Below are 57,671 nucleotides of genomic sequence, written 5' to 3' on the forward strand. Positions count from 1 at the left end.
ACGACCGGATTTTCGCCGCGTCCGCGAACCATTCCATCTGGTTTCACCGGCCGGTCAACTTCAACGAGTGGGTCTTGTATTCGACATCGTCACCGGTAGCCGTCGATTCGCGCGGCCTGGGCACCGGTCACTTCTTCGACCGCTCCGGGCAAGTCATCGCCACGGTGACGCAAGACGCCCTGGTGAAATACTTTCCGCCCTCGCGCCGCTAGGCGCGATCACCGCCGCTAAGATACTGGCGCGCAACGCGTTTCGCTCTGCCTCGCGTATTCGTCCTGCTGGCACCGGAATTCATGCCGAGCCGGCGTCACCTCGGAGTTTTTCCGGTCAGGGAGATTTGATAGGAATGTCCACCGATCGCGGCGCGTTGACACCGGCGTGCCTACCGGAATCATCATCAGTCCCAGCCCGACTGCCCCCAATCTCGTCGACGACACGATCGAACAAGCCCAGCGCGCACACGAGCTCGGCGTCCGCCAGATCTGGCTGGCCCAGCAGGCTCATTACGACGCGATCGCGCTGGCAGGCCTCGTCGGAGCCGCGGTGCCCGGACTGGGGGTGGGCACCTCGGTGGTGCCGATCAACCCGCGCCATCCGCTCATCGTCGCCTCGTTGGCGCAGACCGCCCAGGCCGCCTCGCACGGCAACTTCAGCCTCGGCCTCGGCCTGGGCGCCCGAGCGATCGAACGCCAGACGTTCGGCATCGACTGGTCGAACACGATCCAGCGGTTGCGCGAACACCTCACGATCCTGCGCGCCGTGTTCGACACCGGCAGCGTCGACTTCCACGGGACCGAGCTGAGCGCAGGCCCCACGTTTCCGGTGGCGGTGGCCGGCGGCACGCCCGTGCCGGTGTATGTGGCCGCGATGGGGCCCAAGGCGTTGCGCGTCACGGGCGAGCTCGCCGACGGCACGCTGCCCTACCTCGCCGGGCCCCGCACGATCGGCGAATTCATCGCACCGGCGATCGCCAGGGCGGCCGCTGATGCCGGCCGCCCGTCGCCGCGGATCATCGCCGCCGTTCCCGTCTTGGTGTCGGACGAAGTCGACGCCGCGCGCGCGACTGCCGGCGAGCGGTTGAGCTTTTACCAGACCATCCCGTCGTATCGGAATGTCATCGCTCGCGAGGGCGTCGACAACCTCGCCGACCTCGCCGCGATCGGAACGCCGGAATCGGTCCTGCGGCAGCTGCGCCGCTATTTGGATGCGGGCGCGACGGACGTTGTTATCAGCCCGGTGGACCGCTCGGAATCGGTTGACCGAGAAGCGCTCTGGGAAGTGGCCGCCGCGCTGTAAGGCGCTGTTCTCGACAATCGATTCCGCTGGGCAGGTGGTGGGTAGCCACCACGACGGTCCGGTCCCTGGACATCAATCCGGCGCCCTGGCCCAACAGATCACGCAGGATCTGCTCGGCGTCGCTCGCGTCGAGGTGCTCGGTCGGCTCGTCGAGCAGCACCACGCGAGCGGGGGAGATGACCGCCCTGGCCAACAGCAGGCGGCGGCGTTGGCCCGCCGAGACCGCTTGCGCGCCGCCCGCCAGCACCGTGGACAGACCGTCGGGCAGGCCGGCGAGCCACGGGCCGAGACCGACGGCGTCCAGGGCGGCGGTCAGTCCGTCGTCGTCGCAGTCGCCGCGCGCGACCAGGAGGTTGTCCCGGAGCGTGGTCGCAAAGACGTGTGCGTCCTCGGCGAAAAAGCCGACAGCCCGGTGCAATTCGTCGTCGTCGAACTCGTCGAGCTGGTGTCCATCGAGCAGCACCCGCCCGTCCAACGGCGCCACCAATCCGGCCAGCGTCATCAGCAGGGTCGTCTTACCCGAGCCGCTGGTCCCGGTGACCACCAGCCGGGACCCCGGTTCGAGGTCCAGCTGCACGCGGTGCGACGGCCTCGCCGGGTGCCCCGCGCACACGTCGGCGGTCAATCGGCCCGCCATCCCGATCGGTCGAGTCGACAGCGGCCTCGGCGTATCGGCCGCGCGCTGCGGGATCAGGTCGAGCAAGCGGCGCGCCGCGATCCGTGAGCGCACCAACTGCACGGCCGCCGCCGGTAGCGGGGTGATCGCCTCGAATGCCGAGAGCGGCAACAGCATCAGGACGGCCAGCGTGGTGGGCGCGACCGTGGGTGCCAACGTGATCCCGGCCACCACCGCGCCGAGCACGCTAACCCCGATCGCCGCGGTGGGCATCGCCTCGGCCGCCGCGGCCGGCCTGGCGGCGGCGTCCAGTGCGTCGCTCCACGCGTGCTGCCGTCGTCGCGATTCGGCGATGACGCCGGGCAGCGTGCCCGCGACCCGAAGCTCCGGCGCGTGCTCGAGCGCCAGCATGGCCGAGATGTCGCGATCGGAATGGTGTTGGCGGGCAAGTTCTTCCTGCGCCGCGGCCGCCTTGCCGGCGAGCCAGGGTGCCGCGACCCCGGCCAACAGCAGGCAGGCCGCCAGCACCACGCCGGCGGGAACCGAAATGGCGGCGACGGTCAGTGTCGCGGCCAGCGCCAGCACGGCCGCGACACCGATGGGTACCACGGCGCGCACCAGCACCTCGGCCAGTTCGTCGACATCGGTACCCACGCGCGCCACCAGTTCGCCGCTGTGCAGCCGGACCGCGGCGGTCGCGGGGCCGTGGGCCAGTCGCCGATAGATCTGCACCCGCCCGTTGCCGGCCGCGCGCAGTGCGGTGTCGTGGGTGGCCAGCCGCTCGCAGTAGTGCAGGACGGCGCGCGAGATTGCGAAGGTGCGGACCGCGACGACCGCGACGGACAGATCCAGCACGGGCGGCATCTGCCAGGCCCGCGTGATCAGCCACGCCGAAAGTCCGGCCAGCGCCAGCGCACTGCCCAGCGACAACACCCCCAGAGCGATGGCCGCCAGGACGCGAGACAGTCGCGGGCGCAGCAGGCTGGCGGCCAGGCGGAGCGGATCAGACCGGTGCATAGCGCGCCCGATTGTCCGAGGCCACTTCGACGACGCGGTCACCGATGGCCAGCACGGGTTCCCGGTGGCCGACCATCACCACGGTCGCGCCGGCGCGGGCGCGCTCGACGATGGCGCGGAGCGCCCGCTCCTCGGTCGCGGCGTCCAGGTGCGCGGTGGGTTCGTCGAGTAGCAGCACTGCGGCCCTCGACCCGAGCGCTCGGGCCAGTCCCAGCCGTTGCCGCTGTCCCAGTGACAAGCCAACGCCTCCGCGTCCGAGCACGGTCTGCAGTCCGTCGGGCAGATCGGCCAACACGCTATCGAAACCCGCATCGGCGCAGGCCTTTTCGATGTCATCCAACGGACCGAACAATGTCAGGTTGTCCAGCACGGTCCCCGGAATCAGCACCGGGCGCTGCGGTAACCACGACAGTTGTCGCCACCAGACGGGCAGGTCCAGCTGCGTGACGTCGATGCCGGCCACACTGACCCGGCCCGACGACGGCACCGTCAGCCCGGCGATCGCCTGCAGAGCCGTGCTCTTGCCGGCGCCGTTTCGTCCGGTCAGCACGGTCACCCGACCGGGTTCGAGAACCGCGGTGAGATCGCAGGGCGAATTACCTTCCCGCACGGCCACGTTGAGTTGCTCCAACCCGATCGCTGCACCCCGCGCCGCGACCGTTCGGATCCTGGCCCTGTCATCGGTCGGCTCGCCGATGAGCGCGAACGCCTTGTCCGCGGCGGTTCTGCCGTCCTGGGCGGCGTGGAACGCGACGCCGATGCGGCGCAACGGCCAGTACACGTCGGGGGCCAGCAGCAATACGGTGAGGCCGGCGGCCAGGGTCATCTCGCCGAACACCAGGCGCAGCCCGATGCTGACCGCGACCAGGGCCACGCCGAGCGTGGCCAGCAATTCGAGCACCAGCGCCGACAGAAAGGCGATGCGCAGCGTCGCCATCGCCGAACGCCGGTGCGCCGCAGCGAGTTCGGCGATGCGGTGTTCCGGTCCCGATGCGCGGCCCAGCGCGCGCAGGGTGGGGATACCGGCGATCAAATCCAGCAGCCGCCCCTGCAAGGTCGTCATGGCGGCCAGCGCGGCCGCGGACCGGTCGGCCGTCACCAGCCCGATCAGCACCATGAAGATGGGAATCAGGGGCAACGTGATCAGCACGACGATCGTGGATCTCAGGTCGTAGCACGCGATGACAGCCACCGTGGCCGGCGTCAGTATGGCGGCCAGCAGCAAGGTGGGCAGATACCCGGTGAAATAGGGCCGCAGGTCATCGAGCCCGCGGGTGACCACCACCGCGGCCGCGTCACGCTGGGTCGCGAGTTCGTGGGGCTGGCGGGCGGTCACGGCATTCAGCACCTGATCGTTGAGATCGGCGATGATCGCGTTGGCGCCGCGCTGACCCGTTCGCGCCTGCAGCCACTGGGTCAACGTGCGGACAACCCACAGCGCCAACACAATTGACAGCGGCGCCAGCCAGCCGCGCAGGCTGCGCGCGGACGGGTCGGTGATGACGCGGGCGACGAGGCTCGCCAGCACCACCGCCGAGGCGATCGCAGACCCGGAGATGACCACCCCGCAACCCACCGCCACGGTCAGATACCGGCGCAGCGCCGACGATGCCCGCCACAGGCGCGGGTCCAGCGGAGCGCGCGAACTTGGTGCGCTCAGGACGGATGCCTCGCCAGCCCGATGGATGGCGGTATCTGCTCGGACGAGATCCGCTGCCGGAACACCCAATACGTCCAGGCCTGGTAGACCACCGTCAGCGGGGCGAGGAACACGGTCACCCACGTCATGATCTTGAGCGTGTACGGCGTCGAGGAGGCATTGTAGATGGTGACGTTCCACTGTGCGTTCAGCGTCGACGGCACCAGGTTCGGGTACAGCGAGCCGAACAACAAAATCACCACGGAAGCCACCACCACCGCGGTGCACAGGAACGCCCAGCCGTCGGAGGCGCGTCGCCACACCAACGCCACCGCCGCGAGCTGCGCGACCACCGCCGCACCCAGCACCAGCCAGGTCCAGTCCTTGCCGTGCGCAAGCTGCGTCCAAAGCCCAAAGGCGCCAACCAGTCCCGTCACCGGCAGGGAGAGCCGCACCGCCACGCGGTGGGAGTCGTCGCGGATCGGGCCGGAGGTCTTCAGCGCGACGAAGACCGCACCGTAGAACAGGAACAGCCCGGCCGTCGCCACCCCGCCCAGCAGCGTGTACACGTTGAGCACGTCGCCGATCGACAGATGAATGTGGCCGCCGGCATCAACCGGCAGTCCACGGACCAAGATCGCGAATGCCACGCCCCACAGCACCGCGGGCAACCAGGATCCGGCGGCAATGCCGAAGTCGGCCAACGTTCGCCATTTCGTGTCGTCGATCTTGCCGCGCCATTCGATCGCCACCGCGCGCACGATCATGCCGAACAGGATCGCCAGCAGCGGCAGGTACAGCGTGGAGAACACCGTCGCATACCAGCCGGGAAACGCGGCGAACATGCCCGCGCCGGCGGTGAGCAGCCAGACCTCGTTGCCGTCCCACACCGGGCCGATGGTGTTCAGCGCGGTCCGCCGGCGGTCCTCCGGGTCGCCGTTGCCGATGCGTCCCAGCGGTTCCATCAGCATGCCGACGCCGAAATCGAAGCCCTCCAGAATGAAGAAGCTGAGGAACAGCACCGCGATCACACCGAACCACAACTCTTGAAGCCCCACGGCCTAGCTCCTTTCCGATCGGTTCGCGTCGCGCGTCATCAGTAGGCGAACGACAGCGGTGCCACCTCGTCGTCGCCGGGTGTGGGCGGTGGGGCGGGTTCCGCGTCGTGCTCCTGGGGCCCCTCGGCGACGTAACGCTTGAGCAGCCAGAACCAGATGACCGCCAGCACCGCGTAGACCGCGGTGAATGTCACCAACGAAACAACGACAATGCCGGGCGCGTGGTCCGAAACCCCCTGGGCGACGGTGAGCCGCACCTGCTGGTCACCGGTGGGGTTGGGGGCGACAATCCAGGGTTGGCGGCCCATTTCGGTGAACACCCAGCCGGCGCTGTTCGCCAAAAACGGTGTGGGAATGGTCAGTAGCGCCGCGAGTGAGAACCAGCGCTGAGTGGGGGTCCGGCCGCCGCGGGTCAGCCACAGCGTGGTCAGCGCGAAAAACACCGGGACCGCCAGTAGCCCGATCATCACGCGAAACGACCAGTAGGTGACGAACAGGTTGGGGCGGTAGTCATTTGGCCCGAACCTCTGCTCGTAGTCCTGTTGAATGTTGCGCACGCCCTGCAGCGTCACCCCGCTGAATTTGCTTTCGGCGAGAAACGGCAACACGTAGGGCACTTCGATGGCGCGGGTGATGCTGTCGCAGTTGTTGTGCGTGCCGACCGTCAGGATGGAGAAGTCGGGGTCGGTCTCGGTGTTGCACAACGATTCCGCCGACGCCATCTTCATCGGCTGCTGCTGGAACATCAGCTTGCCCTGCTGGTCGCCGGTGAAGAACAGCCCGACTGCGGCGATCAGCGCGACCCAACACCCTAGGACGGCGGCCGGCCGAAAGATGTTGCCGCCGCCCGACTCCGTGGCACGGTGCGACCGGACGAGCCACCACGCGCTGACGGCAGCGATGAAGGTGCCCGCCGTCAGTAGCGAGCCCGAGACAGCGTGTGAGAATGCTGCTCGCGCAGTGTTATTGCTCAGCAGCGCGCCGATGCTGGTCAACTCGGCGCGGTGGGTCACCGGGTTGTAGCGCGCGCCGACCGGATGCTGCATGAACGAGTTCGCCGAGATGATGAAAAACGCGGAGACGTTGACCGCGATGGCGACGATCCAGATGCAGGCCAGGTGTACCAGCCGCGGCAGTCGGCTCCAGCCGAAGATCCACAACCCCAGGAAGGTTGACTCGAAGAAGAAGGCGGCCAGACCCTCCATCGCCAGCGGGGCGCCGAAGATGTCGCCGACGAACCGCGAATATTCGCTCCAGTTCATGCCGAACTGGAATTCCTGCACGATCCCGGTCGCGACGCCGATGGCGAAGTTGATCAGAAACAGCTTGCCGAAGAACTTGGTCAGGCGATACCACGCGGTGTTACCAGTGGCCACCCACGCTGTCTGCATGATCGCGATCAGCGGCGCCAAGCCGATCGTCAGTGGCACAAAAATGAAGTGGTAGACGGTCGTGATGCCGAACTGCCACCGCGATATGTCGACGACATTCATCTGTCAGCTCCCAATGACTGAAGCGTGCCTACGACACAGTGTAGTAGTTATGTGAGCCCGGCGCCATTCCCGACCTCCTTGGAGGCTTTGCGGATACCGAACGACGACACGATCTCGAACGCGCCGATGACGACGAACCAGACGCCGGCGACGAGTGCCAGGGTGAGGATCGACGCCAACGGCGATCCGAGGACGACGATGCCGGCAAGCAAAGTGATCACGCCGAGAAAAATCGACCAGCCGCGCCCTGGCAGATTCGGATCCTGGATCGCGGAAACCGTTGTGGCGACGCCGCGGAAGATGAACCCGATGCCGATCCAGATGGCCAACAACAAAACTGCGTTGCCGAAATGACGGAATGCCAGCACCGCGAGGATCAATGACGCCGCTCCGCTGACGAACAGCAGGATCCGGCTTCCCGCCGAAACGTGCAGACTGAAAGCGAATACGACCTGCGCGGCGCCGGTGATCAGCAGGTAGACGCCGAACGCGACTGCGGCCGCGAGGACGGAGATTCCCGGCCACGCCAGTACGACGACGCCGACGATCAGCGACAGAACTCCCGATATCAGGGTGGACTTCCACAGATGTGGCAACAGGCTCGGAGTAGGAGTGGGCTGCATGACCTCACTGTGACACAACCGCGCAGCCGAGAATAGGGGCTTTAGACCGTGGCGCCATGCGCCGCGCGTGATTCTTCGGCGACGTGATCGCCGGAGTCGCCCGAGGCGGGCTTGCGTCCGATGAGGTACCAAGTGCGCATGACGCCCTTGCCCTTGACCTCGATGCGGCCGCGTTCCTGTAGGACGAACTCGTCCTTGAGGCGCTCGTAAACGTCCTCGGGCACTTGTATTTGTCCTACCGAGTCGGTCGATTCCATTCGCGCGGCAACGTTGACCGCGTCGCCCCACACGTCGTAGAAGAATCGACGCGAACCCACCACCCCGGCGACGACGGTGCCGGTCGCGAAGCCGATCCGCAGCGGCACCGAAATACCGTGCGGATCTTCGAGTTTGGCGGCAGTGGCGACCATGTCGAGGGCGAAGTCCGCCAATGCCTGCACATGATCGGGCCGTGGACGCGGGACGCCGCTGACCACCATGTACGAGTCGCCGCTGACCTTGATTTTCTCCAACCCGTGTTTGTCGGCCAACTCGTCGAACGCGGTGTAGAGCCGGTCCAAAAACTTGACCAGGTCGCACGGCGCGGTGGAACTGGCGCGTTCGGTGAAGCCGACCATGTCGGCGAACAGCACCGAGGCCTCTTCGTAGCGGTCGGCGATGACGTCGCGCTCGGGTTCCTTGAGCCGGTCGGCGACGCTGGCAGGCAACATGTTGGCCAGCAGCGCCTCGGATCGCGCGTACTCGGCCTCCATGACCGCCTCGGCGCGTTCGGTGTCACGTAGGGCGAACCACACCGTCACGACCACCATCGCGCACGCCGCGGCGGTGGTGATGACGAAGCTCATCGTGAGCGCCCACGGCGGCTCCAACCCGGTGGAGCGGGGAACCAGGAACTGCAGCATGACCACCAGCGCGACGCCGAGCGTGGCCAACAACGCCGCCAGCCCGATCCGCTCGATCCCGAGCTGCAACACCACCAGGCTGGCGGTGGTGACGAGGAAGTACTGCACGCCCCCGCCCGTGCCCACGTCCCAGCAGGTCACGACGATCGCGGTGTAGGCGGTGAAGATAAAGGTAAGGGGCGCAAGCAAATCCCCGAATCGGTTGAGCCACGGGACCATTGCGAAGATCCCGCCGGTGACCAGGTTGACCACCTGGATGGGGTGGGCCCCGGGCCCGGACCAGAAGCCGAGGATGGTGAACACCAGGCAGACCGCCACGCCCATCAGGGCGTTGATGTTGAGCACTCGGATCCGGCGAGCGTGACTGTCCGCGTAGTGGTCATTGCGAGCGCGATTTTTCGTCCGCACCGCTGCCTTGCAGTCCGGACGTGACGACGATCCATCCTGTCGATTTGGTGGGGCGCCGCATTTCCTAGCCACCACGCTAAAAGCGTAACCGCTTGCCGGAAGATTCCCCAGCGTGGCGATGAATTTGCCAGCAAACCGCTGCGGCAGCGTCAGCGCGTCGACGGCTTTGCCGCGGTCCGGATCGTCGAGCCGACCGCTTGACGGCGGCGCGGGTTCCATGTCTTGTCCCGAACCTCTTGTGGCGCAATATATTTAGCGGACGATGTCCGCGTGGCACGGTCGCGACGAACCCCCTGGTGAGCCGTACCTCGCGCCGGCGTGCGGGGCCGGAAACCCGGCGCGAGGTACGGCTCACGCGGCGCGGCTGGCCGCCGGCCCGGGTTTTTTTGGTTCGTTCCGCGGTGCGGCACGGCATGCTGGCCGCCATCTCGAGCCGCCAGTTCCACATCGCCGCGGAACGCTTCGATTGCGGTCGCATCACCACATGCTGTGGCTCGTCCATGTTGCCCACCCTCGCCCGCTGCACCCTCCAGCGGGTGCTCAGCCTACTGGGACGGTCCGGTCGCGCTCGGGGCGGCTGTCGGTCTTTCGTGGTGCCCTCGGTGAGATTCGAACTCACACTGCACGGGTTTTGAATCCGTTTCCTCTGCCAGTTGGGATACGAGGGCGTTTCGTCCAGCGATCTACCTTAAACGAACCTCCCACCTTAGAGGATGGGTGCCGTCACCCGTTCTCACCGCCCCGACGTGGCTGGTCGACGGGGTTCACGGAAGAATGTCCGTCATGACAGGCCCCACGACCGACACCGATACCGCCGCGCCGCGCCGGGTTCTGATCGCGGAAGACGAAGCGCTCATCCGCATGGACCTTGCCGAGATGCTGCGAGAGGAGGGTTACGAGATCGTCGGCGAGGCCAGCGACGGACAGGAAGCCGTCGAATTAGCCGAACTCCACACACCGGACCTGGTGATCATGGACGTCAAGATGCCGCGACGCGACGGCATCGACGCCGCCTCGGAGATCGCGAGCAAACGGATCGCGCCGATCGTGGTGCTGACCGCCTTCAGCCAGCGCGATCTCGTCGAGCGGGCTCGCGACGCCGGCGCGATGGCCTACTTGGTAAAACCCTTCACCGTCAGCGACTTGATCCCGGCGATCGAATTGGCCGTCAGCCGGTTCGGGGAGATCCGCGCGCTGGAACACGAGGTCGAGACGCTGTCCGAGCGGCTGGAGACCCGCAAGATCGTCGAGCGCGCCAAGGGCCTGCTGCAGGCCAAGCAGGGCATGACCGAGCCCGAGGCGTTCAAGTGGATCCAGCGTGCCGCGATGGACCGGCGGACCACGATGAAGCGGGTGGCCGAAGTCGTCCTCGAGACGCTCGGTGATCAACCCAAGGACGAGGTCGAGTAAGGGCGCCCAGCCCGTCGAGTGTGCGTCCAGGCCGGTAAACCGCCGCCTGAATCCCGCCCTGAGGGCACGCGCGACGCCGTGAGTGCACGCGCGAAGCGTTCAACGCACGCGCGAAGCCGCCAGCGCACGCGCGGCGCGCTGGAAGACTACCGCGCGACGATCACCGACGAGCCGTGGCCGAACAGGCCCTGGTTGGCCGTCACGCCGACCGTCGCGTTTTCCACCTGCCGGCCGGTGGCCTGACCGCGCAGCTGCCAGGTCAGCTCGCAGACCTGGGCGATCGCCTGCGCCGGAATGGCCTCGCCGAAGCACGCCAGCCCGCCCGACGCGTTGACCGGCACCTTGCCGCCGATTGTCGTCGCACCGCTGCGCAGCAGCTGCTCGGCCTCGCCCTTGGGGCACAACCCCAGGTGCTCGTACCAGTCGAGCTCCAGCGCGGTGGACAGGTCGTAGACCTCCGCCAGGCTCACGTCTTCGGGCCCGATGCCGGCCTCGGTGTAGGCCGCGTCGAGGATCTGGTCCTTGAACACTCGCTCCGGGGCGGCCACGACGGCGGTGGAATCCGTTGCGATGTCGGGCAATTCGGGCAGGTGCTGCGGGTATTGCGGCGTGACCGTGCTGACCGCACGCACCGACGGCACGCCGTCGAGCGAGCCCAGATGCTTGCGCGCGAAATCGGCGCTGGCCACGATCAGCGCCGCGGCCCCGTCGGAGGTGGCGCAGATGTCGAGCTGGCGCAACGGGTCGGACACCACCGGGCTGGCCAGCACGTCCTCGACCGAGGATTCCTTGCGGTAACGGGCGTTCGGGTTCTGCAGCCCGTGCTGGGAGTTCTTGACCTTGACCTGGGCGAAGTCTTCCGACGTCGCGCCGTAGAGGTCCATCCGGCGGCGCGCCAGCAGCGCGAAGTACACCGGGTTCATCGCGCCGATCAGGTGGAACCGCTGCCAGTCCGGGTCGTTCTTGCGTTCCCCGCCCACCGGGGCGAACGCGCCCTTCGGCGTGGTGTCGGCGCCGATCACCAGGGCCACGTCGCAGAAGCCGGCCAGGATGTGCGCGCGGGCGCTCTGCAGCGCCTGCGAACCGCTGGCACACGCGGCGTAGCTGGAGCTGACGGGAACGCCGTTCCACCCGAGCTTCTGGGCGAACGTCGACCCGGCGATGAAGCCGGGATAGCCGTTGCGGATGGTGTCGGCGCCGGCGACGAGCTGGATCTGGCGCCAGTCCAGCCCGGCCTCGGCCAGCGCCGCGCGCGCGGCAACAACGCCGTATTCGGTGAAGTCGCGGCCCCATTTGCCCCAGGGGTGCATGCCCGCGCCGAGGATGTAGAGCGGTTCGGGAGTACTCATGAGGCGACCTTCCAGGCGTGCACGATGCGCTCGACGCCGTCGTCGTCGGTGAACAGGGTCATGGTGGCCAGCTCCATCTCCATGCCGACCTTCAGGTCGGCGGCCAGCGTGCCCTCGACGACCTTGCCCAGGACGATGATTCCCTCGTCGGCCAGCTCCACCGCGGCGATCGCGAACGGCTCGAACGGGTCCGCGGCCGGGTAGGGCGCGGGCGGCGGGTAGCGGTTTTCGGTGTAACTCCACAACTTTCCCCGGGTCGACAGCGCGACGGACTCCAGCGCGTCGCTGGAGCAGGCTGGATTGGGGCAGTTGTTCTCTCGGGGCGGGAACACATAGGTGCCGCAATCGGGGCACTTGCTGCCGATCAGATGGGGATTTCCGGCTGGATCTGTCGGGTCGGCGGCGAACCAGCCGCCGATCGCGGGTTGTTGACTGGTGACCTCTGGCACTCGGCCAGACTACCCAGCCGAAACGCAAAACTGAAACGTGTTGCAGTTCTGCGGGGGCGGCTCACTCGTCGTACCGGATGCCTAGAGTGAGAGCCGTGCCTGCCGCCACCGCCGCTCCCAGCGAGGAACACACGAAACCGACGCTGATGCTGCTGGACGGCAATTCGCTGGCCTTCCGGGCGTTCTACGCGCTGCCGGCGGAGAACTTCAAGACCCGCAGCGGGCTGACCACCAACGCGGTCTACGGCTTCACCGCCATGCTGATCAACCTGCTGCGCGACGAGGCCCCGACGCACGTCGCCGCGGCGTTCGACGTCTCCCGCCAGACCTTCCGCTCCGAGCGCTATCCCGAGTACAAGGCCAACCGGTCGGCGACGCCCGACGAATTTCACGGCCAGATCGACATCACCAAGGAAGTGCTGAACGCGCTGGGCATCACGGTCCTGGCCGAGCCCGGGTTCGAGGCCGACGACCTGATCGCCACCCTGGCCACTCAGGCCGAGAAGGAGGGCTATCGCGTCCTGGTGGTCACCGGTGACCGCGACTCGCTGCAGCTGGTCAGCGATGACGTGACCGTGCTGTATCCGCGCAAGGGCGTCAGCGAACTGACCCGTTTCACCCCGCAGGCCGTCGTCGAGAAGTACGGGTTGACGCCCACGCAGTATCCCGACTTCGCCGCGCTGCGAGGCGATCCCAGCGACAACCTGCCCGGTATCCCCGGGGTGGGGGAGAAAACCGCTTCGAAATGGATCGTCGAGTATGGCTCGCTGCAGGGGCTGGTCGACAATGTCGACTCGGTGCGCGGGAAGGTCGGCGACGCGCTGCGCGCGCATGTGGCCAGCGTCGTCCTCAACCGGGACCTCACCGAACTGGTCAAGGACGTGCCGCTGGCGCAAACCCCGGACACGCTGCGGATGCAGCCCTGGGATCGCGACCACATCCACCGGCTCTTCGACGACCTGGAGTTCCGGGTGCTGCGCGACCGGCTGTTCGACACCCTCGCCGCCGTCGAACCCGAGGTGGACGAGGGCTTCGACGTGCGCGGCGGCGCGCTGGAGGCCGGTGAGTTGGCCGTGTGGCTGGCCGAGCACAGTTCGGGCCGACGGTTCGGCCTCGCCGTGGTCGGCACCCATTTGGCCTACGACGCCGATGCCACAGCGCTGGCGATTGTCTCGGCCGACGGCGAGGGCCGCTACATCGACACCTCGGCGCTGGATCCCGACGACGAGGCCGCGCTGGCGTCCTGGCTTGCCGACACCGGGCCGCCCAAGGCGCTGCACGAAGCCAAGCTGGCCATGCACGACCTCGCGGGGCGCGGCTGGACGCTAGCCGGTATCACCTCCGATACCGCGCTGGCCGCCTACCTGGTGCGGCCGGGGCAGCGCAGCTTCTCCCTCGACGACCTGTCGCTGCGCTATCTGCGCCGCGAGCTGCGCGCGGAAAGCCCTGAGCAGCAACAACTTTCGCTGCTCGACGATTCCGATGGCGTCGACGACCAGGCGGTGCAGACGCTGATCCTGCGGGCCGTGGCGGTGCTGGATCTTGCCGACGCGCTGGACGAGGAGCTGGCTCGTATCAACTCCACGGCGCTGCTGAGCGGCATGGAGTTGCCGGTGCAGCGGGTGCTGGCGGGTCTCGAGCACGTCGGCATCGCCGTGGACGTGCCGAAACTGACCGAGCTGCAAAGCGATTTCGCGGACCAGATCCGCGACGCGGCCGAGGCGGCCTACGCGGTGATCGGCAAACAGATCAACCTGGGCTCGCCAAAGCAGTTGCAAACGGTGCTGTTCGACGAGCTGGAGATGCCGAAAACCAAGCGCACCAAGACCGGGTACACCACCGACGCCGACGCCCTGCAGTCGCTGTTCGACAAGACCGGGCACCCGTTCCTGCAACACCTGCTCGCCCATCGCGACGCCACCCGGCTGAAGGTGACGGTCGACGGGCTGCTGAATTCCGTGGCCTCCGACGGACGGATCCACACCACGTTCAACCAGACCATCGCGGCCACCGGCCGGTTGTCGTCCACGGAGCCGAATCTGCAGAACATCCCGATCCGCACCGAGGCCGGCCGGCGGATCCGCGACGCGTTCGTGGTCGGCTCCGGTGAGTCGGGGGCCTACGGCGAGTTGATGACCGCCGACTACAGCCAGATCGAGATGCGGATCATGGCGCATCTGTCCAAAGACGAAGGTCTGATCGAGGCGTTCAACACCGGCGAGGATCTGCACTCGTTCGTCGCGTCGCGGGCGTTCGGCGTGCCGATCGAGGAGGTCACTGCCGAGCTGCGCCGCCGGGTCAAGGCGATGTCCTACGGCCTGGCCTATGGTCTGAGCGCCTACGGGTTGTCCGCCCAGCTGAAAATCTCCACCGAAGAAGCCAAAGAGCAGATGGACCAGTACTTCGCCCGGTTCGGCGGTATCCGCGACTACCTGCACCACGTCGTCGAGCAGGCCCGCAAGGACGGGTATACCTCCACGGTTTTCGGCCGCCGGCGTTACCTGCCCGAGTTGGACAGCAGCAACCGCAACGTCCGCGAGGCCGCGGAGCGAGCCGCGCTCAATGCGCCCATCCAGGGCAGTGCGGCCGACATCATCAAGGTGGCGATGATCGAGGTCGACAAGGCGATTACCGAGGCCGGGCTCACCTCGCGCATGCTGCTGCAGGTGCACGATGAATTGCTGTTCGAAGTCGCCCCCGGCGAACGCGAAAAGCTCGAAGCGCTGGTGCGCGAGAAGATGGGCGGCGCCTACCCCCTCGACGTCCCGCTCGAAGTCTCGGTGGGCTATGGCCACAGCTGGGACGACGCGGCGCACTAATCGATCGGGTGGTACGCGCCCGGGGTTTGCGGCGGGTTCGTCTGGGTCACTCCGCAAACGACGACTAGCGGCCGGAACCCAGGAGCCTCATGAACGTAGGCTGGATGATCCCGTTCATCGTCCTCGGCGGGGCGCTGCAGACATGCGGAGCCGCCATGAACGGACAGCTCTACCGGCACATGATCAATCCATGGCTGGCATCGGCGATCTCTTTCGCGCTGATCACCATTTTCTTCGTCGCGGCATTTCTCATCCTGCCGAAGCCGCTGCCCACCGCGAAGGACATCGCATCGATGCCGTGGTGGGCGGTGATCGGCGGGTTGGTCGGGGCCGTCCAGGTCTACGCCGGCCTCACCCTGGTCAATCGGGTCGGCGCCGGGACCTTCATGGGTTTCACCGTCACGTCCGCCCTCATCATGTCTTTGGTGGTCGATCATTTCGGCTGGTTGCGGGTGGATCCGCACCCGATCACCGTGTGGCGGGGCCTGGGTGGCGCGCTCATGGTCTGCGGAGTCGTACTGATTGCCAAGTTTTGATGAATTTTTACCCCGCCGCTGGTCGGCGAACCCCACGCCGTGGCGAGAAATCGCAAGAGAAGTCGCCCTGGCGTTACCGGTGACGTCCATCTGACCAGGCTGCTCGCCGCGGCACGCAGGCCGAGTTTGTCCAGCGTGCGCCCCGTCGAGTAGCCTCAACAGGTAAATCCCGTTTTTTCCCTACGACCAAACCTGTCCGGAGCAACCCAACAACATGCCGAGTCCCACCGTCACCTCGCCGCAAGTAGCCGTCAACGACATTGGCTCGAGCGAGGACTTTCTCGCCGCAATAGACAAAACGATCAAGTACTTCAACGATGGCGACATCGTCGAAGGCACGATTGTCAAAGTGGACCGGGACGAGGTGCTCCTCGATATCGGCTACAAGACCGAAGGGGTCATCCCCGCCCGCGAGCTCTCCATCAAGCACGATGTCGACCCCAATGAGGTCGTTTCCGTCGGTGACGAGGTCGAGGCCCTTGTTCTCACCAAGGAGGACAAAGAAGGCCGTCTGATCCTGTCCAAGAAGCGCGCGCAGTACGAGCGCGCCTGGGGCACCATCGAGGCGCTCAAGGAGAAGGACGAGGCCGTCAAGGGCACCGTCATCGAGGTCGTCAAGGGCGGCCTGATCCTCGACATCGGGTTGCGGGGCTTCCTGCCCGCTTCGCTGGTCGAGATGCGTCGCGTCCGCGATCTGCAGCCGTACATCGGCAAGGAGATCGAGGCCAAGATCATCGAGCTGGACAAGAACCGCAATAACGTGGTGCTGTCGCGGCGCGCGTGGCTAGAGCAGACCCAGTCCGAGGTGCGCAGCGAGTTCCTCAACCAGCTGCAGAAGGGCACCATCCGCAAGGGTGTCGTCTCGTCCATCGTCAACTTCGGCGCGTTCGTCGATCTCGGCGGGGTGGACGGCCTGGTGCACGTCTCCGAGCTGTCCTGGAAGCACATCGATCACCCGTCCGAGGTCGTTCAGGTGGGCGACGAGGTCACCGTCGAAGTGCTCGACGTCGACATGGACCGCGAACGGGTTTCGTTGTCGCTCAAGGCGACTCAGGAAGACCCGTGGCGCCACTTCGCTCGCACCCACGCCATCGGCCAGATCGTGCCCGGCAAGGTCACCAAGCTGGTGCCGTTCGGCGCGTTCGTCCGCGTCGAGGAGGGCATCGAGGGTCTGGTGCACATCTCCGAGCTGGCCGAGCGTCACGTCGAGGTGCCTGACCAGGTCGTCGCCGTCGGCGACGACGCGATGGTCAAGGTCATCGACATCGACCTGGAGCGCCGACGAATCTCGTTGTCGCTCAAGCAGGCCAACGAGGACTACACCGAGGAATTCGACCCGGCGAAGTACGGCATGGCCGACAGCTACGACGAGCAGGGCAACTACATCTTCCCCGAGGGCTTCGACCCCGAAACCAACGAATGGCTGGAAGGTTTCGACGCCCAGCGCAACGAGTGGGAAGCCCGCTACGCCGAGGCCGAGCGCCGGCACAAGATGCACACCGCGCAGATGGAGAAGTTCGCCGCTGCCGAAGCTGCCGGGCACGCCGACGATCGCGCGCCGGGCAACGGTGCGTCCGCGGAAAAGGCTGCGGGCGGGTCGCTGGCCAGCGACGCCCAGCTGGCCGCACTGCGGGAAAAGCTCGCCGGCAACGCCTAACTCCGGATGCTGCGCATCGGGTTGACCGGTGGCATCGGCGCCGGAAAATCGGCGCTGTCCGCCACCTTCGCGGAATGCGGAGGGGTCATCGTCGACGGCGATGTCATTTCCCGTGAGGTCGTGCAGCCGGGCACCGAAGGCCTGGCCTCGCTGGTCGAGGCGTTCGGCGAGGACATCCTGCAGCCGGACGGTTCGCTGGATCGTCCGGCCCTGGCGGCCAAGGCTTTCGCCAGCGAGGAAGCGCGCAAGCAGCTGAACGCGATCGTGCACCCGCTGGTGGGCAAGCGGCGCGCGGAGATCATCGCCTCGGTGCCTGAGGATTCGGTCGTCGTCGAGGACATTCCGCTGTTGGTGGAATCCGGCATGGCGCCGATGTTCCCGTTGGTCGTGGTGGTGCACGCCGACGTCGAGCTGCGGGTGCGCCGGCTGGTCGAGCAACGCGGCATGTCCGAAGACGACGCCCGCGCCCGGATCGCGGCGCAGGCCGACGACGACCAGCGTCGCGCGGTCGCCGACATCTGGATCGACAACTCCGGCAGCCAAGAGGATTTGGTCAAGCGGGCCCGCGACGTGTGGGAGCACCGCATCGTGCCGTTCGCGCACAACGTGGCCGAGCGCAGGATCGTCCGGGCGCCGGCCCGGGTGGTGCCGGCCGACCCGACCTGGCCGGACCAGGCGCGGCGGATTGTTGCCCGGCTCGCGACGGCCTGCGGTCACCTGGCGTTGCGTGTCGACCACATCGGCTCGACCGCGGTGCCCGAATTCGACGCCAAGGACGTCATCGACGTCCAGGTCACGGTCGAGTCGCTGGCCGTGGCGGACGAGCTCGCCGAGGCGCTGCTCGGCGCCGGATACCCGCGCTGGGACCACATCACCGAGGACACCGCCCGCTCCGACGCGCGCAGCACGGTCGCCGACTATGATCACCGCGACGATGCAGCCCTATGGCGCAAGAGGATTCACGCCTCGGCGGATCCCGGCCGGCCCACCAACGTGCACCTCCGGGTGAACGGCTGGCCCAACCAGCAGTTCGGCCTGTTGTTCGTCGACTGGCTGGCCGCGAACCCGCAGGAGCGTGCGGGCTATCTGGACGTCAAGCGCGCCGCGGAAGGCGACGCCGGCGGTGACATCGCCTCCTACGCCGGAGCCAAGGAGCCGTGGCTTGCCGACGCCTACCGAAGGGCCTGGGATTGGGCCGATTTCACCGGCTGGCGGCCCTAGCTCGGACCGGGCAATGGAACGCCGCACTGCAGCGCACCGTTGTTGGGATCGGTGTTGCCCGCGACCGGCCTGACCATCTGGTCGACCTGGGCGAAAACGTTGTCGTCCACGTCGATCTCACAGTGAACGTTCGCGGCGTAGGGGAAATGAAGCACGATCCGCAGCCCCGCCTGCCCGGGATCCGGTAACACGGTGTTGGCCTCGAACACGTTGCCGGGCATCGACGGAAGGTTCGTGGTGTTCGTCTGGCCGCCGTTAATCACGAAGGTGGCCTGACTGCCTGTCGTCAGCGCATCGATACGGGCGCGGTAGGTGATGTTGTGCAGGTCGGCGTGCGCGGTCGCCGGGATCAACTGCGAAACGGCCGCGATCACCGTCACGGCAACAACCGGCAGCCACCTGCGGACGTCGAAGCTCATGACTGGTGAGATTACGCCCCGTACCGCGGGTCTCACCAGCGACTACGGCCGGCAGAGGGGGCACCGGAACGCCGTGCGGCACCCGCCCGGCCGCGTGCCAGCCGGGTGCCGCAGCGCGGGGCCGCGAAAGCAGCGCCCGGTGACGCGCCGGCCGACTTCCAGGTCGGGCAGTTCAGGCACGCAGCTTCGCGATCCGCTTGATCGGCTCGTTCAGTGACCGGGCGTGCCGGTACATCTCCCTCCACGGATCGCGTTGCTCGGCCAGGCGTTTGGGAATGTCGCGGATCGTGAAGCGGTCTGGCCGCAGACCGCGCGTGTCCAATTCATCCCATTCCAGCGGGGTGGCCACCGGCGCCCGGGCCCGGGCCCGCACCGAATACGGCGCGACCGCCGTCTGGGCGTAGGCGTTTCGCATGATGTCGAGGTACACCCGCCCGCCGCGGTTGCCCTTGCGGGCTTCGAGGGTGCGGTGGCCGGGGTCGTCTGCCACGACGACTTCGGCGATGTCGCGAGCGAATTGGCGGATGGTGTCGAAATCGGTGTCGGCGCGCAGCGGCGTCACGACGTGCAGTCCCCGCGAGCCGGTCGTCTGCACATAGCAGGCCAGTCCCAGATCGTCCAGCACCGCCGCCGTCGCGCGGGCGGTCGCACGCACCACCGCGAAATCGCGGTCGGGCGGGTCGAAGTCGAAAACGAGCCGGTCCGGGTGGTGCAGCCGGTCGCGCCGCGACTGCCACACGTGCAGGGTTATGCAGCCCTGGTTGGTCAGCCAGCGCAGCGCCTCCGGGCATTCGACCAGCGGATGCACCAGGGTGCCGCCTTCCTTGGTGACCTCCACGCCCGCCATCCAGTCCGGCAGTACCTCCGCGAAATCCTGTTGCACGAAGCCCTTTTCGCCGATGCCACGCGGAAACCGCTGTACGCTGATCGGGCGGTCCCGCAGCTGGGGAAGCATCGCGTCGGCCGCGGCGGCGTAGTAGTCGACGAGGTCCTGCTTGGTGATTCCATCCTTCGGAAACAGCACCCGATCCGGATGCGTGATCTCGACGTCGATGCCGCGCATCAGTACGTCTCCCGTACCACGTCCGCGGCGTCCTTGTCGGTCCGCAGACCCTGGTAGCGCGGGTGACGCAGCTTGCCGTCGCGGGTCCATTCGGTGAATCCGATTTGGGCCACCAGCTGCGGGCGCACCCAGCGAGCGCCGTTCTCGCGCAACAAACCTCGGGTGAACGGCGGTGCATCCTGCTCGATGGGAGTCAGGCGCTCGTGCAGGTTACGCAGCGTGGCCTCGTCGAAACCGGTACCGACCTTACCGGCGTACACGAAGTCGCGGCCGTCGTAATAGCCGAGCAGCAACGCGCCCAACTCTATTCGGCTGCCTCTCGGGCTGGTGTAGCCGCCGACGACGAATTCTTGGTCGCGAACGCGTTTGAACTTCAACCAGTCTTTCGAGCGACCGGCCGCATACGTCGAGTCGGCCCGCTTGGCGATGACGCCTTCGTCGCCGCGCCCGCATGCCGCCGCATAGGCTCCGATGCCGTCCTCGACGCGATGCGCCGTGTAGCGCAGCGGGTCTTCGAATCTGATTGCACTGCGCAGCAAGCGTTTACGCCATTGCAGCGGAATGTCCATCGTCGAGCTGCCGTCCAGGTGCAGCACGTCGAACAGGTAGTAGTACACCCGGATGTGCGACGCCCGCGCCTCGTCGGGGTCGATGATGCCCAGCCGGCCCTGCAGCCGCGCGAAGCTGGTGCGGCGTCCCTGGAAAGCGACGACTTCGCCGTCGACGACGAACCGGGACGTGTGCTGGGCGGTAAGGGCGTCGACCAATTCCGGGTAGGTTCCGTTGAGCGGCTTCCGGTTTCGCGATAGCAGTCGCACGCGGTCGCCGTCTCGGAATGCCAGGCAACGCATCCCGTCGAATTTACGCTCGAAGATCCACTGTGGGTCGCGGAATCGTTTGTCGGTCAGGGTGGCCAGGGTGGGGGCCAGCCACTCGGGCACCGGCTCGTCGCGCAGGGCGGCGCGCACCGGGCCGGGCAGGTCGGCGAGGCCGGTCATGCCTCGTCCAGGTCATCCGAAGTGGGCCCGGATCGCACCGATTCGGGCCGGGTCTGCACGACTTTGCGCCGGGGGTCGGCCGCCTCGTCGTTGCGTTTGATCAGCAGCCAGGTTTCGTCCCGGCCCTCCCGGATGCGGGTGAAGCCGCCGCCGAGTTTCTCGCCGTGCAGCCGGAAAGACAGGTGGCCGCGGGCAAGGCCTTCGCCCATCGCCCGCTGGGTCCCGTTGGCGTAGGTGCCGCGGTCCCAGACGATGACGCCGCCGGCGTCGAGCTCGCCATCGGGGATCTCCCCTTCGAACGTCGCAAATTCCAGCGGGTGATCCTCGGCGCGGTGCGCCATTCGCCGGTCCCGGGGGTTCGTCGACGGGTCGCTGGATATCGCCCAGGACGCCAGCACGCCGTCGATCTCGAGTCGAAGGTCATAGTGGTCACCGCCGGCCGTGTGGTGATGGATGACGAAGAGCGCCCCGCTGTCACTGCCGCGGCGTTTGCGGCCCAGCCGCCCGCGCGGTCCGAGGTGCGGCCCGGATCGCCGTTCCCGCCGGTACTCGCTCAAAGGCATACGGGAGAGTTACCCCAGCGCCGGGGCGAGAAACTGAGCCGCACTGCGGCTAGGCCCCGCGCCAGTGAAGTTCGATGCCCTTGGTCTGCAGCCAGCGTTGCAGGTCATAGCCGTTGCGAGCCAGGCCGTCGACGGCGTCCACCGCGCGCGTCACCGCCTGCTCGGCGGCCTTCGGCGTCAGCAGGCCGTGCCGGACCGCCTCGAGCAACTCGTCGACGTCGGCCAGCACCGCCCCCGAGCCGGTACGGACCTCGATGTCGAGGTAATGATCCTCGGAGCGCCAGATGTCCTGGCCCGGCGTGTATTCGCCGACATCGAGGTAGTAATCGTGATCCCGCTCGTGGCCCGGGTTGTAGTGAAACACCGTGGCGCGCAACCCCAGTGGCGGCAGCAGCCAGGATTCGAGGTAGTGGAACTGGACGCGGCCCGGCGTGGGCCGGGCCAGATAGAGCCCCCACGGCCGCACCACGTACTCGTCGACGGCGCGCACGATGCCCTTCGGGTCGGTGTTGGTGCGGGCCACCACATCAAAGGTTTCGTGCTTGGGCGGATGGATCATCTCACCTCGGTTCAACGACGCAGCCGGACTTTCCATCGGACAAAGCCGAAATAGAGCAGCGACAGCGCGGCCAGCATGCCCATGTCGAGCAGCCACACCTTCGTGGTGTGCTCCCAGAATCGGTCCTGGGCGACCACCGTGTCGGGGACCAGGTGCCGGACGTCGACCGTCGACGTCGCCGCGGCGTAGCCCCACCGCGCGGGCATGGCGAACGAGAGTTGGTCGAGCCCGAGGCGGCCGGTCACGGGGACCATCCCGCCGCACAGCACCAGCTGCGCCATCACCGCCACCACGAACAGCGGCATGATCTGCTCGCTGGAGCGGACCAGCGACGAAATCGCCAAGCCGAGAATCGCGGACGCCACGCAGGTCGCCGCGACGGTCGCGAACAGCTCGACGGTGGCCGCGACGGTCCCGTGGCCCAGCAGCAGGCCGCCCCGGGTCGGCGTGCTCTTGCCGATCACCACGATCGCGGTGATGATGGCCGACTGCACGACCGCGAAGCCGCAGAACACCGCCGTCTTGGCCAGCAGGTACGCCGTGGTGGACAGGCCGACCGCCTGTTCGCGCTGGAAGATCGCGCGCTCACCCACCAGGTCGCGGATCGTCAGCGCGGTGCCCATGAATGCCGCGGCGGGCATGAGCAGGGCCAGTATCTGGGCGGATTCATCGGGCGTGCCGGCACGGGGGCCGGGGAGATGGAATCCGTTCGAGCCCGGCACCGTCAGCGACAGCGACCCCAGGATGAACGGCAACAACGCCAGGAAGACGAAATAGGCACGATCGGACACCACCAGCCGGACCTGTCTGCGGGCGATCGTCGAGATCTGGCGCCGCAGGCTGGTGTGCACGGGTTCGCCGAGGTCGCTCGGCTCGCTCGGCGGTGCGGGCTTCGGGCGCTTCTGCGCCTCGCTCTGCTCCAGGAAGCGCCGATTGGCTTCCTCGGGGTCGGCGCCCACCTGGGTGAAGATCTTGGCCCAGTTGGTGGTGCCCATCGCTTCACCGATCTGGTCCGGCGGCCCGCTGTAGGCGGTCTTGCCGCCCGGCGCGACCAGCAGCAGCTGGTCGCAGATGTCCAGGTAGGACAGCATGTGCGTCACCACGATCACCACGCGGCCAGCGTCGGCGAGCTGGCGCAGCATCATCATCACCTGGTGGTCCAGGGCGGGATCCAGCCCCGAGGTGGGCTCGTCGAGGATCAGCAGCGACGGACCGGTGAGCAACTCGAGGGCCACCGAGGCGCGTTTGCGCTGACCGCCGGAGAGCTTGTCGACGCGGGTGTCGGCGTGCTTGGTCAGCTCGAGTTCCTCGAGCACCTGCGCGACCACCCTGGCGCGGTCGGCCTTGCTGGTGTCGGGGGGCAGCCGCAGCTCGGCGGCATAGCCCAGCGCCTGGTTGACGGTCAGCTGCCGGTGCACGACGTCGTCCTGGGGGACCATTCCGATCCGGCTGCGCAGCGACGCGTATTCGGAGTGAATGTTGTGGCCCGCGAAGGTGACTGAGCCCGAGGTGGGCGTCGTGTATCCGGCGATCAGGCGGGCGAGGGTGCTCTTCCCGGCCCCCGATCCGCCGATGACGGCGGTCAGCGTCCCGGGCCGCGCGGTCAGCGAGATGTTGTCCAGCAGTTGTCTTCCGTTGTCGACGACGTACTTGACGTCGCGTACCTCGAGGCCGCCGGTGCGGGTGGCGGCGTCGGCGCCCTGCACCAGCGTGCCGCCCCGGAACAGCAGATCGACGTTGCCGATGGTGACGACGTCGTCCTCGGTCAGGATCGCCGAGCCGACCCGAGTGCCGTTGACGAACGTCCCGTTGATGCTCGTGTCGCGGATCTCGGTGCCTAGCGGCGTCGGGATCAGCGTCGCGTGCTGGCGTGAGGCCAGGACGTCGGAGACGACGATGTCGCTTTCGGCGGCGCGGCCGATCGTGAGCGCGCCGGCGGTGCCGGCCGCCGACGACGAGCGCGGCGAGAGCAACTTGACGAATCTCGTTCCGAGGTTGGACACATCGGCCGTTTTGGCGTCGATCATGGTGATCTCGGTCGGCGGTGTCGCCTCCCGTGGAGCCACGGCCGGTCCATCGGCGGGCGGCGCGGGCTGCGACCTGGCCGGCGACCCGGCGTTGACCACGGTGAGCTCGTCGGGCGGAACGCCCGGAGGGTGCGGCGGTGTCCGTACGGGCGGTATCCGCGGTGGCGGCGGCGCGTTTCGTGGCGGCGGCGGACCGGAAGGCCTGGGTGGGCCCGGCAGTTGCGGGCCGCGGGGTGGCTGCCGCGGCGGCGCGGCCCGCGGCGGGGCGGGATTCGGCCCACTCCTGGTGTGAATCGTGGGCTGGCTCACGGTATTGCGCGCGTAGGGCTGCTCGGGCAGCGCGGACCAGGCGACCGTGGGCGGACCGGCGTCGGCCGTCGACCTGCTCCGCAGCGGGCGGTCGGTGCGGCCCTGCTCCGGGCCGATCGCGAAGGTCAACCGAGGTCCCTGGGGGTTGCCGACGTGGATGCTCTGCCCGTCGTGGATGTCGATGACCGGCATTCGGTACCCGTTCAGGTAGGTCCCGTTCAGCGAACCGTTGTCGATCGCCAGCCACCGGCCCTGATCAAAGCGCAGGATCAGGTGGGCGCGGGATATCCGCGGGTCGGGGATCCGCAGATCGGCATGCGCATCCCGCCCCACGACCACCTCGTGGCCTGCGGCGAAAGAACGTTGGGACCCGTCGTGCCGGATTGTCAGGACAGGAGGAGCGGGTCGACTCACTACTCAAGTATCGGCCGTTTCGACAGTGCTCCCCATCGGACTCGCCTGTGACTTGGCTTTGCGTCGGTCCGGGCATTCAAAGCCCCTTCATAGTGTGGGGCGGTTTCCCGCCTACGCGCATCGGGCATGATTCGAACGTAGGGGTGTGGGAGGGGATCAGTCCGGGACGCCCGTCGCGGAATTTTCGGCGTGCCCAGACGACGGCAACGAAGCCGCGTCCCGATGCGCGTGCCCCGGGGATCGCGCATCGGATCAAGCCGGCGCGACGCCCGCATGGCACAGCCGAGACACGAGGGGGAGCCACACATGGATGAGCGAAGGGCCCAACCCCGGCGCCTCAGCGCGGGGCGGCGGCTGCTGAGCAACCCACGGCTGGCCCGTCAGGCGTTGCGCGCCGGCTTTCAATCACTTCCGTCCGCGACGGTCAACCACCTGCTTCACCGGGTGCCGCCGGTCGCCTCGAATCCTGGCCCGCAGCAGCCGAATTCGGCTGCTGACCGAAACCGGGGCACCGCACCGAGCGCGATGGCCAACGGCGCCTCCTTCGCCGGCTACACGATCTTGCGCCCCCTGGGCGCGGGCGGGATGGCCAAGGTCTATCTGGCCTTGCATCCCCGCCTGCCGCGCCGCGACGTGATCAAGGTGCTCGCCGAGGCCGTCACCGCCGACCCGGAATTCCGCGAAAGGTTCAACCGGGAGGCCGATCTGGCCGCGACGCTGTGGCATCCGCATATCGTCGGCGTCCACGACCGCGGCGAGTTCAGCGGTCACCTGTGGATCTCCATGGACTACGTCGAGGGCACCGACGCCTCGCGACTTGTCAAGGAGCGCCACTCCGACGGCATGCCGATCCACGAGGTACGCGGCATCCTGCAGGCTGTCGGGGCGCGCTCGATTACGCCCACGATCGTGGCCTGCTGCACCGCGACGTCAAGCCCGCCAACATCCTGCTCACCCATCCCGAGGACGGGGAACGCCGAATCGTGTTGGCGGACTTCGGCGTTGCGCGCCACCTCGGTGACATCAGCGGTATCACCGAGACCAATGTCGCGGTGGGAACGGTCGCCTACGCGGCTCCCGAGCAGCTGGCGGGTGCCAACATCGACGGCCGGGCCGACCAATACGCTTTGGCGGCAACGGCTTTCCACCTGCTGACCGGTGCGCCCCCCTTCCAGCATTCCAACCCGATCGCCGTGATCAGCCAGCATCTGCATCAGGATCCGCCCCGGCTCAGCGATTTCCGTCCGGAGCTGGCGCACCTCGACGACGTGTTCCGCAGGGCCCTCGCCAAACGGCCCGAGGACCGCTTTGAGCGGTGCCGCGCGTTCGCGGCCGCCGTCAGCGACGCGGGCGACGGGGTTGCCGAGTCCGGTGCCCGGCAGACGCCGGCTGCGGTCCCGTCACATCGCCGGCGCGGGGTCCGCGGCCTTGCCGCTGCGATGTACCACCGGTATTCGTCACGAACCCGGTGGGCGACCGCGCTGGTGTGCGCGGTGCTGATCGCCGTGGCCGCGACCTGGTCGGTGCTGTACTCGTTCCAGCCCGACGCTTCGCAGCCCAACCCCGCGCTCGCCTCCGAACCGTCCGCGCCCAGTCCGAGCGCCGCGCCGGCCCGGCCGGGCGGTCCGGTGCTCAACGGCACCTACCAGCTGACCTACGACCAGAGCAAACGGACCACCAACGGCGTGGCGCTCCGGCAGGACGGGGTCGACACCAACTGGTGGGCGTTCCGCTCTGCCTGCACGACCAACGGGTGCGCGGCCAGCGGCACCCAGCTGGACGACGCCACGCACCAGACGGCGAGCACCACCGATGGTGGCCAGTCCGACACGCTGCGTTTCATCGCCGGGTATTGGCAGGGCGCGCCGCAACAGGAGCGCCTCGGCTGTGTCCAGCCGAGCGGGCAGGTCCGGGCCACCCAGCAGGAGACCGTCGCGTGGTCGCTGGCTCCGCAGGCCGACGGCACGCTGCGCGGCACCGAGACCCAGACCGTGACGACCAACGAGTGCGGCGCCCAAGGTGCCGTGGTGCGCACCCCCGTGTTCGCGACCCGCGTCGGTGACGTGCCGCCCGGCGTGACGCTGCCCGACCCCACGCAGGCCCTCAATACCTCGACGACGCCGGCCCACCCGGCGTCGCCGGTACTCGGCGGGGTCTGCAGCGACGCCAACAAGCTCGCCTACGACCCGACCAACAACGAGCAGGTCGTCTGCGAGGGCAAGGCCTGGGCCAAGGCGCCCATCACGGGCGGGGTGCACGCGGTCGGAAGCTCGTGCGACCGGCCTGGCACCTCGGTGTTCGCGATGTCCACCTCGAACGACGGCTACCTGCTGCAATGCGATCCGGTCAGCCGGTTGTGGACCAGGCCCGACCGGATATGCAACGGCCGGCGCCGAGCCACTTGTCGGTGAACGGCTCTACCCTGGTGGCATGGCTTTCGCGACTGAACATCCGATCGTCGCGCACTCGGAGTACCGCGCTGTGGACGAGGTCGTGCGCGCCGGCGGCCGCTTCGAGGTGGTCAGTCAGTACGCACCGGCCGGTGACCAGCCGGCCGCGATCGACGAGCTGGAGCGCCGGATCCGGGCGGGGGAGCGTGACGTCGTGCTGCTCGGCGCCACCGGTACCGGTAAGTCGGCAACGACCGCGTGGCTGATCGAGCGCGTGCAGCGGCCCACCCTGGTGATGGCGCCGAACAAGACGCTGGCCGCTCAGCTGGCCAATGAGCTGCGAGAGATGTTGCCGCACAACGCGGTCGAGTACTTCGTATCCTATTACGACTACTACCAGCCCGAGGCGTACATCGCGCAGACCGATACATACATAGAGAAGGACAGCTCCATCAACGACGACGTCGAGCGGTTGCGGCACTCTGCGACGTCGTCGCTGCTGTCGCGGCGCGATGTGGTGGTGGTCGCGTCGGTGTCGTGCATCTACGGCCTGGGCACGCCGCAGTCCTACCTGGACCGGTCGGTCGAGTTGCAGGTCGGCACCGAGGTGCCCCGTGACGGCCTGCTGCGGCTGCTGGTCGACGTCCAGTACACGCGCAACGACATGGCCTTTACCCGCGGCTCGTTCCGGGTGCGCGGCGACACCGTGGAGATCATTCCGTCCTACGAAGAGCTGGCGGTGCGCATCGAGTTCTTCGGCGACGAGATCGAGGCGCTGTACTACCTGCACCCGCTGACCGGCGACGTGGTGCGCCAGGTCGATTCGCTGCGGATCTTCCCGGCCACCCACTACGTGGCGGGGCCCGAGCGGATGGCCCAGGCCATCTCCACGATTGAGCAGGAGCTGGCCGAGCGGCTCGCCGAATTTGAGGGCCAGGGCAAGTTGCTCGAGGCCCAGCGGCTGCGGATGCGCACCAACTACGACATCGAGATGATGCGGCAGGTCGGGTTCTGCTCGGGCATCGAGAACTACTCGCGGCATATCGACGGCCGGGGGGCCGGCACGCCGCCGGCGACGCTGCTGGACTACTTTCCGGAAGACTTCCTGCTGGTCATCGATGAGTCACACGTCACCGTGCCGCAGATCGGCGGCATGTACGAGGGCGACATGTCCCGCAAGCGCAACCTCGTCGACTACGGCTTCCGGCTGCCGTCCGCGGTCGACAACCGCCCGCTGACCTGGGAGGAGTTCGCCGACCGGATCGGGCAGACGGTGTACCTGTCGGCGACCCCGGGCCCCTACGAGCTGAGCCAGGCCGCCGGTGAGTTCGTCGAGCAGGTGATCCGGCCCACCGGCCTGGTGGACCCGAAGGTCGTGGTGAAGCCGACCAAGGGGCAGATCGACGACCTGATCGGCGAGATCCGCAAGCGGGCCGACGCCGACGAGCGGGTGCTGGTGACGACGCTGACCAAGAAGATGGCCGAAGACCTCACCGATTACCTGCTGGAGATGGGCATCCGGGTGCGCTACCTGCACTCCGAGGTCGACACGTTGCGCCGGGTGGAGCTGCTGCGCCAGCTGCGGCTCGGCGACTACGACGTGCTGGTCGGCATCAACCTGCTGCGCGAGGGTCTGGACCTGCCCGAGGTGTCGCTGGTATCCATCCTCGACGCCGACAAGGAGGGCTTCCTGCGCTCGTCGCGCAGCCTCATCCAGACCATCGGCCGCGCGGCGCGCAACGTGTCCGGCGAAGTGCACATGTATGCCGACTCGATGACCGACTCCATGAAAGAGGCCATTGACGAGACGGAACGGCGCCGCGCAAAGCAGGTCGCCTACAACGAGGCCCACGGCATCGACCCGCAGCCGCTGCGCAAGAAGATCGCCGACATCCTCGACCAGGTCTACCGCGAAGCCGACGACACCGAATCCGTCGAGATCGGCGGATCGGGCCGCAATGCGTCCCGGGGCCGGCGGGCGCAAGGGGAGCCGGGCCGCGCGGTGAGCGCCGGCGTCTACGAGGGCCGCGACACCGCCGGCATGCCGCGCGCCGAGCTGGCCGACCTCATCAAGGACCTGACGGCCCAGATGATGGCCGCCGCGCGAGACCTGCAGTTCGAGCTGGCCGCGCGGTTCCGCGACGAAATCGCCGACCTCAAAAAGGAATTGCGTGGTATGGACGCTGCGGGGCTGAAATGACCCGCATCACGAGCGACACCGGCAGCTGGCGCGAACTGCTCGCTGAGTATCTCGGCACGTCGATCGTCTTGGCCGGCGGCGTCGGGCTGTACGCCACCAACGAGTTTCTGACCACCAGCCTGCTGCCCAGCACCGTCGCCGAAATCGGCGGTGCCCGGCTGTACGCGTGGGTGACCACCTTGTACCTGGTCGGCGCCGTGGTCGCGGCCGCCGGCGTGAACACCATCCTGCTGCGCGTGGGCGCGCGCGCTTCGTTTCTGTCGGGGCTGGCGGTCTTCGGCGTCGCGAGCGTGGTCTGCGCCGCGGCGCCGACCATGGAGGTGCTGATCGCCGGCCGCACCCTGCAAGGAGTGGCGGGCGGCCTGCTGGCCGGGTTGGGCTACGCGCTCATCAACGCGGTGCTGCCCCGGTCGCTGTGGACCCGCGGCTCCGCGGTGATCTCGGCGATGTGGGGCGTCGCCACCCTGGCCGGGCCCGCGCTGGGCGGCCTCTTCGCGCAATTCGGCCTGTGGCGCTGGGCGTTCGGAGCGCTGGCGATCCTCACCGCCCTGATCGCCGTCCCGGTGCCGGCGGTGCTGAGCGCCCGCCGCGTCCACCCGGACGCCGACGCGGCGGGCGCGCCCCTACACCAGGTGCCGATCTGGTCGTTGCTGCTGCTGGGCGCGGCGGCCCTGGCCGTCAGCGTCGCGCAGCTCCCGCACAACCCGGTGGCGACCGGCGGGTTGCTCGTCGCGGGGGCCGGCTTGATCGGAGCGTTCGTCGTCGTCGACTGGCGGATGAACGCGGCGGTGTTGCCGCCCAGCGTGTTTGGCCGCGGGCCGCTGAAATGGATCTACCTCACCATGGGGGTCCAGATGGCCGCGGTGATGGTCGACATCTACGTGCCGTTGTTCGGCCAGCGGTTGGCGCACCTGACGCCGGTCGTCGCGGGATTCCTGGGGGCGACGCTGGCGCTCGGGTGGACGCTGGCCGAACTCCTCAGCGCCTCGCTCAGCGACGTCCGCGTCGTCGGCCGGGTGATCGCGGTCGCCCCGTTGTTGATGGCGGCGGGTCTGGCCCTAGTCGCGGTCACTCAGCGCATCGACGCCGACGCCGGCATCGTTGCCGTCTGGGCGGCCGGTCTGCTCGTCGGTGGAATCGGTATCGGACTGACCTGGCCCCACCTGTCGATGCGAGCCATGGACTCGGTCGACGACCCCGCCGAGAGCGGGGCGGCGGCCGCGGCGATCAACACCGTCCAGCTGATCTCCGCGGCCTTCGGCGCCGGGTTGGCGGGGGTGGTCGTCAACACCGCTCAGGGCGGCGACCTGGGCGCGGCGCGGTGGCTGTACGCCATCTTCGCGGCCCTGGCGGGCAGCGGCGTCGTCGCTTCCTGCCGCGCGGCCCGGCGACATGCCCCTACTAGTCCACCTCCTCGTCGGCGCACAGCAAGGCGATGACCCCGTCAACTAGCCCATGCCGGCGTTTTCACTACTGGTCAGCGGGTCGATTTGAGCACCTGCGAGTAGTGGAACTGCCAGCGCTCGACGATGCGGAACCCCAGGTAGTTGCAGAACCGGTAGGCCGGGGATCGCCCGAATACGCCCGGCGGCAACGCTTCTCCGGTCTTATGGTCGGGCAGCGACTTGTCGTGGTCGGTGATGGTCCACACCGTGGCGCACTTGTTGATCTTGGCAGTCGTGAACCACACCGCGACGTGGCCGTCCCACAGCGAGCCCACCTTCGGTCCGTAGCCGCCGCGTCCGACGTCGATCAGGGACCGGTAGGCCGCCGGCCGGGCGGCGATCACCGCGCGGATGGGGCCCGGGCGCCACGGCACGGTGTTGTCCACCACCAAGCAGTCCCCGGGTGCGGCATGGGCGCTGATGACGTCGGCGACCTGGCTGTAGTCCCAGCCCTCCTTGGCGTACGGCCAGCGTTGCACGAAGAGGTAATCCGGCAGCCCGGCCGCCGCCAACGACAGCACCACACCGGCGACGAGCCACGGTTTGCGGGCGATCGTGACGATGCAGACGGCCATGACGACGGCCATCGCGGGGGTCGTGCCGATCAGGTAGCGGGGGTAGTACATCGGTTCGCCGATGGCCGAGTAGATGACCAGTACCGCCGTCGGGATGACGATCCACGCCGTACAGACGATCACCAGGCGGCCGACGTCGCCCGCCGGGGCACGCACCCCCGCCAGCCGGGCTACGGTCGCGGCGACGATGAGCACGGCCGTGAGAATGGCGAATGGCGGGCTGTGGTCGAAGTACTGCCGCAGGATGATGTCGAAGGCGTAATGCCAGCTGATGGGGAAGATCCAGTCCACCTGGCGCACCTGGCCGTGGGTGAACAGGATGAACGGCAGCATGGCCCCGACGGCGACGGTGGAGCTGACGGCCCACCCGATGACCGGTGATTTCCGGGATTCCCCGGCTTTCTTGGGCGCCAGCCACGGCAGCATCGCGGCATGCACCGGCACCAGCAGGACCAGGTTCAGGCTCAGCAAAATCGACAGCATCAGCCCCGGCGCGTAATACAGCCACAGTCGGGGCCGGTTGCGCCGGATGGCGGCCACGAACAACACCGTGAGCCACACCGCGGCGGCCACCGAGAAGGCGTACGAGCGCGCTTCCATGCCAGCCCAGGTGGTGCGCGGCAGGATCGCGAAGATCACACCCGCACACAGCGGGACCGCCCGACCGGCGGACGGCCCGGTGAATTGCCTGGCAAACACGGTGACACCGGCGGCAGCGATCCCGACGGCCAGGCTGCTGGGCAGCCGAGACCAAAATTCCGTCGGCGGAAAGATCGCGAACCAGCCGTGCATCAGCAGGTAGTAGAGCCCATGGACCGCGTCGATGTGGCTGAGTAGATTCCACAGCTCGGGCAGGGTGCGGCTGGCCGCGGCCGAAATCGTCGCCGCCTCGTCAAACCACAGCGAAGGCCTGCCGGCCCAGGCGGCGCTGAGGGCGGTGGCCAGCAGCGCCACCAGCAGTGGATCGATCCGCTGGCCGCGGGCGCGGGCGGGCGGGGGCTGGGTAACGGCATCAGCAGGAAGCTGCTCGACCGTCGACAAAGACATGATGGTTGTCACTGTAAGGCGTGGCTGATAAGCGTGCTCACCAGCAGTCCTGCGGATATGCCCAGTTGGGTAGCGAGGACGCGGCCATTTCGGCGTCTTCGTCCCCGAATTTTGCGAAAGGCTCTGTGCTGCACGACTTTTTACCGGGGGCGTAATAATTGCGACCGGGTTTATGGGTAAATGCGGTGTGCAGACCAGTCCTGAGCTGGAAATTGCTGGTCGCGCCGCGCCCGGTTATGTCGCTAATGTTTCCTCACGACGTTCGGCAAACGCGCTACTGTCTGCTGGCGGATCAACCGACACTGGGAGGGTATTTGTATGAGTGCCTATCGGACCGTGGTGGTAGGAACCGACGGCTCGGATTCATCGTTGCGTGCGGTGGACCGTGCAGCCGCTATCGCTGGGGACGACGCAACGCTGATCATCGCCTCGGCCTACCTCCCGCAGCATCAGGACGGTCGCGCCGCCGACGTGCTGAGGGACGAGAGCTACAAGGTCTCAGGTACGGCCCCCATTTACGCGATCCTGCAAGACGCCAAGGAACGGGCACACAAGGCTGGCGCGAAGAAGGTCGAGGAGCGTCCGATCGTCGGTGCGCCGGTCGACGCGCTGGTCAACCTGGCCGAGGAGGTCAAGGCCGATCTGCTCGTCGTCGGTAACGTCGGCCTGAGCACGATCGCCGGGCGGCTGCTGGGATCGGTGCCGGCCAACGTGTCACGTCGGGCAAAGGTCGACGTGCTGATCGTGCACACGACGACCTAGGACGACCTAGCTGGTCACTCGACCGCCGGGCAGCGGGGCGCCGGGGCTACCAGCCTCGCTCGCGCCACTCGGCGAGGTGGGGCCGCTCGGCGCCGAGCACCGTGTCGTCGCCGTGGCCGGGATAGATCACGGTCGAGTCCGGATAGACGTCGAACACCCGGGTGCTCACATCGTCGATGAGCTGCCTGAAATCGCCCGGCTGCCAGGTCTTTCCAACGCCGCCCGGGAACCGGCAGTCGCCGGTGACTGGAAGTCCGGGGATCAGTGGGCGAGCCCGGACAAAGCAGCAACGGCGTCGTCGCGACGGTGCCAGGGCACGAGCAGGTGATCGTGCCGCGAACCGGCCAGGACATTGCATGAGATATCTAAGTCGGCAAGAGCGCGACTGATGGCGGCGGTCATGCCGACCGCCTCAAGATCGGATTCGATCGTGCAGGTGATCCATGCTGCGACAAAGCCGTACGGCAAACCCTTCGCGTCGGCGACTGTCTGCTCGACGATCCTCGTCGTCGCCTCGTCCTCGACGATGACCGCGGCGGCGGGCACGTCCAGGTCGGTTTCTACGACGACATAAGGCACCGGACGTACCACCGGTGCGAGCCCTGCGAGCAGACGGCCCAGGTCACGCTCGCTCATCACCAGCCGCGTTCTCGCCACTCCGCCAGTCGGGGACGTTCCTCGCCGAGGGTGGTGTCGTCCCCGTGGCCCGGATACACCACCGTGTCGTCGCCGTAGATATCGAAGACCCGGCTCTCAAGACCCGTCATCAATGAGTCGAACTCCTCCGGAGTTGTTGTCCGCCCAGGACCGCCGGGGAACAGGCAGTCACCGGTGAACAGCTGTGTGACGCCGCCGGTCGCGGGACCGTCGAGGGCGAGCGCGACCGAGCCGGGTGTGTGCCCGCGCAGGTGGATCACGTCGAAGGTCAGCTCGCCGATCTGGATGGTGTCGCCGTTGGCCAGCAGCCGATCCGGCTTGACGGGAAGCGGCTCGGCATCGATTTCGTGCGCGGCGGTCGGCGCCCCGGTGGCCTCGGCGACGACCTGAAGCGCCTGCCAGTGGTCGAAGTGCTGGTGGCTGGTGACGATCAGCGCCACTTTGGGCGCATACCGATGAATCAGGTCGATCAGGACTTCGGCGTCGTTGGCGGCGTCGATGAGAAGGGTTTGTCCGGTCGCGGAACAACTCACCAGGTAGGCGTTGTTGTCCATGGGGCCCACTGACGCCTTGACGATCGTCGCCCCGGGCAGGGTGCGTCGGGCGGCATCGCCAGGGTTGACGTGTCCGGTGTAGGTGTCGTCCACGGTGGTCATGCGCGCCACTCCTGCATCCCGGCGGGCGCCGGAATCATCGTCGCGGCGCGAGTCATACCGCTCACGCTACCGGTCCGCAGACTGGGATGGGCGTCTTGTCGGTGGGGGCACCTAGCATGGAATGCGCCGTGCGCAGTAACCGCCGTGAGGCAAGCGAGAGTTTCAGTAAGTGAGGCAGCGTGGCTGACCGCCTGATCGTCAAAGGTGCCCGTGAGCACAATCTGCGGGGGGTCGACCTCGACCTGCCGCGCGACTCGTTGATCGTCTTCACGGGGCTGTCCGGATCGGGCAAGTCGTCACTGGCGTTCGACACCATCTTCGCCGAGGGCCAGCGGCGCTACGTCGAGTCGCTGTCGGCCTACGCGCGCCAATTCCTGGGCCAGATGGACAAGCCCGACGTCGACTTCATCGAGGGCCTGTCGCCGGCGGTGTCCATCGACCAGAAGTCGACCAACCGCAACCCGCGATCGACCGTCGGCACCATCACCGAGGTGTATGACTACCTGCGGTTGCTGTACGCGCGGGCGGGCACGCCGCACTGCCCGATCTGCGGCGAGCGCATCGCCCGCCAGACGCCGCAGCAGATCGTCGACCAGGTGCTGGCGATGCCCGAGGGCACCCGGTTCCTGGTGCTCGCCCCGGTGGTGCGCACCCGCAAGGGCGAATTCGCCGACCTGTTCGACAAGCTCAACGCGCAGGGCTACAGCCGGGTTCGCGTCGACGGTGTGGTACATCCGCTGGCCGATCCGCCGAAGCTGAAGAAGCAGGAAAAGCACGACATCGAGGTGGTGGTGGACCGGCTCACCGTCAAAGTGGCGGCCAAGCAGCGCCTCACGGACTCGGTGGAAACCGCCCTGAACCTCGCCGACGGCATCGTGGTGCTGGAATTCCCCGACGACCGCGACGAGCATGACCACCCCCGCGAGCAGCGGTTCTCCGAGAAGCTGGCCTGCCCAAACGGGCACCCGCTGGCCGTCGACGACCTGGAACCCCGGTCGTTCTCGTTCAACTCGCCCTACGGCGCCTGCCCCGAGTGCGTAGGCCTGGGTATCCGCAAGGAGGTCGACCCCGATCTGGTGGTGCCGGACCCGGAGCGCACCCTGGCCGAGGGCGCGGTGGCGCCGTGGTCGGCGGGGCACACCGCGGAGTACTTCACCCGGATGATGGCCGGGCTGGGCGAGGAGTTGGGATTCGACGTCGACACGCCCTGGCGCAAGCTGCCGGCCAAAGCCCGCAAGGCCATCCTCGAGGGTTCGGACCACCAGGTGCACGTGCGTTACCGCAACCGGTACGGCCGAACCCGTTCGTACTACGCCGATTTCGAGGGCGTGCTGGCGTTTCTGCAGCGCAAGATGGAACAGACCGAGTCCGAGCAGATGAAGGAGCGCTACGAGGGCTTCATGCGGGACATTCCGTGCCCGGTCTGCGAGGGGACGCGGCTCAAGCCGGAGATCCTGGCGGTGACGCTGTCGGCGGGGGACCGGGGCCCGAAGTCCATCGCCGAGGTCAGCGAGCTGTGCATCTCGGACTGCGCCGACTTCCTCAACGCCCTCACCCTCGGTCCGCGCGAGCAGGCGATCGCCGGGCAGGTGCTCAAGGAAATCCAGTCGCGGCTGGGCTTTTTGCTCGACGTCGGCCTCGAATACCTCTCACTGTCCCGGGCCGCCGCCACGCTGTCCGGCGGTGAGGCCCAACGCATCCGGCTGGCAACCCAGATCGGCTCCGGCCTGGTGGGTGTGCTCTATGTGCTCGACGAACCGTCCATCGGGCTGCATCAGCGAGACAACCGTCGCCTCATCGAAACCCTCACGCGGCTAAGGGCTTTGGGTAACACGCTGATCGTCGTCGAGCATGACGAGGACACCATCGCGCATGCCGACTGGATCGTCGACATCGGGCCGGGCGCCGGTGAGCACGGCGGCCAGATCGTGCACAGCGGGACCTATCAGGAGCTGCTGGCCAATAAGGACTCGATCACCGGCGCCTACCTGTCGGGCCGCGAGAGCATTGCCACGCCCAAACGCCGCCGTGCCGTCGACCGCAAACGTCAACTCACCGTCGTCGGCGCCCGCGAGCACAACCTGCGCGGCATCGACGTGGCCTTCCCGCTGGGCGTGCTGACCTCGGTGACCGGAGTGTCCGGCTCCGGGAAGTCGACGCTGGTCAACGACATCCTGGCGGCCGTGCTGGCCAACCGGCTCAACGGCGCCAGGCAGGTGCCGGGCCGGCACACCCGGGTCAACGGAATGGACCAACTTGACAAGTTGGTGCGGGTCGACCAGTCGCCGATCGGGCGGACGCCGCGCTCCAACCCGGCCACCTACACCGGGGTGTTCGACAAGATCCGCACCCTGTTCGCCGCCACCACGGAGGCGAAAGTCCGTGGCTACCAACCGGGCCGGTTCTCGTTCAACGTCAAGGGTGGTCGCTGCGAGGCGTGCACCGGTGACGGCACGATCAAGATCGAGATGAACTTCCTGCCCGACGTGTACGTGCCATGCGAGGTGTGCCAGGGCGCCCGATACAACCGGGAGACCCTCGAGGTGCACTACAAGGGCAAGACCATCTCCGAAGTGTTGGACATGTCCATCGAGGAAGCCGCCGAGTTCTTCGAGCCGATCAGCGGCATCCACCGCTACCTGCGCACCCTGGTCGACGTCGGCCTGGGTTACGTCCGGCTGGGTCAACCCGCGCCCACCCTGTCCGGCGGCGAGGCGCAGCGCGTCAAGCTGGCGTCGGAATTGCAGAAGCGCTCGACCGGGCGCACCATCTACATCCTCGATGAGCCCACCACCGGACTGCATTTCGACGACATCCGCAAGCTGCTCAACGTCATCAACGGCCTTGTCGACAAAGGCAACACGGTCATCGTGATCGAACACAACCTGGACGTGATCAAGACGTCGGACTGGATCGTCGACATGGGACCGGAGGGCGGCGCCGGCGGCGGAACCGTTGTGGCCGAAGGCACTCCGGAAGACATCGCCGCGGTGCCCGAAAGCTACACTGGAAAGTTTCTCATCGAGGTCTTGCATATGGGAGCCCGGGCCGGCGTCCCGCAACGCTCGAGCCGGAAGCGCAAAGTCACCGCCTGAGCGCGCGGCATCACGAAACGCGGTACCCGCCAGCCCGACGCAGTCACACGCACGATATGCAAGCTCGCGCTGCCCGACCGGTTCCTGACCGCCACCACAGACGACGCACCCGAGCACCGGTTCCGCAACTCGGCGGGAAGATCGCACCTACCGGTTGCGGCCGACGCCTTCAGGCGACGCGGATTGGTGAGCGCGATTCGCGCTCGGGACGGTCGCTGCAAACATTGAAAACGCTTACACCGCAGCAGTATTCAACTGCGATTACTCGCGCACCTGGCGATTGACGAGATCCGTGACCTGTCGTGAGTCGATCTCTTCGCCCCCGTCGCCGTAGTAGATGCGATGGGCATCGACTGATTTACTTCCCGCATCCGAGTAGGTGTGCGTGACTTTGAGCCAGTCGCCCGAGTTTGGATTCTGCAGCATGTCACCCTCCCGGATCTCGGAAAGTGGCACCTGCTCTGTTGCGTGCTCGGAACTCATGACACTCCCCGTGGGTCTTGGCGGGCCGACCGAAGATACGGGGAGACTCCCCGATTGCCTCTGAGGATTCTCCGCTGGACGGCGCCGGTCAATCACCGCCTTTCGGCGCCGAGACCGTCGCGATCGGCGGGCTAGGCGACAGGCTCGCTGTGCAGCCGCACCAGGCGCGTTGTGCTGGTCTCATCGAGGTCGACGAGGTCGCTGCGAGACCGAAGGAAGTCGCTGAACGATTTGAAGCCCAGTGCCTTCTCGCTGAACGACGGGTCCATTCGTTTCATCTGGGCTTTGACGGCCGAATTGTGGAGCCACTCGGCGTCCTCCTTCTCCTGGCCGATACGCAGCGCGCGCTCGAGTAGCCCGGTCGCGGCGCCCTGCAGGTCGGCCGGCGGCGGCTCATCGTCGGGCTCCGGGCTGCTCGGACGGCGACCCTTCGTCTTCGGTTCGACGGGTTCCGCTGTGCCAGTGGGTATTCCGGGTAGCGCATCGTAGGTGACAAACTCATCGCAAGCTGCGGCCAGCGAACGGCTGCTGGCGCCGGCGACGCCGATGCCCACAACGTAGCGGCCCAGCCGTTTGCACCGCTGAGCCAACGCGATGTAGTCGGAGTCGCCCCCGACTATCACCACATGCGTCAGATCGGGCAGGCGAAACATGTCTTCGACCGCGTCGACGGCCAGGCGAATGTCGGCGCCGTTCTTGCCGTAGGCCGCGGCCGGGAACAACTGAACGAGATCCACCGCCCGGCCGACGAGTTGGCCGTGGTAAGCGGCGTTGACATCGGCGGACCAGTCGGCGTAAGCGCGGGTGAGCACGAGTGTGCCGAATGATGAGGCAAAGTCGATGATGGCGCCTACGTCGACCGTCGCCGACTGCAGCCGCTCCTTGGCCAGTCCCTTTGCCTTGTCCTTCTGGAACGAGCCGCGGCCATGCACCTGGTCGTAGCGGGAGATCACGATGTTGTCGAAGTCAAGGTAGACGGCAACGCGCGACGTGCCCGAGTCGGTCATCGCGCCCACTTGCCCGGCCGGCCTTCGACGAAAGCAACCATCCGGTAATGGTGCGTCACGAAGTCCATGCCCTCAAGCGGACATCCGAAGATCCCGGAGCCGATGCATTGCCCGGCCCCGGGATGTGTTCGTGCGGCAATCGCTAGATAGCGGTTACGCCGACCGCCTGAGGGCCCTTGGCCCCCTGGGTGATCTCGAACTGGACTCGTTGGTTCTCCTCGAGGCTGCGAAAACCGCTGCTCTGGATCTCGGAATGGTGGACGAACACATCCTTCTCGCCGCCGTCCGGGGCGATAAATCCGAAACCCTTCTCGGAGTTAAACCACTTCACAGTTCCCTGCGTCATACTTACTTCTCTCTTTTCAAATGGATGTAATCAGAACATCCGTTCCCAACGCTAACACATACCGCGCCAAAAAGGTTCCCGGCGATGACGTCGACCGTCGGGTCTGCCGCTGTTGGCTACCCAGCCATCCAGAAGCGTTGTCGGAAAACCTATTTGAGCACGATTGCCCGACGGGCGAGGCCGTGAACCTCGACCCGTGCGCTCCGGCACATCGTCAAATTTCGGAAATACCTTGCGGCGCCGAATATTTGGGTGACGACTGGCTTCACCGAATATAAGCCAATTGGTTCACCGAATCGTGCGGCAAATCGCCGTCAACGGTGGCGGTTACCGTCATCTTGTTCAGCGTGATGGCGCCTCGATGATTGTCGAGGAAGGCGGTGTCGGAGGCGTCGCGACCGGTGGCGATGCGGACCAGGCTCTCCCGCGGCGCCAACAGGGTCGCATCGACAACCCGCCATTGCCCCTCGACGAATGCCTCCGCGACCGCGTGGAAGTCCATCGGTGAGAGGCCGGGCGCGTACACGGACACCAAGCGGGCCGGAACGTGGACCGCGCGCAGCAGGGCCACCACCAGATGCGCGAAGTCGCGGCACACGCCCCTGCCTGCCAGCAGCGTGTCCACTGCGCCGTCAATCGGATCGCTGGACCCCGGCACATAGTCCAGCCTGGTACCGACCCACGAGCTGACGTGTTCGAGCAGCGTCGCCGAATCGCGGTCATTGCCGAACTCCGTTGCGGCGAAACCGTAGAACTTGTCGGCCTCGGCGTAGCGGCTGGGCCGCAGGTACATCGACTGGTCGAAGTCGGTCACCGGGGCCGGGTCGGTCCGACCCACGATTGTCGCTGCGTAGTCGACTTTCAGCGTGCCCGCTTCCGCGTCGAGCTTATGGATCCGGTTGCCGTGTGCTCCGCTGATCTCCACCGGTTGGACCGGCTGCCCGTCCAAGACCCAGCGCAGCGATTCGAAGACCTCGGTGCCGGGATGCGGTGCCACCGCAATCTGAAATTCCAGCGTCGAGGCGGTGGTTATTTCGACTTCGAGTTCGGCGCTAACTTCTCGTCTCATACCGCAATAGTGCGCCAGCTGTTCCCGAGTTGCCAGGCGTGAAAATCCGGCTCGGAGCCACCGGCGCGGTAACTGTCTCTGGCAGAGGAGAATTGGGGCACGCCGGTGATTTAAGTCTCGTCGCTGCGCATCGAGTCGCGAATCTGCGACAGCCGCTCGGCCGCGGCGCGGTGGCGCTGCTCGTACTCCTCCTCGACGGTGCGTCCCGGTGGGGTTTCGGCGGCCAGTTCTGCGGCGCCCAGGGCGCTGCCGTATCGCGTCTCGATCTTTTCGCGGACGGACTCAAATGTCGGCACGCCCGCGGCGTCGTATCCGGGGTCGGTGGCTTCGGGTTCGTCGGGCATGTCGTCTGCTCGGTTACCGCGGGCCGGTGCTGGGATGCTGCGCCGTCAACACCGTCGTGCCAGCTGCCGGGGGAGCGGGCCTGTTGGGCAATGGAATCCGGGCAATACCCGGCGTGCCCAGCTGCCCAGCCAGCCATGGCAGGGCCGCCTCGAACACCCGGTCGGCGAACGGCCAATCGTGCTTGCCGGGCTGGGGGACCACCGTGCAGTCGATGCCGTTGGTCCGGCCCAGCGCGCACAGCGAATAGGCGGCCGCGGTCTGGTTGCTCGGGTTGGCCGCCGCCTCGCGCCCGGCCAACCGCATCGACCCGGCATCGGTGATCGCGAACTCGCGGTGTTGCGCCGCGTCCGACGAGATCGCGAACCAGCCGGCGACGTTGCTGTAGTTGCCGTGCCGGGCGATCACCGTACTCGGGTCGAATGTCGCCCAGGCGTCGGCGTTTCCGCCGAACAATCGGGTGATGGTCTGCGACTTGGTGCCCGCGTTCGGAAAGTAATCGCCGGCCACGTCGAGAAATGCGCTGAATTCGTCTGGATGCATGACGGTCAGGTCCACCGCGCAGGTACCGCCCATCGACCAACCGGCAACGCCCCAGTGCGCCCGGTCGGGGCTGATGCCGAAGGCCGAACGCATAAAAGGAACAACGTCTTTGGTCAGATGGTCGGCGGCATTCCCGCGGCTCCCATTGACGCATTCCGTGTCGTTATTGAACGCCCCGCCGGAGTCGACGAACACCAGCACCGGGGCATTGCCGTCGTGCGCGGCCGCGAAGGCGTCGATCGTCTTGATCGCCTCGCCGGCGCGGGTCCAGTCCGCGGGCGTGTTGAACTGACCGCCGATCATCATGACGGCCGGCAGTGCCGGGGGCGGGCTACTGGCGAACCAGGCGGGTGGCAGGTAGACCAACTCGCCTCGGTGCTTGAAATGCGATGCGTCCGAGGGGATTACGACCGGGACGACGCTGCCGTGTGCCGGCCGGGCGCCCTTGGCGGCCATCGCGGTCACCGTCGCAGGGTCGGTCTGGTCGGGCAGCGGACCGGAGGTGAGCTGATTCCATGCGGACTGCACCGTCGGGAAATAGCCGACCCACAGGTTGAGCACCAATGCGGCGCTGAGCAGACACAGCGGCACCGCGACCACCGCCGTCGCGCGCCGCCATCGCCGCGCGCTGCGCCAGCCGAGCAGCAACACCGTGGCGGCCGTGCCGGCCAACGCAATCCAGAGCCACAACGGCCACGGCGCGGGTTCCTCGGACAGGCCGCGGTCGACGACGTACCAGCGCGCGGCGTAGGCCACGCAACCGCCGACGACGGCGGACAGGGGCAGCCGGATCACCCGCCAGCGCGGCGAGCGCCAGCCGATCGCCAAGGCCAGCACCACCCCGGCCAACACCTGGACGGTGATGGGAACCCAGCCGTGCATCAGCGAGACGTGACTGCTCGCAACCGAGCGCGCCAGGGCATCCATCGAGGCCGTCACGGGAATCATTGTGATCGCTTTTTAATAAAACGGGAACATATTCGGCCGATGTCGACTCGGTGAGTCGCCAGCCCTTATGCTGCCGAGGCTAATGGGGCTTGGCCAGCGGAAATGGCAGTGTCTCGCGGATGCTGCGGCCGGTAATGAGCATCACGACGCGATCGACGCCCATGCCGAGCCCGCCGGTCGGGGGCATCGCGTATTCCATGGCTTGCAGGAAGTCCTCGTCGAGCTCCATGGCCTCGGGATCGCCGCCGGCGGCCAGCAGCGACTGCTCCTGCAGGCGGCGCCGCTGTTCCACCGGATCGGTGAGTTCGCTATAGGCGGTGCCCAGCTCGACGCCCCAGGCCACCAGGTCCCACCTCTCGGCGACGCCGGGCCGGCTGCGGTGCGGCCGGGTCAGCGGCGACACCGACGTCGGGAAGTCGATGTAGAACGTCGGGTGATCGGTCTGGCCCTCGACGAGGTGCTCGTACAGTTCGAGTACCACCGCACCGGCGTCCCAGTGGTCCCGATAGGGGATGCGCACGCGGTCGCACAGTCTTCGCAGCGCGGCCAGCGATGTGCCGGTGTCGATGTGCTCGCCCAGCGCCTCGGATACCGCGTCGTGCACGGTCTTGACCGGCCAGATACCCGAGATGTCGACCGGTTCCAGTCCGGCATCGGCGCCGGCGGCGTGTGGGCGCAGTACCGTCTGCGTGCCGTTGGCGGCTTCGGCGGCGTTCTGGATCAGCTCGCGGCAGCCGTCGATCCACACCGTGTAGTCGGCGTGCGCCTGGTAGGCCTCCAGCAGGGTGAACTCGGGGTTGTGGCTGAAATCGACGCCCTCGTTGCGGAAGGCCCTGCCCAGTTCGAAAACGCGCTCGACTCCGCCGACGCACAGCCGTTTAAGGTAGAGCTCCGGCGCGATCCGCAAGAACAGGTCCATGTTGTAGGCATTGATGTGGGTGACGAACGGCCGGGCCGCGGCTCCGCCGTGGATCTGCTGCAGGATCGGGGTCTCGACTTCGATGAATCCCTTCGCGAACAGCGTTTCGCGCACCGAACGCAACACGCTGCTGCGGGCCGCCATCAGCTGACGCGACTCGTTGTTCACCGCGAGGTCGACGTAGCGGCTGCGCAGCCGTGCTTCGGGGTCGGTCAGTCCCTTCCACTTGTTCGGCAACGGCCGCAGGCACTTGCCGATCATGCGCCAGTCGCGCACCACCAGCGAGCGGGTCCCGTTCTTGCTGAAGCCCATGTTCCCGGTCACCTCGATGAGGTCGCCGAGATCGATCGCCGCATGGAAATCCGCGGTGCGGCCGCGCTCGATGCGTGAATTGTCCAGCAGCACTTGCACTTCACCGGACCAATCCCGCAACTGGGCGAAGAGCACGCCGCCGAAATCGCGGATCCGCAGGATTCGGCCGGCCACCGATACGGTGTCCTGATCGTCGGCGTCCATCGCCTGGGCGACGGTGTGACTCGGCGGGGAGCCCACCGGGTAGGCGTCAACGCCGGTGCGCTGCAGCGTCTTGAGCTTGGTCATCCGCACCCGCACCTGTTCGGGCAGGCGGGACTTCATCTCTTCCTCGGTGGCGTCGCCAGCCTGCCGCAAACCGCTGACGTCCGGCGTGCTGCCGTCGGAATGCAGCAGCCCGGATTCCGCCAGGCGTTCCGGCACGGCCGAGTGATGGCCGGTGTGCTCCTTGTCGCGCCGGCTGAACGGCAGGATGAGAAAGCCCTCGGCCATCGCCGAGGCGACGCCCACCCGAGGAATCAGCCGCGCGTCCTCGTAGCAGGCGTAGCGGGGCACCCACTCGGGTTGGTACTTCATGTTCGAGCGGTACAGCGTCTCGAGCTGCCACCAGCGGGAGAAGAACAACAGGAATCCGCGCCACAGCCGGGCGATCGGGCCCGCACCGAGTTGAGCGCCCTGCTCGAACGCCGACCGGAACATCGCGAAGTTCAGCGAAATACGGCTGATGCCAATGCGTTCCGCGTTCAGGGCAAGCTCGCTGACCATGAATTCGTTGGTGCCGTTGGGAGACTGCGGTGAGCGGCGCATCAGGTCCAGTGAGACGCCGGTGCTGCCCCAGGGCACCAGCGAGAGCATCGCGACGACGTGCTCGTCCCGATCGAGGGCCTCGACCAGCAGGCAATCCCCGTCGGCCGGGTCGCCGAGCCGGCCGAGCGCCATGGAGAACCCGCGCTCGGAGTGGGTGTCGCGCCAGGCGTTGGCGCGTGAAATGGTCTCGGCCATCTCGTCGGTCGAGATGTCGCGGTGCCGGCGGATACGCACCGTCAGGCCGGCTCGGCGCGCCCGGGTCACGGCTTGACGCACCCCACGCATGTCGGACCCGGAGAGCCGGAAATCGGAGGTCCGCAGAATAGCCTCGTCGCCCAGCTCCAGGGCGTTGAGTCCCCTCTCGCGAAAGGCTTGGGCGCCTTGCGAACTGGCGCCCATCACGCCGGGTGCCCAGCCGTAGGTCTTGCACAACGCCAACCACTCGTCGATGGCTTGCGGCCACGCCCTGGGGTCACCGACCGGGTCGCCGCTGGCCAGGCAGACGCCGACCTCGACCCGGAAGGTGATGGCGGCGCGTCCACTGTGGGCGAACACCACCGACTTGTCGCGACGGGTGGCGAAATAACCCAGCGAATCGTTCTTGCCCCACAGCTCGAGCAGCCCGCGGATGGCCGACTCGTCCTCACCGGTCAGCGCGTTGTCGGCGCGCTGGGACTGGAACAGCACGATTGTCGCCGCGATCAGGGCAAGCGCACCGAACAGCCCGAAGATCGCGTTGAGCAGGACGTGTGGCTTGCCGGTGAACAGGCTCGGATCGGCGAGCGCGAACCCGACCACCCGGTTGGCCACGTAGCCGAGGCGGTCCTGCCGGGCCAGCGAGCCGGGGAACAGCTCAACCAGGCTCCAGGACAGCGCGATGCCAATCAGGTCCCCGGCCACCAACACCGCGGCCGCCTTGACTAGAGCGGCCCGGCGCACCTTGGCCCAGAACTCCCGGTAGCTCAGCACCAACAGGACGATCGCGCCGATGTGCACGGCGAACCCGAGGTTTTCGCCGAAGGTCTCGGCCGGGGTGTTGTCGCCCGCCGCGATATCGGCGGCGTTCAAGAACGCCGCCAGCACCATGTTGCCGAGCAATATCCACCAAGCGATGCGTTTGCGGGCGGTCAGCGCTGCGGCCAGCAGGCCCAGGACGAACGACCACGCGATGCTGGTGTCGGGAAAGTTGAACAGGTAATTATTGACAAACTCTCGCGGGACCTTGATCAGCCACCGAATCAGGGGTGACACGCTGCCCAGCAACGACAGTGTCGCGATGACGCCGACGGTCCAGCCGGCCGCCACCGGTACCCAGCGATACCGGGAGTTCGACCGGCCCCCCGAGCGTGGTGCCGAGCGCGGCTTAGCGATTGTCACAGACCGCGAGGATATTCCTTCAACCCGTGAAATGCCTGACGAAGCGCAAGAGTCACGGAGACAAATTGTGCGGGTGTCCCCGCGGCCCGCTCTCGCAGGCCAGACGGCTGCGCTCGGGCCGGTCGCCAGCTGAAGTGCAGGAAGACGGCCCGCGGCTGCTAAACTGGTCGTCGCGACCATCCCGGCGAAAGTCGGGGACAGTTAAGTGGAGTCCCACTCCCACCGCTAGCCCGCACGGCTCAGCGGTCCGGTCACAGGCATTTCAGGTGTCTGTTCCGCGTACGACGCGGGCGGCTTGCGCCGCGATCGGTCGGCATTGGGCCCTGCTATGCAGGGCTTTTTTGCTGATGGTGTGGTGCCTCTGCTGCTGATCCCGGCGACCGCCGGTGCTGGTCAGGACCGGAAGACCATCAAGGGAGGCCCCATCAGCACTGAGACCCGCGTCAACGAGCGCATCCGCGTACCTGAAGTCCGATTGATAGGGCCGGGAGGGGAGCAGGTAGGCATTGTGCGCATCGAAGACGCCTTGCGCGTCGCCGCAGACGCCGATCTCGACCTTGTCGAAGTTGCCCCGAACGCCAGGCCTCCGGTCTGCAAGATCATGGACTACGGCAAGTACAAATACGAGGCGGCGCAAAAGGCGCGCGAATCTCGCCGGAACCAACAGCAGACCGTCGTCAAGGAGCAGAAGCTGCGGCCCAAGATCGACGATCACGACTACGAGACCAAAAAGGGACACGTGGTCCGCTTCTTGGAGGCGGGATCGAAGGTAAAGGTCACCATCATGTTCCGCGGACGTGAGCAGTCGCGGCCCGAGCTGGGCTATCGGCTGTTGCAGCGGCTGGGCGCCGACGTCGCCGAGTACGGCTTCGTCGAAACCTCGGCCAAGCAGGACGGCCGCAACATGACGATGGTGCTGGCACCGCATCGCGGCGCGAAGACGCGCGCCAGGGCGCAGCACCCCCAGGAAGCGGGGTCGGCGCCGGAACACGATTCCGATGCGACCGGCGACGCCGCTCCTTCACCGAACTGATCAACACAGCAGAACTAGAGGAAACATGCCAAAGGCCAAGACCCACAGCGGGGCCACCAAGCGGTTCCGGCGCACCGGTACCGGAAAGATCGTCCGCCAGAAAGCCAATCGGCGGCATCTGCTCGAGCACAAGCCCAGCAAGCGAACCCGGCGGCTGGACGGCCGCACCGTGGTGGCAGCCAACGACACCAAGCGCATCAACGCGCTGCTGAACGGCTGATCCCGGAAGCGCGGGTGCCGCACAACCGTTCGCCCCGCCCCAACCATTACGTCTGAACGAGAGTAGGAACACCCATGGCACGCGTGAAGCGGGCAGTCAACGCCCAGAAGAAGAGGCGCAGCGTCCTTGAGGCCTCGAAGGGTTATCGCGGCCAGCGATCCAGGCTTTACCGCAAAGCCAAAGAGCAGCAACTACATTCGCTTGCCTACGCGTACCGCGACCGGCGTGCCCGCAAGGGCGAGTTCCGTAAGTTGTGGATCTCGCGGATCAATGCGGCCGCACGCGCCAACGACATCACCTACAACCGGCTGATCCAGGGCCTGAAGGCCGCCGGTGTCGATGTCGACCGCAAAAACCTCGCCGACATCGCGGTCACCGATCCGGCCGCGTTCGCCGCGCTGGTCGACGTCGCGCGCGCGGCGCTGCCCAAGGACCTCAACGCTCCTTCCGGGGAAGCCGCCTAGCCCGGGTCTTCGGTGCTGACCGAACGCTCGGCCCGGGTGGTCGCGGCGGCCAAATTGCATCGCCATGTCGCCCGGCGCCGGGCGGGCCGGTTTCTGGCCGAGGGCCCCAATCTGGTCGAGGCGGCCTCGGCGCGCGGGCTGGTCCGCGAAGTGTTCGTCACCGAGGCGGCCGCGCAGCGGCACGCGACGTTGCTGGCGCCGCTGGACGTGCGGGGTTCGGTCCACCTGGTGACCGAGCGCGCGGCAAAAGCATTGTCCGACACCGTTACTCCGTCGGGACTGGTGGCCGTGTGTGACATGGCGGCGACCCGGCTGGCGGATGCGCTGGCCGGCTCGCCGCGGCTGGTCGCGGTCGCCGTCGAGATCGGCGAGCCCGGCAATGCGGGCACGCTGATCCGCATTGCCGACGCGATGGGCGCCGCGGCGGTGATTCTCGCCGGGCACAGTGTCGATCCGTACAACGGCAAGTGCCTGCGCGCGTCGACCGGCAGCATCTTCACGGTTCCGGTGGTGACCGAACCCGACGCGCCCGCGGTGCTGGCCGCGCTGCGCGAGGAGGGGCTACAGACGCTGGCCACCACGGTGGACGGCGAGACGCGCCTCGACGAGGCCGACGAGCTGCTGACGAAACCGACCGCGTGGCTCTTCGGGCCCGAATCGCACGGTCTGCCAATCGAACTCGTCAAGCAGGCGGACCACCGGGTGTGTGTCCCGATGGCCGGCGGCGCCGAAAGCCTGAATGTGGCCGCGGCCGCGGCGATCTGTCTCTACCAGAGCGCTCGGGCGCTGGGCGGGTTCACGCCGCGCTGAGCGGATTCACGCGGCGCGGCCGCGGCTGCGCGGGGGCCGCAGGCCGGCGATCGAGAGCGTGCCATGCACCAACGATCCCGCCCGCTCGAACAGCGTTTTCGCCGGTTCCAGCGGAGAACGCAGAGCGGTTCGGGACCGGGGCGGGACGTAGTGCATCGGCAGCCCGCGCCGGTCCCGCGGCGGGGCCATGAACGCCGGGGCCTCGACCAGCGGCGCGTTCTTCGGCGCGCGTCCTTCCGCCCGGCGGTAGGCGGCCAGCGCCCGTGGGTGCAGCCGGATCTCGTCGGGCACCGCCAGGAACGCCACCTCGACGGCCTTGCCGAACAGCCGCAACAGGATCTCGTCGCCGGGCGTCCAGCGCATGCCGGTCTTTTCCCGGACCGCGGGCTCGAACAGGCCGGCCGCGATCCAGCGCTGACCCGCGACCAGTGGCTTGAAGATCTGGTCCCAGATCGGCGTCGGCATCAGGACGAATTTCGGCTTGGGAATGCGCATGGCGAAGATGTCCAGGGTCGCCTGGTTGACCTCCAGCCGCTCCCGGCAGACTCGGTCCCAGTACTCCTGGAATTCTTCCCAGCTGCCGGGTACCGGCCGCATGCTCATCCCGTACATCCGGTACCACTGCACGTGTTCGTCGAATAGTTGGCGCTTCTCGGCATCGGTCAGGCCGCCGCAGAAGTATTCGGCCACCTTGATGACGAGCATGAAGAACGTGGCGTGCGCCCAGTAGAAGGTCTCGGGATTAGCGCGTGATAGCGGCGGCCCCTGGGATCAACGCCCTTGATGGTGTCGTGGTAGTGCTTGATCTGTTGTCCGGTCTGGGCCGCCCGATCGCCGTCGTAGACCACGCCCATGATCGGGTAGACCGACCGGGCCACCCGTTGCAGCGGTTCGCGCAGCAGGATCGAATGCTCCTCGACCCCCGCGCCGAGTTCGGGATACATGTTCTGGATCGCGCCGATCCACACGCCCATCATTCCGGTGCGCAGATCGCCAAAGTACTTCCAGGTCAGGGAATCTGGCCCGAGTGGTTCGGCCGACGGACTCGATGTGGCAGTCATCACGACCCCCTCCTACTACTGGGCTCACGATAGACTTTGACAACGCGCGTTGTCCACGGATTCGCCGACGAAGTCGCACCCTGTTACCGAGATTCCACATCGGTGTGCCGACCGCGTGATCGGGGCGTTCGTTGCGAGATGCAACACAGAGGTGGGACGGTCGTTGCCGGGCTCAACCGGATCTACCTAGGCTTGCGACGTGGAACTGGGGCCTCGCGATTCGGAGCCGGGGGCGCCCTTGCGAACCGACCCCGGCGCGGTGACGGCGGCGAGGTCTCCCGCCTCGACCTCCGTCGCGGGCCGGCGCCCCGCGGCGTCGCTCCACAGCGCAGCCCTGTGGTTGCGGTCCACCAATCGCAGCCCGGGCGTGGTGGCGTTCATCCGCCGCGCACGGCGCCTGTTGCCCGGCGATCCCGAGTTCGGCGACCCGCTGTCCACCGCGGGTGACGGCGGACCGCGGGCCGCCGCGCGGGCCGCCGACCGTTTGCTGGGAGACCGCGACGCCGCATCACGCGAGGTCAGCCTGACCGTGCTGCAGGTGTGGCAGGCGCTGAGCGAGGCCGTTGCGCGGCGGCCGGCTAACCCCGAAGTGACGCTGGTGTTCACGGATCTGGTCGGATTTTCCACCTGGTCGTTGCAGGCCGGCGACGACGCAGCCCTCACCCTGCTGCGGCGGGCGGCGCGGGCCGTCGAACCGCCGTTGCTGGATGCCGGCGGCCACATCGTCAAGCGGATGGGGGACGGGATCATGGCGGTCTTCCGCAATCCGACCGTCGCCGTGCAGGCCGTGCTGGCCGCCAAGGACGAACTGAAAGCGGTCGAGGTGGGCGGCTACCAGCCCCGCATGCGGGTGGGTGTGCATACCGGCCGACCGCAGCGGCTGGCCGCGGACTGGCTCGGCGTGGACGTCAACATCGCCGCTCGCGTCATGGAACGGGCGGCCAAGGGTGGGGTGATGATCTCAGGCCAAACTCTCGACCTGATCCCGCAAAGCGAACTGGACGCGCTCGGTGTCGTCGCTAAACGCGCACGCAAACCGATGTTTTCGGCGAAGGTGGCCGGCATCCCCGCGGACCTGGCGATCTACCGTCTGGAATACTCTTAGCCAGTTGACAGTTCCCCATTACAACGTCGAAACAATTTAGCGGTCATAATGGATTCAATGTTTGGGGGACTGCTTTCCCGGCTCGCCCGGGTCCAATTCACTGTGGGGTACGTCGCAGTGCTACTTGGGGTCAGCTGCGCTGTCCTGGTGCTCGGCCCGCACTGGCATGACGTGCTCGTTGCGCGCGCCAGCACCAACCTGCACAACCTGTCCCACGGACACCTCGGCACGCTGCTGGGCAGCGCGCTGGTCGTCGACGCCGGTCCGCTCTACTTCTGGCTCCCGTTCCTCACCTGCCTGCTCGCGCTCGCGGAACTGCACCTGCGCACCATTCGGCTGGTGGTCGCGTTCTTGGTCGGCCACATCGGCGCCACGCTGGTGGTGGCGGGCGCGCTGGCCACGTCGATCGAACTCGGCTGGCTGCCGCTGTCGATTGCCCACGCCAGCGATGTGGGGATGAGCTATGGCGCACTGGCCGTGCTCGGGGCGATGACGGCGGCGATTCCTGCCCGCTGGCGCCCGGCGTGGATCGGATTCTGGATCGCGGCCGGCGTGTCGTCGGCGATCATCGGGGCCGATTTCACCGACGCGGGGCACACCGTGGCGGTGATACTGGGCGTGCTGGTGTCGGCCCGTTTCAGGCAGCCCATCCACTGGACACCGGTGCTGTCGGTGATGCTGGTCGCATCGTCGGGCTTCGGATTCCTCATGCTGGCGCACCACTGGGGAACGATGGCCGCCGCACCGGCATTCGGTGTCCTGGGTGCGTTTGTGGCGTACAAGACCGCCCAGTTCAGGGGTAGGCGCCGGGCGCTGCCGACCCCGGCTGCCGACGGCGGGGCGTTGACCACTCCGCAGCCGGTCCTGGCTGGTTAAGCCACCGCCGCTCGGCTTACTCCCGCCGAGCCGCTCGCATCGAATCGCTTATGATCGGCACTCGACCCGTGCCGCGCGGCTGCCCGCTCACCGTCGCTGCGGGCAGCCCGAACCTCAGCAAGGAGTGTGCCGCCGCGTGGGTGATCAACCCGTCGATCTGTCGCCGCAAGCCTTAGCCGACGCAGTCAACGCTGCCCGCCAGGCCATTGCCCGCGCCGACGACCTCGACACGCTGGCGCGCATCAAGACCGAATACCTCGGTGACCGTTCGCCGTTGGCGCTGGCTCGACAGGCGCTGGCCGGCCTGCCCAAAGAGGATCGCGCCGACGCCGGCAAGCGCGTCAACGCCGCTCGGGTCGAGGCCCAACAACGCTACGACGAACGCCTGGCGACGCTGCGTGCCGAGCGGGACGCGGCCGTGCTCGTCGCCGAGGGCATCGACGTGACGCTGCCGTCGACTCGGCAACCGACCGGCGCCCGGCACCCGATCACGATCCTGGCCGAGCACGTCGCCGACACCTTCATCGCGATGGGATGGGAACTGGCGGAGGGGCCGGAAGTCGAAACCGAGCAGTTCAACTTCGACGCCCTGAACTTCCCGCCGGATCATCCCGCGCGCAGCGAGCAGGACACCTTCTATATCGCCCCGGAGAATTCCCGGCAGCTGCTGCGTACCCACACCTCGCCGGTGCAGGTACGCACCCTGCTCGACCGCGAGTTGCCCGTCTACATCGTGTCGATCGGCCGCACGTTCCGCACCGACGAACTCGACGCCACCCATACGCCCGTCTTCCATCAGGTCGAGGGCCTGGCGGTGGATCGCGGATTGTCGATGGCGCATCTGCGCGGCACGCTCGACGCGTTCGCGCGCGCCGAGTTCGGGCCCGAGGCGCGCACCCGGATCCGGCCGCACTTCTTCCCGTTCACCGAGCCGTCCGCCGAGGTCGACGTCTGGTTCGTCGGCAAGAAGGGCGGCGCCGGTTGGGTGGAATGGGGCGGCTGCGGCATGGTGCACCCGAACGTCTTGCGGGCGGCCGGGATTGACGCGCAAGAATATTCTGGCTTCGCCTTCGGGATGGGTCTGGAACGCACCCTGCAGTTCCGCAACGGGATTCCCGACATGCGCGACATGGTCGAGGGCGACGTCCGGTTCTCGTTGCCGTTCGGGGTGGGTACCTGATGCGCATCCCGTACAGCTGGCTGCGCGAGGTCGTTACCGCCGGTGCCCCGGACTGGAACGCCACCGCAGGCGAACTCGAGCAGGCCCTGGTGCGCATCGGCCACGAGGTCGAGGAGATCGCCACCCTCGGCCCGGTGGAGGGTCCGCTGACCGTGGGCCGGGTGAGCGGCATCGAGGAGCTCACGGACTTCAAGAAACCGATCCGCGCCTGCCTGGTCGATGTCGGTGAGCAAAAGCCACGCGAGATCGTTTGCGGGGCAACCAATTTCGCGGTCGGTGATCTTGTCGTGGTCGCCCTGCCCGGCACGACGCTCCCCGGCGGCTTCGCCATCGCGACTCGCAAGACCTACGGGCGGGTCTCCGACGGAATGATCTGCTCGACGGCCGAACTCGGCATGGGTGTCGAGCAGCCTGGAATCCTGGTGCTGCCCGCGGGCACCGCGGAGCCGGGCGCCGACGGCGCCGCGGTGCTGGGTCTGGACGACGTCGTGCTGCACCTGGCCATCACCCCCGACCGCGGCTACTGCATGTCGGTGCGCGGGTTGGCCCGAGAAATCGCCTGCGCCTACGAGCTGGACTTCGTCGACCCGGCCTCCGACGCGGTGATCGCCCCGTTGCCAGCCGAGGGCGAGGCCTGGCCGCTGACCGTGCAGCCCGAGACCGGCGTGCGCCGGTTCGCGTTGCGTCCCGTCACCGGCATCGATCCCGCCGCGGTCTCGCCCTGGTGGCTGCAGCGCCGCCTGCTGTTGTCGGGCATCCGGGCGACCTCACCGGCCGTGGACGTGACGAACTACGTGATGCTCGAGCTGGGGCACCCGATGCATGCCCACGACCGCAATCGCATCACCGGCGCCCTCACGGTGCGCTTCGCCCGGCCCGGCGAGACCGTCCGCACTCTGGATGACGTTGACCGCAAACTGGATCCGGGTGACGTTCTGATCGTCGACGAGGCGGCGACGGCCGCGATCGGCGGCGTGATGGGCGCGGCCAGCACCGAGGTGCGCGACGATTCCACCGACGTGCTGCTCGAGGCCGCGGTGTGGGATCCGGCCGGCGTATCGCGCACCCAGCGGCGGCTGCACCTGCCCAGCGAGGCGGCGCGCCGGTACGAGCGGGCCGTGGATCCGGCCATTTCGGTGGCCGTCCTGGACCGGTGTGCCGCGCTGCTTGCCGACATCACCGGGGGAACCGCGGCACCCACCCTGAGCGATTGGCGCGGCGACCCGCCAGTGGGCGACTCGGCCGATTGGGCCGGGCCGCCGATCTCGATCGCCGCAGACCTGCCGGACCGCGTCGCCGGGGTGGCATACCCGCCGGGCGCGACCGCGCGCCGGCTTCGCCAGATCGGTGCCGCGGTCACCGAAGACGGCGAACTGCTGACCGTGACGCCGCCCAGCTGGCGTCCGGATCTGCTGCAGCCCGCCGATCTGGTCGAGGAGGTGCTGCGGCTGGAGGGGTTGGAGGCCATCCCGTCCGTGCTGCCGCAAGCTCCCGCGGGCCGCGGGCTGACTGCGGGACAGAAGCGCCGGCGCGCGATCGGCAAGGCGCTGGCCGGTGCTGGGTATGTCGAGGTGCTGCCGACACCGTTTTTGCCCGCGGGTGTGTTCGACCTGTGGGGGCTGGCCGTCGACGATCCGCGACGCAACACCGCCGACGTGCTCAACCCCCTGGAGGCCGACCGCCCGGCCCTGGCCACCACCCTGCTGCCCGGACTGCTGGAATCCCTGGGGCGCAACGTCTCTCGTGGACTGGTCGATGTCGCGCTGTTCGCCATCGCCCAAGTGGTGCAGCCGACCCAGCAGACCGGCCGGCTCGAGCTCATCCCGGTGGATCGCCGGCCGACGGATGCCGAGATCGCAGGCCTCGATGCCTCGTTGCCGCGGCAACCCCAGCACGTGGCCGCGGTGCTGACCGGGCTGCGCGAGCCGCGCGGGCCGTGGGGCCCCGGCCGCCGGGTCGAGGCCGCCGATGCGTTCGAGACGGTGCGAGTCATCGCCCGTGCCGGCGGTTTTGGAGTCACGCTGCGCGCGGCTCAGTATCTGCCGTGGCATCCGGGACGGTGCGCCGAGGTGCTCGTCGGCCAGACCGCCGTCGGCTACGCCGGGCAGCTGCACCCCGCCGTCGTCGAGCGCACGGGCCTGCCGAAGGGCACCTGCGCCATCGAACTGAACCTCGACGCGATTCCGATCGTCGAGGCGCTGCCGGCGCCGCGCGTGTCGCCGTTCCCCGCCGTCTTCCAAGACCTCAGCCTGGTGGTGTCGGCCGAGGTGCCCGCCGCCGCGGTGGTCGACGCCGTCCGCGACGGGGCTGGCGAATTGCTGGAGCACCTCGAGCTGTTCGACGTCTTCACCGGCGCGCAGGTCGGCGAAGGGCGCAAGTCGCTCACCTTCGCCCTGCGGTTCCGGGCGCCCGATCGCACGCTGACCGAGGACGACGCCAGCGCGGCCCGCGATGCCGCCGTGCGCCGTGCCGCCGAGGCGGTCGGCGCCGAGCTGCGCGCTTAGCGTGTTCGGGCGCCGGTCGGTCGGTGGCATGGATTTGCAAACCTTTGCATAACCATGCAGAATGGCCCGAATGGCCGACGTGATGAGGGTGGCGGTTGCCGGTGCCAGCGGCTACGCGGGTGGGGAGATTCTGCGGCTACTGCTCGGGCACCCGGCCTACGCCGACGGACGGCTGACGATCGGCGCGCTGACCGCGGCGGCTAGCGCCGGTAGCACGCTCGCCGAGCATCATCCGCACCTGACGCCGCTGGCGCAGCGCGTGGTCGAGCCCACCGAGCTGTCCGTGCTGCGTGGTCACGACGTCGTGTTTCTGGGCCTACCGCATGGGCATTCGGCCGCGCTGGCCGAACAGCTCGGCGCCGAAACGGTGGTCATCGATTGCGGCGCGGACTTCCGGCTCACCGATGCCGCCGCGTGGGAGCGGTACTACGGGTCGCCGTACGCGGGCAGCTGGCCCTACGGCCTACCGGAGCTGCCCGGCGCGCGGGAACGGCTGCGCGGCGCCACCCGCATCGCGGTGCCCGGCTGCTATCCGACGGCGGCACTGCTCGCGCTGCTGCCCGCGGTGGCCGGGGACCTGGTCGACCCCGCGGTGACCGTCGTCGCCGTCAGCGGCACCTCCGGGGCCGGCCGCGCGGCCAAGACCGACCTGCTCGGCTCGGAGGTCATCGGATCGGCGCGCGCCTACAACATCGCCGGCGCCCACCGGCACACCCCGGAGATCGCTCAGGGCCTGCGGACCGTCAGCGACCGCGACGTCAGCGTCTCGTTCACCCCGGTGCTCATCCCGACGTCCCGGGGCATCCTGGCCACCTGCACCGCGCACACCCGCACACCGCTGTCGCAACTGCGGGCGGCTTATGAAAAGGCTTATGATGCAGAGCCGTTCATCCACCTGCTGCCGGAGGGGCAGCTGCCCCGCACCGGCTCGGTAATCGGCAGCAACGCCGCGCACGTCGCCGTCGCGGTCGACGAGGAGGCCGAGACGTTCATCGCGATCGCGGCAATCGACAACCTGGTCAAGGGAACCGGCGGCGCCGCGGTGCAGTCGATGAATCTGGCGTTGGGTTGGCCGGAGACGGAAGGACTTTCGGTTGTCGGGGTGGCGCCATGAGTGAAGCGGTGGCCGCACGGTTGGTGCGCACCCAGGGCGTCACCGCGCCGGGCGGATTTCGGGCGGCCGGGATCGCCGCCGGGATCAAGAAATCCGGGGCACGGGACCTGGCGCTGGTCTTCAGCGAGGGACCCGATTACGCCGCGGCGGGGGTCTTCACGCAAAACCAGGTGAAGGCCGCGCCGGTGCTGTGGAGCCAGCAGGTGCTGACTACCGGAGCGTTGCGCGCGGTGATCCTCAACTCCGGCGGGGCCAACGCCTGCACAGGGCCGGGGGGATTCCAGGACAGCCATGCCACGGCGGAAGCGGTCGCCGCGGCGTTGTCGGACTGGGGCACCGAGACCGGGGCCATCGAGGTCGCCGTCTGCTCCACCGGGCTGATCGGCGACCGGCTGCCGATGGACAAGGTGCTGGCCGGCGTCACGCAGGTCGTGCACGAGATGGCCGGCGGACTGTCCGGCGGCGACGAGGCCGCGCAGGCCATCATGACCACCGACACCGTGCCCAAACAGGTTGCGCTGCATCATCAGGACAACTGGACGGTCGGCGGCATGGCTAAGGGCGCGGGCATGCTGGCGCCGTCGCTGGCGACGATGCTGTGCGTGTTGACCACCGACGCGGTCGCCGACCACGCGGCTCTCGACCGGGCGTTGCGGTGTGCGGCGGCCCGCACCTTCGACCGGCTCGACATCGACGGCTGCTGTTCCACCAACGACACCGTGCTGTTGCTGGCGTCGGGCGCCAGCGGAATCGCGCCGGCCCAAACAGATCTCGAGGACGCCGTGCTGCGGGTCTGCGAGGACCTGTGCGTGCAGCTGCAGGCCGACGCCGAGGGCGTCACCAAGCGCGTGACCGTGACCGTGGCCGGGGCGCTGTCCGAGGGCCAGGCTCTGCTGGCCGCCCGGGCCGTCGCCCGTGACAGCCTGGTCAAGACCGCGATGTTCGGATCGGACCCCAACTGGGGCCGGGTGGTCGCGGCCGTCGGCCTCGCGCCGACTGTCACCGTCGACCCCGATCGAATCACCGTGTCGTTCAACGGTTCTGCCGTATGCGTCAATGGCGTGGGAGCCCCCGGCTCGCGCGAGGTCGACCTCTCGGCACCCGACGTCGACGTCCTGGTGGACCTCGGGCTCGGCGACGGGCAGGCCAGCATCCGGACCACTGATCTGTCGCACGCCTACGTCGAAGAGAATTCGGCCTACAGCACATGACGCGCACCGGCGACGATGCACAACGACGTGATGAGGAGAAGCGGCGCATAACCGTGGCGACCGACGCGCTGTCCACCCAGGTCAAGGCGCAGGTGCTGGCCGAGGCGCTGCCCTGGCTCAAGCAACTGAACGGCAAGATCGTCGTAATCAAGTACGGCGGCAACGCCATGACCGACGACGGCCTGCGGTACGCATTCGCCGCTGACATGGCGTTCCTGCGCAACTGCGGAGTCCATCCGGTGGTGGTGCACGGGGGCGGACCGCAGAT

Annotated in this window: 46 protein-coding genes, 1 tRNA gene and 3 pseudogenes (2 of these 50 running past the window's edge); 23 read left to right on the plus strand and 27 right to left on the minus strand. The window is 67.7% G+C overall.

Translation table 11 applies throughout. The features are described 5' to 3' along the window. Nucleotides 1-212, plus strand: the 3' portion of a protein-coding gene (locus MSG_RS11260; protein WP_096439634.1) for an acyl-CoA thioesterase II. Its footprint begins 694 nt before the window's first position; 212 of the gene's 906 nt are visible here — the last part of the coding sequence; the start codon falls outside the window, past its left edge; it ends in the stop codon at nt 210-212. A 166-nt stretch (nt 213-378) separates the two neighbouring features. Continuing rightward, entirely contained in the window at nt 379-1,296 is a 918-nt protein-coding gene (locus MSG_RS11265) for an LLM class F420-dependent oxidoreductase (RefSeq protein WP_096439636.1), read from the plus strand. Here the strand turns inward: MSG_RS11265 and cydC are convergent. The 7 genes from cydC to MSG_RS11300 form a co-directional block, all read right to left on the minus strand. After that, nucleotides 1,229-2,929 carry a thiol reductant ABC exporter subunit CydC gene (gene cydC, locus MSG_RS11270; protein WP_096439638.1) on the minus strand — a complete coding sequence of 567 codons (1,701 nt, stop codon included), beginning with the start codon at nt 2,927-2,929 and terminating at the stop codon, nt 1,229-1,231. The two genes, MSG_RS11265 and cydC, sit on opposite strands and share 68 nt — an antisense overlap. After that, on the minus strand, nt 2,916-4,529 hold the full coding sequence (gene cydD / locus MSG_RS11275; RefSeq protein ID WP_096444362.1) for a thiol reductant ABC exporter subunit CydD: 1,614 nt from the start codon (nt 4,527-4,529) through the stop codon (nt 2,916-2,918). The genes cydC and cydD overlap by 14 nt, the downstream gene beginning before the upstream one ends. A gap of 56 nt (nt 4,530-4,585) precedes the next feature. Next, the gene (gene cydB / locus MSG_RS11280; protein ID WP_096439640.1) at nt 4,586-5,626 is read right to left on the minus strand and encodes a cytochrome d ubiquinol oxidase subunit II; all 1,041 of its coding nucleotides are present in this window, start codon (nt 5,624-5,626) and stop codon (nt 4,586-4,588) included. Nucleotides 5,627-5,664: 38 nt separating this feature from the next. Continuing rightward, nucleotides 5,665-7,119, minus strand: coding sequence for a cytochrome ubiquinol oxidase subunit I (locus tag MSG_RS11285; protein ID WP_096439642.1), 1,455 nt, complete (start codon nt 7,117-7,119; stop codon nt 5,665-5,667). 47 nt (nt 7,120-7,166) lie between these two features. Beyond that, the gene (locus tag MSG_RS11290) at nt 7,167-7,742 is read right to left on the minus strand and encodes an HdeD family acid-resistance protein (protein WP_373421190.1); all 576 of its coding nucleotides are present in this window, start codon (nt 7,740-7,742) and stop codon (nt 7,167-7,169) included. A 41-nt stretch (nt 7,743-7,783) separates the two neighbouring features. Beyond that, on the minus strand, nt 7,784-9,127 hold the full coding sequence (locus tag MSG_RS11295; protein ID WP_096444364.1) for an adenylate/guanylate cyclase domain-containing protein: 1,344 nt from the start codon (nt 9,125-9,127) through the stop codon (nt 7,784-7,786). A 516-nt stretch (nt 9,128-9,643) separates the two neighbouring features. Continuing rightward, nucleotides 9,644-9,720: transfer RNA gene (locus MSG_RS11300), tRNA-Leu, on the minus strand. 115 nt (nt 9,721-9,835) lie between these two features. Here MSG_RS11300 and MSG_RS11305 point away from each other — a divergent pair. Then, nucleotides 9,836-10,462 (plus strand): ANTAR domain-containing response regulator, encoded by a 627-nt coding sequence (locus MSG_RS11305; RefSeq protein WP_096444366.1) that lies wholly within the window; start codon nt 9,836-9,838, stop codon nt 10,460-10,462. A gap of 146 nt (nt 10,463-10,608) precedes the next feature. On the opposite strand, the gene MSG_RS11310 is transcribed toward MSG_RS11305, so the two are convergent. Both MSG_RS11310 and MSG_RS11315 read right to left on the minus strand, forming a co-directional pair. Further along, complete coding sequence (locus MSG_RS11310; protein WP_096439646.1) at nt 10,609-11,811, minus strand: lipid-transfer protein; 1,203 nt, start codon at nt 11,809-11,811, stop codon at nt 10,609-10,611. Beyond that, entirely contained in the window at nt 11,808-12,260 is a 453-nt protein-coding gene (locus tag MSG_RS11315; protein WP_096439648.1) for a Zn-ribbon domain-containing OB-fold protein, read from the minus strand. Before MSG_RS11315 ends, MSG_RS11310 begins: the two co-directional genes overlap by 4 nt. 77 nt (nt 12,261-12,337) lie before the next feature. On the opposite strand from MSG_RS11315, the gene polA reads away from it, so the two are divergent. From polA to coaE, 4 genes are all read left to right on the plus strand, one after another. Further along, nucleotides 12,338-15,079, plus strand: coding sequence for a DNA polymerase I (polA, locus tag MSG_RS11320; protein WP_096439650.1), 2,742 nt, complete (start codon nt 12,338-12,340; stop codon nt 15,077-15,079). 89 nt (nt 15,080-15,168) lie between these two features. After that, nucleotides 15,169-15,615, plus strand: a complete 447-nt coding sequence (locus MSG_RS11325) for a DMT family transporter (RefSeq protein WP_096439652.1) — start codon at nt 15,169-15,171, stop codon at nt 15,613-15,615. A 214-nt stretch (nt 15,616-15,829) separates the two neighbouring features. Continuing rightward, nucleotides 15,830-17,272 carry a 30S ribosomal protein S1 gene (rpsA, locus tag MSG_RS11330; protein WP_096439654.1) on the plus strand — a complete coding sequence of 481 codons (1,443 nt, stop codon included), beginning with the start codon at nt 15,830-15,832 and terminating at the stop codon, nt 17,270-17,272. Nucleotides 17,273-17,278: 6 nt separating this feature from the next. Continuing rightward, nucleotides 17,279-18,493, plus strand: a complete 1,215-nt coding sequence (gene coaE, locus MSG_RS11335; protein WP_096439656.1) for a dephospho-CoA kinase — start codon at nt 17,279-17,281, stop codon at nt 18,491-18,493. Here the strand turns inward: coaE and MSG_RS11340 are convergent. From MSG_RS11340 to MSG_RS11365, 6 genes are all read right to left on the minus strand, one after another. Next, a complete protein-coding gene (locus tag MSG_RS11340) occupies nt 18,490-18,912 on the minus strand; it encodes a hypothetical protein (RefSeq protein ID WP_096439658.1) in 423 nt (140 codons plus the stop codon). The genes coaE and MSG_RS11340 overlap by 4 nt on opposite strands. Nucleotides 18,913-19,084: 172 nt before the next feature. Continuing rightward, the gene (gene ligD, locus MSG_RS11345; protein ID WP_096439659.1) at nt 19,085-19,975 is read right to left on the minus strand and encodes a non-homologous end-joining DNA ligase; all 891 of its coding nucleotides are present in this window, start codon (nt 19,973-19,975) and stop codon (nt 19,085-19,087) included. After that, complete coding sequence (gene ligD, locus MSG_RS11350) at nt 19,975-20,973, minus strand: non-homologous end-joining DNA ligase (protein ID WP_096439660.1); 999 nt, start codon at nt 20,971-20,973, stop codon at nt 19,975-19,977. Before ligD (MSG_RS11350) ends, ligD (MSG_RS11345) begins: the two co-directional genes overlap by 1 nt. Continuing rightward, nucleotides 20,970-21,536, minus strand: coding sequence for a DNA polymerase ligase N-terminal domain-containing protein (locus MSG_RS11355; RefSeq protein ID WP_096439662.1), 567 nt, complete (start codon nt 21,534-21,536; stop codon nt 20,970-20,972). The genes ligD (MSG_RS11350) and MSG_RS11355 overlap by 4 nt, the downstream gene beginning before the upstream one ends. Before the next feature lie 49 nt (nt 21,537-21,585). Continuing rightward, complete coding sequence (locus MSG_RS11360) at nt 21,586-22,026, minus strand: DUF402 domain-containing protein (protein ID WP_096444368.1); 441 nt, start codon at nt 22,024-22,026, stop codon at nt 21,586-21,588. An 80-nt stretch (nt 22,027-22,106) separates the two neighbouring features. After that, nucleotides 22,107-24,845, minus strand: a complete 2,739-nt coding sequence (locus MSG_RS11365) for an ATP-binding cassette domain-containing protein (RefSeq protein WP_096439664.1) — start codon at nt 24,843-24,845, stop codon at nt 22,107-22,109. Nucleotides 24,846-25,151: 306 nt separating this feature from the next. On the opposite strand from MSG_RS11365, the pseudogene MSG_RS25845 reads away from it, so the two are divergent. From MSG_RS25845 to MSG_RS11380, 3 genes and pseudogenes are all read left to right on the plus strand, one after another. Then, nucleotides 25,152-27,256 (plus strand): annotated as a pseudogene (locus MSG_RS25845) (serine/threonine-protein kinase). A 19-nt stretch (nt 27,257-27,275) separates the two neighbouring features. After that, nucleotides 27,276-29,435: an excinuclease ABC subunit UvrB gene (gene uvrB, locus MSG_RS11375; RefSeq protein ID WP_096439666.1), complete on the plus strand. Its 2,160-nt coding sequence runs from the start codon at nt 27,276-27,278 to the stop codon at nt 29,433-29,435. Beyond that, on the plus strand, nt 29,432-30,874 hold the full coding sequence (locus tag MSG_RS11380; protein WP_096439668.1) for an MFS transporter: 1,443 nt from the start codon (nt 29,432-29,434) through the stop codon (nt 30,872-30,874). The genes uvrB and MSG_RS11380 overlap by 4 nt, the downstream gene beginning before the upstream one ends. Nucleotides 30,875-30,912: 38 nt before the next feature. On the opposite strand, the gene MSG_RS11385 is transcribed toward MSG_RS11380, so the two are convergent. Then, complete coding sequence (locus MSG_RS11385) at nt 30,913-32,502, minus strand: mannosyltransferase (RefSeq protein WP_096439670.1); 1,590 nt, start codon at nt 32,500-32,502, stop codon at nt 30,913-30,915. A gap of 318 nt (nt 32,503-32,820) precedes the next feature. Here MSG_RS11385 and MSG_RS11390 point away from each other — a divergent pair, with 318 nt between their 5' ends. Then, nucleotides 32,821-33,264 (plus strand): universal stress protein, encoded by a 444-nt coding sequence (locus tag MSG_RS11390; RefSeq protein WP_096439672.1) that lies wholly within the window; start codon nt 32,821-32,823, stop codon nt 33,262-33,264. Nucleotides 33,265-33,310: 46 nt separating this feature from the next. Here MSG_RS11390 and MSG_RS11395 read toward each other — a convergent pair. The 3 genes and pseudogenes from MSG_RS11395 to MSG_RS11405 form a co-directional block, all read right to left on the minus strand. After that, a pseudogene (locus MSG_RS11395) lies at nt 33,311-33,508 on the minus strand (MBL fold metallo-hydrolase); the annotation flags it as partial. A gap of 17 nt (nt 33,509-33,525) precedes the next feature. Beyond that, entirely contained in the window at nt 33,526-33,900 is a 375-nt protein-coding gene (locus MSG_RS11400) for an ACT domain-containing protein (RefSeq protein WP_219845611.1), read from the minus strand. Beyond that, complete coding sequence (locus MSG_RS11405) at nt 33,900-34,577, minus strand: MBL fold metallo-hydrolase (RefSeq protein ID WP_096439676.1); 678 nt, start codon at nt 34,575-34,577, stop codon at nt 33,900-33,902. Before MSG_RS11405 ends, MSG_RS11400 begins: the two co-directional genes overlap by 1 nt. 179 nt (nt 34,578-34,756) lie before the next feature. Between MSG_RS11405 and uvrA the strand changes: the two genes are divergently transcribed. Then, a complete protein-coding gene (gene uvrA / locus MSG_RS11410) occupies nt 34,757-37,672 on the plus strand; it encodes an excinuclease ABC subunit UvrA (RefSeq protein WP_096439678.1) in 2,916 nt (971 codons plus the stop codon). A 261-nt stretch (nt 37,673-37,933) separates the two neighbouring features. Here uvrA and MSG_RS11415 read toward each other — a convergent pair whose 3' ends face one another. The 7 genes from MSG_RS11415 to lysX all read right to left on the minus strand — a co-directional run bounded on the left by MSG_RS11415 (nt 37,934) and on the right by lysX (nt 45,819). Further along, on the minus strand, nt 37,934-38,155 hold the full coding sequence (locus MSG_RS11415; protein ID WP_096439680.1) for a hypothetical protein: 222 nt from the start codon (nt 38,153-38,155) through the stop codon (nt 37,934-37,936). Nucleotides 38,156-38,286: 131 nt separating this feature from the next. Beyond that, nucleotides 38,287-39,162: an NYN domain-containing protein gene (locus MSG_RS11420; protein ID WP_096444370.1), complete on the minus strand. Its 876-nt coding sequence runs from the start codon at nt 39,160-39,162 to the stop codon at nt 38,287-38,289. A gap of 142 nt (nt 39,163-39,304) precedes the next feature. Continuing rightward, the gene (locus MSG_RS11425) at nt 39,305-39,508 is read right to left on the minus strand and encodes a cold-shock protein (protein ID WP_096439682.1); all 204 of its coding nucleotides are present in this window, start codon (nt 39,506-39,508) and stop codon (nt 39,305-39,307) included. A 265-nt stretch (nt 39,509-39,773) separates the two neighbouring features. Continuing rightward, on the minus strand, nt 39,774-40,577 hold the full coding sequence (locus tag MSG_RS11430) for a transglutaminase-like domain-containing protein (RefSeq protein WP_096439684.1): 804 nt from the start codon (nt 40,575-40,577) through the stop codon (nt 39,774-39,776). Between the two features lie 110 nt (nt 40,578-40,687). Continuing rightward, a complete protein-coding gene (locus MSG_RS11435; protein WP_096439686.1) occupies nt 40,688-40,921 on the minus strand; it encodes a hypothetical protein in 234 nt (77 codons plus the stop codon). Nucleotides 40,922-40,934: 13 nt separating this feature from the next. Beyond that, nucleotides 40,935-42,389 (minus strand): alpha/beta hydrolase, encoded by a 1,455-nt coding sequence (locus MSG_RS11440; RefSeq protein WP_408632024.1) that lies wholly within the window; start codon nt 42,387-42,389, stop codon nt 40,935-40,937. 100 nt (nt 42,390-42,489) lie between these two features. Then, nucleotides 42,490-45,819 (minus strand): bifunctional lysylphosphatidylglycerol synthetase/lysine--tRNA ligase LysX, encoded by a 3,330-nt coding sequence (gene lysX, locus MSG_RS11445; RefSeq protein WP_232011276.1) that lies wholly within the window; start codon nt 45,817-45,819, stop codon nt 42,490-42,492. Nucleotides 45,820-46,249: 430 nt separating this feature from the next. Here lysX and infC point away from each other — a divergent pair, with 430 nt between their 5' ends. The 4 genes from infC (at nt 46,250) to MSG_RS11465 (ending at nt 48,352) form a co-directional block, all read left to right on the plus strand. Next, the gene (gene infC / locus MSG_RS11450; protein WP_096444374.1) at nt 46,250-46,858 is read left to right on the plus strand and encodes a translation initiation factor IF-3; all 609 of its coding nucleotides are present in this window, start codon (nt 46,250-46,252) and stop codon (nt 46,856-46,858) included. Between the two features lie 25 nt (nt 46,859-46,883). Further along, the gene (gene rpmI / locus MSG_RS11455) at nt 46,884-47,078 is read left to right on the plus strand and encodes a 50S ribosomal protein L35 (protein ID WP_096439690.1); all 195 of its coding nucleotides are present in this window, start codon (nt 46,884-46,886) and stop codon (nt 47,076-47,078) included. Between the two features lie 74 nt (nt 47,079-47,152). Further along, on the plus strand, nt 47,153-47,542 hold the full coding sequence (rplT, locus tag MSG_RS11460) for a 50S ribosomal protein L20 (protein WP_096439692.1): 390 nt from the start codon (nt 47,153-47,155) through the stop codon (nt 47,540-47,542). Between the two features lie 12 nt (nt 47,543-47,554). Beyond that, a complete protein-coding gene (locus tag MSG_RS11465) occupies nt 47,555-48,352 on the plus strand; it encodes a TrmH family RNA methyltransferase (RefSeq protein ID WP_096439694.1) in 798 nt (265 codons plus the stop codon). A gap of 6 nt (nt 48,353-48,358) precedes the next feature. Here the strand turns inward: MSG_RS11465 and MSG_RS11470 are convergent. Then, nucleotides 48,359-49,413: pseudogene (locus tag MSG_RS11470) on the minus strand (oxygenase MpaB family protein). A 199-nt stretch (nt 49,414-49,612) separates the two neighbouring features. Here MSG_RS11470 and MSG_RS11475 point away from each other — a divergent pair. The 7 genes from MSG_RS11475 to argB form a co-directional block, all read left to right on the plus strand. Further along, the gene (locus MSG_RS11475; protein ID WP_096439696.1) at nt 49,613-50,518 is read left to right on the plus strand and encodes an adenylate/guanylate cyclase domain-containing protein; all 906 of its coding nucleotides are present in this window, start codon (nt 49,613-49,615) and stop codon (nt 50,516-50,518) included. A 57-nt stretch (nt 50,519-50,575) separates the two neighbouring features. Then, nucleotides 50,576-51,394 carry a rhomboid-like protein gene (locus tag MSG_RS11480; RefSeq protein ID WP_096439698.1) on the plus strand — a complete coding sequence of 273 codons (819 nt, stop codon included), beginning with the start codon at nt 50,576-50,578 and terminating at the stop codon, nt 51,392-51,394. A 136-nt stretch (nt 51,395-51,530) separates the two neighbouring features. After that, a complete protein-coding gene (pheS, locus tag MSG_RS11485) occupies nt 51,531-52,574 on the plus strand; it encodes a phenylalanine--tRNA ligase subunit alpha (RefSeq protein WP_096444376.1) in 1,044 nt (347 codons plus the stop codon). Next, nucleotides 52,574-55,078 carry a phenylalanine--tRNA ligase subunit beta gene (pheT, locus tag MSG_RS11490; protein ID WP_096439700.1) on the plus strand — a complete coding sequence of 835 codons (2,505 nt, stop codon included), beginning with the start codon at nt 52,574-52,576 and terminating at the stop codon, nt 55,076-55,078. The genes pheS and pheT overlap by 1 nt, the downstream gene beginning before the upstream one ends. 70 nt (nt 55,079-55,148) lie before the next feature. Then, on the plus strand, nt 55,149-56,192 hold the full coding sequence (argC, locus tag MSG_RS11495) for an N-acetyl-gamma-glutamyl-phosphate reductase (protein WP_096439702.1): 1,044 nt from the start codon (nt 55,149-55,151) through the stop codon (nt 56,190-56,192). Beyond that, complete coding sequence (gene argJ / locus MSG_RS11500; protein ID WP_096439704.1) at nt 56,189-57,403, plus strand: bifunctional glutamate N-acetyltransferase/amino-acid acetyltransferase ArgJ; 1,215 nt, start codon at nt 56,189-56,191, stop codon at nt 57,401-57,403. The genes argC and argJ overlap by 4 nt, the downstream gene beginning before the upstream one ends. A gap of 47 nt (nt 57,404-57,450) precedes the next feature. After that, on the plus strand, nt 57,451-57,671 hold the beginning of the coding sequence (gene argB / locus MSG_RS11505; protein ID WP_096444378.1) for an acetylglutamate kinase. Its footprint extends 670 nt past the window's final position; the window shows 221 of its 891 coding nt (coding positions 1-221); its start codon is at nt 57,451-57,453; the stop codon falls past the right edge of the window.

The sequence above is a fragment of the Mycobacterium shigaense genome (assembly GCF_002356315.1).
Classification (GTDB): domain Bacteria; phylum Actinomycetota; class Actinomycetes; order Mycobacteriales; family Mycobacteriaceae; genus Mycobacterium; species Mycobacterium shigaense.

What these genes read in the sequence shown, in the direction of transcription:
- cydC (WP_096439638.1), bottom strand. Translation starts at nt 2,929, where the DNA reads ATGCACCGGTCTGATCCGCTCCGCCTGGCCGCCAGCCTGCTGCGCCCG.
- MSG_RS11285 (WP_096439642.1), bottom strand. Translation starts at nt 7,119, where the DNA reads ATGAATGTCGTCGACATATCGCGGTGGCAGTTCGGCATCACGACCGTC.
- MSG_RS11290 (WP_373421190.1), bottom strand. Translation starts at nt 7,742, where the DNA reads ATGCAGCCCACTCCTACTCCGAGCCTGTTGCCACATCTGTGGAAGTCC.
- MSG_RS11305 (WP_096444366.1), top strand. Translation starts at nt 9,836, where the DNA reads ATGACAGGCCCCACGACCGACACCGATACCGCCGCGCCGCGCCGGGTT.
- MSG_RS11310 (WP_096439646.1), bottom strand. Translation starts at nt 11,811, where the DNA reads ATGAGTACTCCCGAACCGCTCTACATCCTCGGCGCGGGCATGCACCCC.
- polA (WP_096439650.1), top strand. Translation starts at nt 12,338, where the DNA reads ATGCCTAGAGTGAGAGCCGTGCCTGCCGCCACCGCCGCTCCCAGCGAG.
- MSG_RS11325 (WP_096439652.1), top strand. Translation starts at nt 15,169, where the DNA reads ATGAACGTAGGCTGGATGATCCCGTTCATCGTCCTCGGCGGGGCGCTG.
- rpsA (WP_096439654.1), top strand. Translation starts at nt 15,830, where the DNA reads ATGCCGAGTCCCACCGTCACCTCGCCGCAAGTAGCCGTCAACGACATT.
- coaE (WP_096439656.1), top strand. Translation starts at nt 17,279, where the DNA reads ATGCTGCGCATCGGGTTGACCGGTGGCATCGGCGCCGGAAAATCGGCG.
- MSG_RS11340 (WP_096439658.1), bottom strand. Translation starts at nt 18,912, where the DNA reads ATGAGCTTCGACGTCCGCAGGTGGCTGCCGGTTGTTGCCGTGACGGTG.
- ligD (WP_096439659.1), bottom strand. Translation starts at nt 19,975, where the DNA reads ATGCGCGGCATCGACGTCGAGATCACGCATCCGGATCGGGTGCTGTTT.
- ligD (WP_096439660.1), bottom strand. Translation starts at nt 20,973, where the DNA reads ATGACCGGCCTCGCCGACCTGCCCGGCCCGGTGCGCGCCGCCCTGCGC.
- MSG_RS11355 (WP_096439662.1), bottom strand. Translation starts at nt 21,536, where the DNA reads ATGCCTTTGAGCGAGTACCGGCGGGAACGGCGATCCGGGCCGCACCTC.
- uvrB (WP_096439666.1), top strand. Translation starts at nt 27,276, where the DNA reads ATGGCTTTCGCGACTGAACATCCGATCGTCGCGCACTCGGAGTACCGC.
- MSG_RS11380 (WP_096439668.1), top strand. Translation starts at nt 29,432, where the DNA reads ATGACCCGCATCACGAGCGACACCGGCAGCTGGCGCGAACTGCTCGCT.
- MSG_RS11385 (WP_096439670.1), bottom strand. Translation starts at nt 32,502, where the DNA reads ATGTCTTTGTCGACGGTCGAGCAGCTTCCTGCTGATGCCGTTACCCAG.
- MSG_RS11390 (WP_096439672.1), top strand. Translation starts at nt 32,821, where the DNA reads ATGAGTGCCTATCGGACCGTGGTGGTAGGAACCGACGGCTCGGATTCA.
- MSG_RS11400 (WP_219845611.1), bottom strand. Translation starts at nt 33,900, where the DNA reads ATGAGCGAGCGTGACCTGGGCCGTCTGCTCGCAGGGCTCGCACCGGTG.
- MSG_RS11405 (WP_096439676.1), bottom strand. Translation starts at nt 34,577, where the DNA reads ATGACCACCGTGGACGACACCTACACCGGACACGTCAACCCTGGCGAT.
- MSG_RS11415 (WP_096439680.1), bottom strand. Translation starts at nt 38,155, where the DNA reads ATGAGTTCCGAGCACGCAACAGAGCAGGTGCCACTTTCCGAGATCCGG.
- MSG_RS11420 (WP_096444370.1), bottom strand. Translation starts at nt 39,162, where the DNA reads ATGACCGACTCGGGCACGTCGCGCGTTGCCGTCTACCTTGACTTCGAC.
- MSG_RS11425 (WP_096439682.1), bottom strand. Translation starts at nt 39,508, where the DNA reads ATGACGCAGGGAACTGTGAAGTGGTTTAACTCCGAGAAGGGTTTCGGA.
- MSG_RS11430 (WP_096439684.1), bottom strand. Translation starts at nt 40,577, where the DNA reads ATGAGACGAGAAGTTAGCGCCGAACTCGAAGTCGAAATAACCACCGCC.
- MSG_RS11435 (WP_096439686.1), bottom strand. Translation starts at nt 40,921, where the DNA reads ATGCCCGACGAACCCGAAGCCACCGACCCCGGATACGACGCCGCGGGC.
- MSG_RS11440 (WP_408632024.1), bottom strand. Translation starts at nt 42,389, where the DNA reads ATGGATGCCCTGGCGCGCTCGGTTGCGAGCAGTCACGTCTCGCTGATG.
- rpmI (WP_096439690.1), top strand. Translation starts at nt 46,884, where the DNA reads ATGCCAAAGGCCAAGACCCACAGCGGGGCCACCAAGCGGTTCCGGCGC.
- rplT (WP_096439692.1), top strand. Translation starts at nt 47,153, where the DNA reads ATGGCACGCGTGAAGCGGGCAGTCAACGCCCAGAAGAAGAGGCGCAGC.
- MSG_RS11480 (WP_096439698.1), top strand. Translation starts at nt 50,576, where the DNA reads ATGTTTGGGGGACTGCTTTCCCGGCTCGCCCGGGTCCAATTCACTGTG.
- pheT (WP_096439700.1), top strand. Translation starts at nt 52,574, where the DNA reads ATGCGCATCCCGTACAGCTGGCTGCGCGAGGTCGTTACCGCCGGTGCC.
- argC (WP_096439702.1), top strand. Translation starts at nt 55,149, where the DNA reads ATGGCCGACGTGATGAGGGTGGCGGTTGCCGGTGCCAGCGGCTACGCG.
- argJ (WP_096439704.1), top strand. Translation starts at nt 56,189, where the DNA reads ATGAGTGAAGCGGTGGCCGCACGGTTGGTGCGCACCCAGGGCGTCACC.